Origin of the sequence: Streptomyces cyaneofuscatus (genome assembly GCF_000718135.1) — a bacterium.
Classification (GTDB): domain Bacteria; phylum Actinomycetota; class Actinomycetes; order Streptomycetales; family Streptomycetaceae; genus Streptomyces; species Streptomyces cyaneofuscatus.
The window spans coordinates 1-46,674 of record NZ_JOEM01000033.1 but is presented as its reverse complement, the minus strand read 5'-3'; the positions used below and the strand labels follow the sequence as shown (position 1 = coordinate 46,674).

General features: G+C 70.7%; 45 protein-coding genes and 1 pseudogene. 29 read left to right on the top strand and 17 right to left on the bottom strand.

Annotated elements, in window-relative coordinates; genetic code table 11:
• From IF17_RS0134400 to IF17_RS0134345, 12 genes are all read left to right on the top strand, one after another.
• The coding region (locus tag IF17_RS0134400; RefSeq protein WP_244890576.1) for an agmatine deiminase family protein at nucleotides 1–1,017 on the top strand (1,017 nt) is incomplete at its 5' end.
• 69 nt (nucleotides 1,018–1,086) lie between these two features.
• Nucleotides 1,087–1,734, top strand: coding sequence for a TetR/AcrR family transcriptional regulator (locus IF17_RS0134395; RefSeq protein ID WP_030574871.1), 648 nt, complete (start codon nucleotides 1,087–1,089; stop codon nucleotides 1,732–1,734).
• A 307-nt stretch (nucleotides 1,735–2,041) separates the two neighbouring features.
• On the top strand, nucleotides 2,042–3,649 hold the full coding sequence (gene cimA / locus IF17_RS0134390) for a citramalate synthase (protein WP_030574868.1): 1,608 nt from the start codon (nucleotides 2,042–2,044) through the stop codon (nucleotides 3,647–3,649).
• A 288-nt stretch (nucleotides 3,650–3,937) separates the two neighbouring features.
• Nucleotides 3,938–4,912, top strand: a complete 975-nt coding sequence (locus IF17_RS0134385) for a LacI family DNA-binding transcriptional regulator (protein ID WP_030574864.1) — start codon at nucleotides 3,938–3,940, stop codon at nucleotides 4,910–4,912.
• An 85-nt stretch (nucleotides 4,913–4,997) separates the two neighbouring features.
• Nucleotides 4,998–6,677 carry an ABC transporter substrate-binding protein gene (locus IF17_RS0134380; RefSeq protein ID WP_030574861.1) on the top strand — a complete coding sequence of 560 codons (1,680 nt, stop codon included), beginning with the start codon at nucleotides 4,998–5,000 and terminating at the stop codon, nucleotides 6,675–6,677.
• A gap of 19 nt (nucleotides 6,678–6,696) precedes the next feature.
• Complete coding sequence (locus tag IF17_RS0134375) at nucleotides 6,697–7,800, top strand: ABC transporter ATP-binding protein (RefSeq protein ID WP_030574859.1); 1,104 nt, start codon at nucleotides 6,697–6,699, stop codon at nucleotides 7,798–7,800.
• A complete protein-coding gene (locus IF17_RS0134370; protein ID WP_030574857.1) occupies nucleotides 7,797–8,777 on the top strand; it encodes an ABC transporter permease in 981 nt (326 codons plus the stop codon). The genes IF17_RS0134375 and IF17_RS0134370 overlap by 4 nt, the downstream gene beginning before the upstream one ends.
• Before the next feature lie 6 nt (nucleotides 8,778–8,783).
• Complete coding sequence (locus IF17_RS0134365; RefSeq protein WP_030574854.1) at nucleotides 8,784–9,794, top strand: ABC transporter permease; 1,011 nt, start codon at nucleotides 8,784–8,786, stop codon at nucleotides 9,792–9,794.
• Complete coding sequence (locus tag IF17_RS0134360; protein WP_030574852.1) at nucleotides 9,791–10,786, top strand: ABC transporter ATP-binding protein; 996 nt, start codon at nucleotides 9,791–9,793, stop codon at nucleotides 10,784–10,786. The genes IF17_RS0134365 and IF17_RS0134360 overlap by 4 nt, the downstream gene beginning before the upstream one ends.
• Nucleotides 10,787–10,831: 45 nt before the next feature.
• Nucleotides 10,832–12,244: a GH1 family beta-glucosidase gene (locus IF17_RS0134355; RefSeq protein WP_030574850.1), complete on the top strand. Its 1,413-nt coding sequence runs from the start codon at nucleotides 10,832–10,834 to the stop codon at nucleotides 12,242–12,244.
• A gap of 132 nt (nucleotides 12,245–12,376) precedes the next feature.
• Entirely contained in the window at nucleotides 12,377–15,475 is a 3,099-nt protein-coding gene (locus IF17_RS0134350; protein WP_030574847.1) for a glycoside hydrolase family 3 protein, read from the top strand.
• A 57-nt stretch (nucleotides 15,476–15,532) separates the two neighbouring features.
• Nucleotides 15,533–16,924 (top strand): hypothetical protein, encoded by a 1,392-nt coding sequence (locus IF17_RS0134345; protein WP_030574845.1) that lies wholly within the window; start codon nucleotides 15,533–15,535, stop codon nucleotides 16,922–16,924.
• 188 nt (nucleotides 16,925–17,112) lie between these two features.
• On the opposite strand, the gene IF17_RS0134340 is transcribed toward IF17_RS0134345, so the two are convergent.
• Both IF17_RS0134340 and IF17_RS0134335 read right to left on the bottom strand, forming a co-directional pair.
• Nucleotides 17,113–17,619 carry a GNAT family N-acetyltransferase gene (locus tag IF17_RS0134340; RefSeq protein ID WP_030574842.1) on the bottom strand — a complete coding sequence of 169 codons (507 nt, stop codon included), beginning with the start codon at nucleotides 17,617–17,619 and terminating at the stop codon, nucleotides 17,113–17,115.
• Nucleotides 17,620–17,754: 135 nt separating this feature from the next.
• Entirely contained in the window at nucleotides 17,755–18,762 is a 1,008-nt protein-coding gene (locus tag IF17_RS0134335; RefSeq protein WP_030574841.1) for a YdcF family protein, read from the bottom strand.
• Nucleotides 18,763–18,909: 147 nt separating this feature from the next.
• Here IF17_RS0134335 and IF17_RS0134330 point away from each other — a divergent pair, with 147 nt between their 5' ends.
• The 3 genes from IF17_RS0134330 to IF17_RS0134320 all read left to right on the top strand — a co-directional run bounded on the left by IF17_RS0134330 (nucleotide 18,910) and on the right by IF17_RS0134320 (nucleotide 20,619).
• Nucleotides 18,910–19,143: a hypothetical protein gene (locus tag IF17_RS0134330; RefSeq protein ID WP_030574839.1), complete on the top strand. Its 234-nt coding sequence runs from the start codon at nucleotides 18,910–18,912 to the stop codon at nucleotides 19,141–19,143.
• 172 nt (nucleotides 19,144–19,315) lie between these two features.
• On the top strand, nucleotides 19,316–20,200 hold the full coding sequence (locus tag IF17_RS0134325; protein ID WP_030574837.1) for an AraC family transcriptional regulator: 885 nt from the start codon (nucleotides 19,316–19,318) through the stop codon (nucleotides 20,198–20,200).
• Nucleotides 20,201–20,376: 176 nt separating this feature from the next.
• Nucleotides 20,377–20,619, top strand: coding sequence for a hypothetical protein (locus tag IF17_RS0134320; protein ID WP_030574835.1), 243 nt, complete (start codon nucleotides 20,377–20,379; stop codon nucleotides 20,617–20,619).
• Nucleotides 20,620–20,706: 87 nt separating this feature from the next.
• On the opposite strand, the gene IF17_RS0134315 is transcribed toward IF17_RS0134320, so the two are convergent.
• Together IF17_RS0134315 and IF17_RS0134310 are read right to left on the bottom strand one after the other, a co-directional pair.
• Nucleotides 20,707–20,919 carry a DUF397 domain-containing protein gene (locus IF17_RS0134315; RefSeq protein WP_030574833.1) on the bottom strand — a complete coding sequence of 71 codons (213 nt, stop codon included), beginning with the start codon at nucleotides 20,917–20,919 and terminating at the stop codon, nucleotides 20,707–20,709.
• Nucleotides 20,916–21,749: a helix-turn-helix domain-containing protein gene (locus tag IF17_RS0134310; protein ID WP_030574831.1), complete on the bottom strand. Its 834-nt coding sequence runs from the start codon at nucleotides 21,747–21,749 to the stop codon at nucleotides 20,916–20,918. Before IF17_RS0134310 ends, IF17_RS0134315 begins: the two co-directional genes overlap by 4 nt.
• Before the next feature lie 112 nt (nucleotides 21,750–21,861).
• Here IF17_RS0134310 and IF17_RS0134305 point away from each other — a divergent pair, with 112 nt between their 5' ends.
• Entirely contained in the window at nucleotides 21,862–22,275 is a 414-nt protein-coding gene (locus IF17_RS0134305; RefSeq protein ID WP_030574828.1) for an ATP-binding protein, read from the top strand.
• A gap of 86 nt (nucleotides 22,276–22,361) precedes the next feature.
• Nucleotides 22,362–23,330 (top strand): NAD(P)/FAD-dependent oxidoreductase, encoded by a 969-nt coding sequence (locus tag IF17_RS0134300; protein WP_237667336.1) that lies wholly within the window; start codon nucleotides 22,362–22,364, stop codon nucleotides 23,328–23,330.
• A 39-nt stretch (nucleotides 23,331–23,369) separates the two neighbouring features.
• Here the strand turns inward: IF17_RS0134300 and IF17_RS1000000139410 are convergent, their stop codons facing one another.
• Both IF17_RS1000000139410 and IF17_RS0134290 read right to left on the bottom strand, forming a co-directional pair.
• Nucleotides 23,370–23,540, bottom strand: a complete 171-nt coding sequence (locus tag IF17_RS1000000139410; RefSeq protein WP_167344547.1) for a hypothetical protein — start codon at nucleotides 23,538–23,540, stop codon at nucleotides 23,370–23,372.
• A 172-nt stretch (nucleotides 23,541–23,712) separates the two neighbouring features.
• Nucleotides 23,713–24,318 carry a hypothetical protein gene (locus IF17_RS0134290; protein WP_157851193.1) on the bottom strand — a complete coding sequence of 202 codons (606 nt, stop codon included), beginning with the start codon at nucleotides 24,316–24,318 and terminating at the stop codon, nucleotides 23,713–23,715.
• A 270-nt stretch (nucleotides 24,319–24,588) separates the two neighbouring features.
• Here IF17_RS0134290 and IF17_RS0134285 point away from each other — a divergent pair, with 270 nt between their 5' ends.
• A complete protein-coding gene (locus IF17_RS0134285) occupies nucleotides 24,589–25,518 on the top strand; it encodes a S66 family peptidase (protein WP_030574820.1) in 930 nt (309 codons plus the stop codon).
• Between the two features lie 31 nt (nucleotides 25,519–25,549).
• Here the strand turns inward: IF17_RS0134285 and IF17_RS0134280 are convergent, their stop codons facing one another.
• Entirely contained in the window at nucleotides 25,550–26,149 is a 600-nt protein-coding gene (locus IF17_RS0134280; protein ID WP_030574817.1) for a GNAT family N-acetyltransferase, read from the bottom strand.
• A gap of 215 nt (nucleotides 26,150–26,364) precedes the next feature.
• Between IF17_RS0134280 and IF17_RS0134275 the strand changes: the two genes are divergently transcribed.
• Nucleotides 26,365–26,847: an RICIN domain-containing protein gene (locus IF17_RS0134275; RefSeq protein WP_030574814.1), complete on the top strand. Its 483-nt coding sequence runs from the start codon at nucleotides 26,365–26,367 to the stop codon at nucleotides 26,845–26,847.
• A gap of 15 nt (nucleotides 26,848–26,862) precedes the next feature.
• On the opposite strand, the gene IF17_RS0134270 is transcribed toward IF17_RS0134275, so the two are convergent.
• Nucleotides 26,863–27,339 carry a hypothetical protein gene (locus IF17_RS0134270; RefSeq protein ID WP_030574812.1) on the bottom strand — a complete coding sequence of 159 codons (477 nt, stop codon included), beginning with the start codon at nucleotides 27,337–27,339 and terminating at the stop codon, nucleotides 26,863–26,865.
• A complete protein-coding gene (locus tag IF17_RS0134265; protein WP_030574809.1) occupies nucleotides 27,339–27,764 on the bottom strand; it encodes a winged helix-turn-helix transcriptional regulator in 426 nt (141 codons plus the stop codon). Before IF17_RS0134265 ends, IF17_RS0134270 begins: the two co-directional genes overlap by 1 nt.
• Before the next feature lie 111 nt (nucleotides 27,765–27,875).
• Between IF17_RS0134265 and IF17_RS0134260 the strand changes: the two genes are divergently transcribed.
• A complete protein-coding gene (locus IF17_RS0134260; RefSeq protein WP_030574806.1) occupies nucleotides 27,876–28,283 on the top strand; it encodes a RidA family protein in 408 nt (135 codons plus the stop codon).
• Between the two features lie 50 nt (nucleotides 28,284–28,333).
• On the opposite strand, the gene IF17_RS0134255 is transcribed toward IF17_RS0134260, so the two are convergent.
• The gene (locus IF17_RS0134255; protein WP_030574803.1) at nucleotides 28,334–29,104 is read right to left on the bottom strand and encodes an MBL fold metallo-hydrolase; all 771 of its coding nucleotides are present in this window, start codon (nucleotides 29,102–29,104) and stop codon (nucleotides 28,334–28,336) included.
• A gap of 70 nt (nucleotides 29,105–29,174) precedes the next feature.
• Between IF17_RS0134255 and IF17_RS0134250 the strand changes: the two genes are divergently transcribed.
• The 3 genes from IF17_RS0134250 to IF17_RS0134240 all read left to right on the top strand — a co-directional run bounded on the left by IF17_RS0134250 (nucleotide 29,175) and on the right by IF17_RS0134240 (nucleotide 31,954).
• Entirely contained in the window at nucleotides 29,175–29,831 is a 657-nt protein-coding gene (locus tag IF17_RS0134250) for a TetR/AcrR family transcriptional regulator (protein WP_030574800.1), read from the top strand.
• 138 nt (nucleotides 29,832–29,969) lie between these two features.
• Nucleotides 29,970–30,236 carry a GlsB/YeaQ/YmgE family stress response membrane protein gene (locus IF17_RS0134245; protein ID WP_030574797.1) on the top strand — a complete coding sequence of 89 codons (267 nt, stop codon included), beginning with the start codon at nucleotides 29,970–29,972 and terminating at the stop codon, nucleotides 30,234–30,236.
• Nucleotides 30,237–30,430: 194 nt separating this feature from the next.
• Entirely contained in the window at nucleotides 30,431–31,954 is a 1,524-nt protein-coding gene (locus IF17_RS0134240) for a catalase (protein ID WP_030574795.1), read from the top strand.
• Between the two features lie 101 nt (nucleotides 31,955–32,055).
• On the opposite strand, the gene IF17_RS1000000138240 is transcribed toward IF17_RS0134240, so the two are convergent.
• From IF17_RS1000000138240 to IF17_RS0134225, 3 genes and pseudogenes are all read right to left on the bottom strand, one after another.
• Nucleotides 32,056–32,271: a helix-turn-helix domain-containing protein gene (locus tag IF17_RS1000000138240; protein WP_032773017.1), complete on the bottom strand. Its 216-nt coding sequence runs from the start codon at nucleotides 32,269–32,271 to the stop codon at nucleotides 32,056–32,058.
• A gap of 107 nt (nucleotides 32,272–32,378) precedes the next feature.
• Nucleotides 32,379–32,751: pseudogene (locus IF17_RS1000000138235) on the bottom strand (type II toxin-antitoxin system RelE/ParE family toxin); the annotation flags it as partial.
• A 26-nt stretch (nucleotides 32,752–32,777) separates the two neighbouring features.
• Complete coding sequence (locus tag IF17_RS0134225; RefSeq protein WP_051884203.1) at nucleotides 32,778–33,401, bottom strand: MSMEG_1061 family FMN-dependent PPOX-type flavoprotein; 624 nt, start codon at nucleotides 33,399–33,401, stop codon at nucleotides 32,778–32,780.
• Between the two features lie 215 nt (nucleotides 33,402–33,616).
• Here IF17_RS0134225 and IF17_RS0134220 point away from each other — a divergent pair, with 215 nt between their 5' ends.
• From IF17_RS0134220 to IF17_RS0134205, 4 genes are all read left to right on the top strand, one after another.
• Nucleotides 33,617–34,687: a FecCD family ABC transporter permease gene (locus IF17_RS0134220; RefSeq protein WP_030574789.1), complete on the top strand. Its 1,071-nt coding sequence runs from the start codon at nucleotides 33,617–33,619 to the stop codon at nucleotides 34,685–34,687.
• A gap of 14 nt (nucleotides 34,688–34,701) precedes the next feature.
• A complete protein-coding gene (locus IF17_RS0134215) occupies nucleotides 34,702–35,763 on the top strand; it encodes a FecCD family ABC transporter permease (RefSeq protein WP_030574786.1) in 1,062 nt (353 codons plus the stop codon).
• Nucleotides 35,764–35,833: 70 nt separating this feature from the next.
• On the top strand, nucleotides 35,834–36,658 hold the full coding sequence (locus tag IF17_RS0134210; RefSeq protein WP_030574784.1) for an ABC transporter ATP-binding protein: 825 nt from the start codon (nucleotides 35,834–35,836) through the stop codon (nucleotides 36,656–36,658).
• Between the two features lie 56 nt (nucleotides 36,659–36,714).
• Nucleotides 36,715–37,734: an iron-siderophore ABC transporter substrate-binding protein gene (locus IF17_RS0134205; protein ID WP_030574781.1), complete on the top strand. Its 1,020-nt coding sequence runs from the start codon at nucleotides 36,715–36,717 to the stop codon at nucleotides 37,732–37,734.
• A 117-nt stretch (nucleotides 37,735–37,851) separates the two neighbouring features.
• Here the strand turns inward: IF17_RS0134205 and IF17_RS0134200 are convergent, their stop codons facing one another.
• Both IF17_RS0134200 and IF17_RS0134195 read right to left on the bottom strand, forming a co-directional pair.
• A complete protein-coding gene (locus tag IF17_RS0134200) occupies nucleotides 37,852–38,355 on the bottom strand; it encodes a hypothetical protein (protein WP_051884201.1) in 504 nt (167 codons plus the stop codon).
• Between the two features lie 128 nt (nucleotides 38,356–38,483).
• Entirely contained in the window at nucleotides 38,484–39,110 is a 627-nt protein-coding gene (locus IF17_RS0134195; protein ID WP_030574777.1) for a YceI family protein, read from the bottom strand.
• 238 nt (nucleotides 39,111–39,348) lie between these two features.
• Here IF17_RS0134195 and IF17_RS0134190 point away from each other — a divergent pair, with 238 nt between their 5' ends.
• On the top strand, nucleotides 39,349–39,873 hold the full coding sequence (locus IF17_RS0134190) for a hypothetical protein (protein WP_030574775.1): 525 nt from the start codon (nucleotides 39,349–39,351) through the stop codon (nucleotides 39,871–39,873).
• A gap of 52 nt (nucleotides 39,874–39,925) precedes the next feature.
• Here IF17_RS0134190 and IF17_RS0134185 read toward each other — a convergent pair whose 3' ends face one another.
• Together IF17_RS0134185 and IF17_RS0134180 are read right to left on the bottom strand one after the other, a co-directional pair.
• On the bottom strand, nucleotides 39,926–40,603 hold the full coding sequence (locus IF17_RS0134185; RefSeq protein ID WP_030574773.1) for a peptidoglycan-binding domain-containing protein: 678 nt from the start codon (nucleotides 40,601–40,603) through the stop codon (nucleotides 39,926–39,928).
• 193 nt (nucleotides 40,604–40,796) lie between these two features.
• Entirely contained in the window at nucleotides 40,797–42,008 is a 1,212-nt protein-coding gene (locus tag IF17_RS0134180) for a glycoside hydrolase family 64 protein (RefSeq protein ID WP_030574771.1), read from the bottom strand.
• A 388-nt stretch (nucleotides 42,009–42,396) separates the two neighbouring features.
• On the opposite strand from IF17_RS0134180, the gene IF17_RS0134175 reads away from it, so the two are divergent.
• On the top strand, nucleotides 42,397–46,275 hold the full coding sequence (locus IF17_RS0134175; protein WP_030574769.1) for an endo-alpha-N-acetylgalactosaminidase family protein: 3,879 nt from the start codon (nucleotides 42,397–42,399) through the stop codon (nucleotides 46,273–46,275).
• The last annotated feature ends 399 nt before the right edge of the window (nucleotides 46,276–46,674 follow it).

The window sequence follows — 46,674 nt, the reverse complement described above, 5'->3', positions numbered from 1 at the left end:
GCCCCCTTCCGCATGCCCCCCGAGTGGGCCCCCCACGAGCGCACCTGGATGGCCTGGCCCGGCCCCAACTCCACCTTCGCCTCCGACGCCGAGCTGGCCGAGGCCCGCCGTGCCTGGGCCGCCGTGGCCCGGGCCGTACGCCGGTTCGAGCCGGTCACGGTGGTCGTCGGGCCGGGGCAGGAGGAGGGGGCCGCGGCGCTGCTCGGGCCGGACGTGGAGCTGGTCGTCCGGCCGCTCGACGACGCCTGGATGCGGGACATCGGGCCCACCTTCGTCACCGACGGCCGCACGCTCGCCGCCGTCGACTGGACGTTCAACGGCTGGGGCGCCCAGGGCTGGGCCCGCTGGGAGAGCGACCAGCACATAGCCCGGGCTGTCGCCGAGCTGACCGGCACCCCCGCGCACAGCTCCCCGCTCGTCAACGAGGGCGGCGCGATCCACGTCGACGGCGAGGGCACCGTCCTGCTCACCGAGACCGTCCAGCTCGGCAAGGAGCGCAACCCCGGCTGGAGCAGGGAGCAGGTCGAGGCGGAGATCCACGCCCGCCTGGGCACCGAGAAGGCGATCTGGCTGCCGCGCGGGCTGACCGGCGACTACGGTACGTACGGCACGCTCGGCCATGTCGACATCGTCGCCGCCTTCGTGCGCCCGGGCACGGTCGTCGCCCACGTCCAGCCCCACCCGGCCCATCCCGACCACGAGGTCACCCGGGAGCTGCTGGCCGTCCTGCGGGCCGCCACGGACGCCAAGGGCCGCCCGCTGGAGGTGGTGGAGGTGCCCGCGCCCACCGTGCTCCGGGACGAGGACGGCGAGTGGGTCGACCACTCCTACATCAACCACTACCTCTGCAACGACGGCGTGGTCCTCTGCGCCTTCGACGACCCGCGCGACGAGGAGGCCGCCGCGATCTTCCGGGGCCTCTTCCCGGACCGTACGGTGACCCTCGTCGACGCCCGTACGATCTTTGCCGGCGGTGGAGGCATCCACTGCATCACCCAGCAGCAGCCGAAGATCTGAACCCGGTCAGCAGCCGAAGGTCCCACTCAGCCCGAAGGTCCGACTCACCCCGAAGGTCCGAGCCAGCCCATGCCCTCCGCCCCCCGCCGCACCCACCACGCCGCCCCGCCCCGCGAGGACGTCCTCGCAGCCGCCATGGCCACCATCGCCGCGCGCGGGCTCGACGGGCTGACCATGGCGGGGCTCGGGCGCGAGGTGGGGATGAGCAGCGGGCACCTGCTCTACTACTTCCGCACCAAGGACGAGCTGCTGCTGAGGACCCTGGAGTGGAGCGAGGACCGCCTCGGGGCCGAGCGCCGCGCCCTCCTCGCCGAGCCGGGGACCGCCCGCGAGCGGCTGGACGCGTACATCGGGCTCTACCTGCCCGCCGGCCACCGCGACCCGCACTGGACGCTCTGGCTGGAGGTCTGGGGCCGCTCGCAGAACGCGGACGACGACGCCCGCGCCCGGCAGGCCGCCATCGAGGGGGCCTGGCACCGGGACCTGGTGGCGCTGCTCGCCGAGGGGGTCTCGCGCGGGGAGTTCCGGGCGGTGGACGCCGACCGGTTCGCGGCCCGGCTGCGGGCGCTGCTGGACGGGTTTAGCGTCCATGTGACGGTCGGCATCCCGGGGACGGGCCGGGAGCAGGTGATCGCCCAGGCGGCGGAGTTCCTGGACGAGACGCTGACACCGGGGCCGCGACCGGGTGATGCGACCGGCGTCACGACCGCATCCTGAGACACCGGTGTCACGGACGCGTCACTGTGCGAGACTTCTGCCGTGTCCTCGTTCGTCATGATTATTGGCAGCAGGCGCGCCGGTCCGCAGTGACCGTCCCGTACCACCACGTACGGCGCGGCCATCGTGCCCCAGACCCGCGCGCAGACCTCTCGCACCCGCGAGGGGTTTTTTCGTTTTCCGGCCCGCACCCGGGCGGGGCGGAGCGCGCGGGATGATGGGGGCAAGTGGAGCTGGGGGCTGTTCCGGGTTCCCCGAACAGCGCCAGACCGTCCGGATCCACTCATCCGACAGGAGTCAGATCAGCATGACCACCAAGGCCAACGCCACCGACGACAGCTTCCATGTCTTCGACACCACACTGCGCGACGGTGCTCAGCGTGAGGGCATCAACCTGACGGTCGCCGACAAGCTGACCATCGCCCGGCACCTGGACACCTTCGGGGTCGGGTACATCGAGGGCGGCTGGCCGGGTGCCAACCCGCGCGACACGGAGTTCTTCGCCCGGGCCCAGCAGGAGATCGCATTCGAGAACGCCCAGCTCGTGGCGTTCGGCGCGACCCGCAGAGCCGGCGGCAGCGCGGCCGAGGACCCCCAGGTGCAGGCGCTCCTGAACTCCGGCGCCCCGGTGATCACGCTGGTCGCCAAGGCGCACGACCGCCATGTCGAGCTGGCCCTGCGCACCTCGCTGGACGAGAACCTGGAGATGGTCCGCGACACCGTCTCCCACCTGCGCGAACAGGGGCGCAGGGTCTTCGTGGACTGCGAGCACTTCTTCGACGGATACCGGGCGAACGCCGAGTACGCCAAGTCCGTGGTCCGTACCGCGTACGAGGCGGGCGCCGAGGTCGTCATCCTCTGCGACACCAACGGCGGCATGCTCCCCGCCCAGGTCCAGGCCGTCGTCTCCACCGTCATCGCGGACACCGGCGCCCGGCTCGGCATCCACGCCCAGGACGACACCGGCTGCGCGGTCGCGAACACCCTGGCCGCCGTGGACGCCGGCGCCACCCACGTCCAGTGCACGGCCAACGGCTACGGCGAGCGGGTCGGCAACGCCAACCTCTTCCCCGTCGTCGCCGCCCTGGAACTCAAGTACGGCATGACGGTGCTGCCCGAGGGCGCGCTCGCCGAGATGACCCGGATCTCGCACGCGATCGCCGAGGTCGTCAACCTGACCCCCTCGACCCACCAGCCGTACGTCGGTGTCTCGGCCTTCGCCCACAAGGCCGGGCTGCACGCCTCCGCGATCAAGGTCGACCCGGACCTGTACCAGCACATCGACCCCGAGCTGGTCGGCAACACCATGCGGATGCTGGTCTCCGACATGGCGGGCCGCGCCTCCATCGAGCTGAAGGGCAAGGAGCTCGGCGTCGACCTCGGCGACGACCGCGCCCTGGTGGGCCGGGTCGTGGAGCGGGTCAAGGAGCGCGAACTCCAGGGCTACACCTACGAGGCCGCCGACGCCTCCTTCGAACTCCTGCTCCGCGGCGAGGTGGAGGGCAGGGCCCGGCGCTACTTCCGTACGGAGTCCTGGCGGGCGATCGTCGAGGACCGCCCCGACGGCACCCACGCCAACGAGGCCACCGTGAAGCTCTGGGCCAAGGGCGAGCGCATCGTCGCCACCGCTGAGGGCAACGGCCCGGTCAACGCCCTGGACCGGGCCCTGCGCGTCGCCCTGGAGCGGATCTACCCGCAGCTGGCCAAGCTGGAGCTGGTCGACTACAAGGTCCGCATCCTGGAGGGCCGTACGGGCACCGAGTCCACCACCCGGGTCCTGATCACCACGGGCGACGGCGACGCCGACTGGGCCACCGTGGGGGTCGCCGAGAACGTCATCGCCGCGTCCTGGCAGGCGCTGGAGGACGCGTACACCTACGGGCTGCTGCGCGCGGGCGTGGAGCCCACCGAGTAGCCCCCTCCGGTCCGCCCACGAGAGGCCCGCGAGAGCCGCCGCCCCATCTGGGACGGCGGCTCTCGCGCGTTCAAGAGGTGAACGCACAACGTGCCCTGCCTGGTCAGCAGATGGGTCCGGACCAATCTCGGTGTGAAGTATTGACGCCCCTGTGTCGGCGGGGTTAACTCCTGCCGCAACGCCGGTACCGGTTCCGGAACCGGTACCGGACACGTCGGTCCCCCTGTGTCCCGCAGCCCTGCCCCAGCTCTGCTCAGCCCGCCCCTGCCTGGTCCAACGGAGGCCCAGATGCGCGTCACCATCGCCGACGTCGCCCGTGAGGCCGGCGTCAGCAAGACGACCGTGTCGCGGGTCATCAACACCAAGGGCGAGGTGGACGGTTCCACCGCCGCCCGCGTTCGTGAAGTGATCGCACAGCTCGGCTATGTGCCCAGCTCCGGAGCGGTGGGCCTGGCCCGTGGCTCCAGCCGTACCGTCGGCATGCTGGTCCCCTCGCTGACCTGGCCGTGGATGGGCGAACTGCTCCAGGGGGTCGTCGACACCGTCGAGGCCGCCGACTACGGGCTGCTGCTGTTCACCTGCAACCGGGGCGCCGAGTCCGTCCAGCGCTTCACCACCCAGGTGACCGCGCGCGCCTTCGACGGGCTCGTCGTCGTGGAGCCGGAGAACACCCTCGGCCACCTCACCGCCCTGCACCGTGACGGCCTGCCGATCGTGCTCATCGACGACCGCGGCCACCACCCCGAATTCCCCTCCGTCGTGACCACCAACCACGAGGGAGGAGCGTCGGCGGCCCGCCACCTGCTCGCCGCCGGACGCTCCAGGCCCGTCGTCCTCACCGGCCCCCAGCACTTCGGCTGCGTACGGGACCGGCTCGGCGGATTCCGCTCGGTCCTGCCCGACGTCCGTGTCGTCGAAGGGGACTTCACCGAACTCGGCGGCCGCCTGGCCATGGAGGAACTCCTCGCCCGGGGCGTCGCGTTCGACTCCGTCTTCGCGCACAACGACATCAGCGCGGCCGGCGTGCTGCGGGCCCTCCGTGCCGCCGGGCGCCGGGTCCCCGACGATGTCGCGGTCGTCGGCTTCGACGACATCCCGATGGCCGAACACACCGAACCGCCCCTCACCACCGTGCGCCAGCCCACCCGCCGCATGGGTGAGACGGCCGCCCGGATGATGCTCTCCCACCTCGGCGGCACGCCCGTACCGGACGGCCCGGCCGTGCTGCCCACCGAACTGGTCGTGCGCCACTCGGCGCCGTGACGGACCCGGCCGCCCGGCCGCGCCCCGCCTCACCCCTTCCGCCCGCCGGATCGCCCCGACCCGGCAGCCCTTTCCTGGAGTCGCCATGTCGTCACGCCGTCGCACCACGCTCAGAGCGGTCGCCGCAGCCACCGTCGTGATCGCCCTCGCCGCCGGGTGCTCGAACGCCAACTCGGGTGCCAACAAGGGCGGTGGCAGCGGCGCCACCGGCGTACTGACCCTCGGCAAGCCGGACGGGCCGCAGACCAACAACAGCAACCCGTTCCTCAACACCTCGGCGGGCGCCACCCTCGGCTACCGGTACATGATCTACGAGCCGCTGGCCATGACGAACATGATCAAGCCCACCGACAAGGCGGACCCCTGGCTCGCCACCGACTGGGAGTGGGAGTCCAACTTCACCAAGGTCACCTTCACCCTGGACTCCCGGGCGAAGTGGGCCGACGGCAAGCCCCTGACGGCGGCCGACGTGGAGTACACCTTCAACCTCTTGAAGAAGCACCCGGCGCTCAACGGCAACGGCATCCCCTTCGACGGGATCGCGGTCGAGGACGGGAAGGTCGTCCTGACCTTCAAGGAGTCCCAGTTCGTCAACCAGAACAAGATCATCCAGACCTTCATCGTGCCCAAGCACATCTGGGAGAAGGTCGAGAACCCGGAGACCTGGCCCAACCGCACGCCCGTCGGCTCCGGCCCGTACAAGCTCAAGACGTTCACCCCGCAGACCACCACCCTGATCGCCACGCCGAGCTACTGGAACGGCAAGACCAAGGTCAAGGAGCTGCGCTACACCGCGTACAACGACAACAGCGCCGCCACCACCGCGCTGGCCACCGGCAAGGTCGAGTGGTCCTTCGTCTTCATGCCCAACCACAAGCAGCTCTTCATCGACAAGGACCCCAAGAACCACAAGCTGTGGTTCCCCTCCGGCCTCGGCATCCACGGCCTCTGGTTCAACACCGCCCGCAAGCCCTTCGACAACCCGGCGCTGCGCAAGGCGATGGCGATGGTCGTCGACCGCAAGGCCATCCACATCCAGGCCCAGGCCACGCTCTACCCGGAGATCACCAACCCGACCGGCATCCCGCTCCCCGCCGGCGAGCCCTTCCTCGCCCCCGAGTACCAGGGCGCCAACACCAAGCCCGATGTCGCCGGGGCGAAGAAGCTGCTCGCGGACGCCGGCTTCAAGCTCAGCGGCGGCGTGCTCAAGGACCCGTCCGGCAAGCCGGTGACGCTCACCTTCACCGACCCGGCCGGCTGGAACGACTACATCACCGGCCTCGCGATCATCAAGGACAACATCAAGCAGCTCGGCATCGAGGCCAAGGTCAAGACCCAGACCGCCGAGGCCTGGGGCGTGGACGTCGCCAACGGCAACTTCGACGCCACCCTGCACTGGACCAACAGCGGCGCCACCCCGTACGACATGTACCAGAACGTCATGGACGGTGCGCTGCTCCAGCCCATCGGCAAGAGCTCCCAGCTGGGCAACTTCGGCCGCTTCAAGAACGACGAGGCGACCACCGCTCTCAAGGAGTACGCCAACGCCAAGGACGAGTCCACCCGCACCAAGGCGCTCCACACCCTCCAGAAGATCTTCGTCGAGCAGGCCCCCGTCATCCCGACGGCCGCCGCGCCCATCGGCGCCGAGTACTCCACGAAGAACTGGATCGGCTGGCCCACCGAGGCCAACCCCTACGCCCCGCCGCAGCACACCCAGCCCAGCGCGCTGGAGATCGTGCTGAACCTCACGCCCGCCAAGTAAGTACGGGGAAGAACCGGCCATGACCACCGATCAGTCCGAGACCGTGCGCACCGGCACCGACGTGGTGCTGGAAGCGCGCGGGGTCACCAAGCACTTTCCCCTGCGCCGCACCGCGCGCGACCTGTTCGCCCGCAAGCGCCGCAGCGTCCACGCCGTCGACGACGTCTCGCTCCGGCTCCGGCGCGGCACCGTCACGGCCCTGGTGGGGGAGTCCGGCTCGGGCAAGTCCACCGTCGCCCGCCTGCTCGCCCAGCTCCACCCGCTCACCTCGGGTGAGATACGGCTGGGCGGCGAGCCGGTCGTGGCCGGTCGTGGCCGGTCCTTCCGCCGTTACGTACGCCGGGTCCAGCTGATCTTCCAGGACCCGTTCGCCTCGCTGAACCCGGTGCACACCGTGCGCTACCACCTCACCCGCGCCCTGAAGATCCACGGCCGGGCGGGGAACGGGGACAAGGAGCTGGAGCGGGCCCTCACCGACCTGCTGAACCGGGTCCAGCTCACCCCGCCCCACCAGTACCTGGACAAGTTCCCGCACGAGCTCTCCGGCGGCCAGCGCCAGCGCGTCGCCATCGCCCGCGCCCTCGGCGCCGACCCGCAGGTCCTCCTCGCCGACGAGCCCGTCTCCATGCTCGACGTGTCGATCCGGCTCGGCGTCCTCAACCTGCTCCGCGACCTCAAGGAGCGCCTGCACCTGGCGATCCTCTACATCACCCACGACATCGCCTCCGCCCGCTACTTCGCGGACACCACCCTCGTGATGTACGCGGGCCGGATCGTCGAGGGCGGCGACAGCGAAACCGTCACCCAGCGCCCCGCCCACCCCTACACCCAGCTCCTCATCGCCTCCGCGCCCGACCCGGACCGGATCGTCGCCGAGGAGGAACAGGAGGAGACCGGCACCGGCGAACCACCCTCCCTCATCGCCCCGCCGGCCGGCTGCCGCTTCCACCCGCGCTGCCCCAAGGCCATGGAGCGCTGCCGCACCGAACTCCCGCCGCGCTTCGACCTGGCGGACGGGCAGTGGGCGGCGTGCTGGCTGTACGAGGGCGTCGGCGCACGGTCGTACGAGAACGAGGGCACGGGTACGCGTGCCTCCGCGGCCGGCAAGGAGGCCTCCCGGTGAAGTACCTCCTCCAACGGCTCGCGTTCTACGCCGTCACCGCCTGGGCCGCCATCACCATCAACTTCCTCATCCCGCGCCTCATGCCCGGCGACCCCGTCCAGGCGCTTCTCAGCCGCTACCAGGGCCAGCTCGACACCAACGCCATCAACTCCCTCAAGGCCCTCTTCGGCCTCGACGAGCAGCAGTCGCTCTGGCAGCAGTACACCGACTACTGGGCCCACCTCCTCGACGGCGACCTCGGTCTCTCCTTCACCTTCTTCCCGACCCCGGTCAGCGAGGTGATCGTCCAGTCGCTCCCGTGGACGCTCGCCCTGGTCGGCGTCACCACGCTGCTCAGCTTCGTCCTTGGCACCGGCATCGGCGTCTACAGCGGCTGGAAGCGCGGCTCCTGGCTGGACGGACTGCTGCCGGTCACCACGTTCATCTCCTCCATCCCCTACTTCTGGCTCGGCCTCATCGCCATCGCCCTGTTCGCGGAGAAGTGGTCCCTCTTCCCGAACTCCGGCGGTTACGACAACAGCCTCGTCCCGGCCTTCGACTGGCCGTTCATCTCCAGCGCGCTCTACCACGCGTTCCTGCCCGGCGTGACGATCGTGCTGAGCGCGGTGGCCGGCTGGATCCTCGGCATGCGGAACATGATGGTCACCGTCTCCTCAGAGGACTACGTGATGGTGGCGCAGGCCAAGGGGCTCTCCGAGCGGCGCGTGATGTTCGGCTACGCGGCCCGCAACGCGGTCCTCCCCAACATCTCCGGCTTCGCGCTCTCCCTCGGCTTCATCGTCGGTGGCACGCTGCTGGTCGAGATGGTCTTCACCTACCCGGGCATCGGCTTCCAGCTGCTCCAGGCGGTCGGCGCCAAGGACTACCCGCTGATGCAGGGCGTCTTCCTGATCATCACGCTCTCCGTCCTGGCCGCGAACCTCCTCGCCGACCTCGTCTACGCCGCCCTCGACCCCCGCACCCGGAAGGAGGCGTAGGTCCCCATGTCCATCACCGCCACCGATGTCGCCGTCCTGGACGGCGCGCCCGCACCCGAGGCGCCCACCCGCCGGGCCCGCCTCCGGTTCCTGCGCGGGGGCAAGACCCGTACCGGGCTGCTCATGCTCGGGTTCTTCGTCCTGCTCGCCGTGATCGGCCCGTGGATCGCCCCGTACGACCCCGACGCGATGAGCGACCAGCTCCTCCAACCGCCCTCCGGCGCCCACTGGTTCGGCACCACCCACACCGGGCAGGACGTCCTCTCCCAGATCCTCGTGGGCACCCGGGGCGTCCTGATCGTCGGGTTCGTCGCGGCGGTCATCGCCACCGTGCTCTCGGTCCTCATCGGGGTCACCGCCGGCTTCATCGGCGGGGCCGTCGACGAGATCCTCTCCGCGCTCGCCAACATCTTCCTGGTGCTGCCCGGACTCCCGCTGATCATCATCGTCGCGAGCTTCGTCCCCGACACCGGCGATCTGCTCATCGCCTTCGCCATCGCCCTGACCTCCTGGGCCTGGGGATCGCGCATCCTGCGCGCCCAGACGCTCTCGCTGCGCCGCCGCGACTACGTGGAGGCCGCCCGCGCCACCGGCGAGTCGACCTGGCGGATCATCCTCTTCGAGATCATGCCGAACCTCACGGCCGTCATCGCCTCCGGCTTCGTCGGCACGGTCATCTTCGCCGTCCTCACCGAGATCACCCTCGCCTTCATCGGCGTCGCGGACATCTCGCACTGGAACTGGGGCACGGTCCTCTTCTGGGCCCAGTCCAACCAGGCCCTCGCCCAGGGCGCCTGGTGGTGGTTCGTCCCCGCCGGCCTCTGCATCGCCCTGCTGGGCACCGCACTCGCCCTGATCAACTTCGGCATCGACGAGTTCGTCAACCCGCGCCTGCGCACCGCCACCGGCTCCTCCCGGAAGGTGAAGATGCGCGTCGGCTTCACCCCCGTCGCCCGCAGGGCCCCCGGCACGGGCGCGGGCCATCCCGAGCACAGCAGCAAGGAGCCGCGCCCATGAGCGCCGAGCCGGTCCTCACCATCAGCGGACTGAACGTCGACTACGGCACCGACGAGCGGGCCGTGCACGCCCTGCGGGACATCGACCTCACCCTCCACCGGGGCGAAGTCCTGGGCCTGGCAGGCGAGTCGGGGTCCGGGAAGTCGACCCTCGCGTACGCCGTGACCCGGCTGCTCCAGCCGCCCGGGGTGATCACCGGAGGAGATGTCCACTACCACCGGCCGGGCGGCGACCGCCTCGACATCCTCTCCCTCTCCCCGGAGCAGCTGCGCGCCTTCCGCTGGCAGGAGCTGTCCATCGTGTTCCAGGGGGCGATGAACTCCCTCAACCCGGTGCACACGGTCCACAGCCAGCTCACCGACGTCCTGAAAGCCCACCGACCCGACCTGAAGAAGGCCCAACGGACGTACCGGGCCGAGGAGTTGCTCAGCCTCGTCGGGATCTCCGCCGACCGGCTCGCCGCCTACCCGCACCAGCTCTCCGGCGGCATGCGCCAGCGCGTGATGATCGCGATGGCGCTCGCCCTGGAACCCGAGATCGTCATCATGGACGAGCCGACGACCGCGCTCGACGTGGTGATGCAGCGCCAGATCCTACGGCGCCTGGTCCAGTTGAGGGAACAGCTCAACTTCTCCGTCGTGTTCATCACCCACGACATCTCGCTCCTGATCGAATTCTCGGACCGGATCGCGATCATGTACGGGGGCCGCATCGTGGAGGAGGCGGGCGCGGCGGAGATCTACCGCGACCCCCGCCACCCCTACAGCGACGGGCTGCTCCACTCCTTCCCCGCACTCCACGGCCCGCGCCGCGAACTGACCGGTATTCCCGGCTCACCCCCGCACCTGTCCGCGATGCCGGCCGGCTGCGCGTTCCACCCGCGCTGCGGCAAGGCGTTCGAGCCGTGCGACGTACGGGTCCCGCTGCTGGCCGCTCCGGCGCTGTCACCCACCGAAGACCGCCGCACGGTCGCCTGCCACCTGCACGCCTGACCCTGCGGCCCCCACCTGACCAGGCCCCTACGTAACGGAGACCGGATGAACCTCGCCACCACCCCGCAGCGAATCCTCCGTCCCACCGCGGTACGCGGGCTCCCGGCCGGCTTCCGCTGGGGCGTCGCCACCTCCTCGTACCAGATCGAGGGTGCGGCCAGCGAGGACGGCCGCACCCCCTCCATCTGGGACACCTTCTGCCGGGTGCCCGGCGCCGTCGAGGGCGGCGAGAACGGGGACGTGGCCTGCGACCACTACCACCGGATGCCCGAGGACGTGGAGCTGATCGCGGGCCTCGGCGTCGACACGTACCGCTTCTCGCTCGCCTGGCCCCGCATCCAGCCGGGCGGCCGGGGCCCGGCCAACGCCAAGGGGCTGGACTTCTACAAGCGGCTGGTCGACGAGCTCCAGGGGCGGGGCGTCACCCCCTGGATCACCCTCTACCACTGGGACCTGCCGCAGGAGCTGGAGGACGCGGGCGGCTGGCCCGCACGGGACACGGCCCTGCGGTTCGCGGAGTACGCCTCCCTCGCGTACGAGGCACTCGGCGACCGGGTCGAGCACTGGACCACGCTGAACGAGCCCTGGTGCTCGGCGATGCTCGGCTACGCGTACGGCGTCCACGCCCCCGGCCGCAAGGACTTCGGCGCCTCGATGCACGCCGTCCACCACCTGCTCCTGGGCCACGGTCTCGCCGCGCGGGCGATGCGGGAGGCGGCGGGGAGCAACCCGCTGGAGCTCGGCATCACCCTCAACCTGGGCACCGCCACCCCGGAGACCCCCAGCGAGGCCGACCGCGATGCCTGCCGCCGCGCCGACGGCATGGGCACCCGCCTCTACCTGGACCCGATCGTCCACGGCCGCTACCCCGAGGACGTCGTCGCGGACCTGGCCGCCCGGCATGTCGAACTCCCCGTACAGGAGGGTGACTTGGCGGCCATCTCCACGCCCCTGGACGTCCTCGGCGTCAACTTCTACCGGGGCATGCAGTTCTCCGGCACCACCGAGGACGGATCGACGGCCGACGCCGAAGGGCTGCCCGTGGTCCGGGTGGTGGAGCGGGATCTGCCGCGTACGGCCATGGACTGGGAGATCACCCCCATCGAACTCACCGACCTGCTGGTGCGGTTGGAGAACGACTACGGGCTCCCGACCGTCATCACCGAGAACGGCGCCGCCTTCGACGACACCGTGGCCGCCGACGGCTCGGTCCCCGACGCCGACCGCACCGCCTACCTCGCCGACCACATCGACGCCGTCGCCGCCGCCCGCGACCGAGGGGCCGACGTCCGGGGCTACTTCGCCTGGTCGTTGATGGACAACTTCGAGTGGGCCTACGGCTACGACAAGCGGTTCGGCATCGTCCGCGTCGACTACGCCACCCAGACCCGCACCCTCAAGGACAGCGCCAAGTGGTACCGCGACACGATCCGGCTCACCCGGGGCGAGGAGCGGTAACATCCCGGCCCATCTCGGACGAGCGGCGGTAACATCCGTGCTCACTCCGGGACTCCACCGCGCGCTGCGCCAACACCACTGATCCATAACACCGTTCGGCCCACCCGTCCCCAAGATGAGAGCGCTCTCAAAATGCCTCCCACCCCGCACCCCCGCCCCCGCAAGGGCAGAAGCAGACCCGCGACAGCCGCCCTGGCCGCCGCCGCGGTCCTGGCCACCCTGCTCGCCGGCGCCGCGCCCAGCCAGGCCGCCGCCGACGACCCGGCCCCCGTGCTCATCGACCGCTTCGAGGGCGAGGTGCCGCTCGGCAACACCCCGCCCGCCGACGCCATCTTCACCTGGGGCGGCGACGCGGACGACCACCCGCAGCTGAAGCTCGCCGAGCGAGCGGACGCCCCCGAGGGAGAGAAGGTCCTCGAAGGCTCCTACGACATCAGCGCCTGGGGCGGGTTCAGCCACGAGTTCGCCGTGGACACCCCGCCGCAGAACTGGACCGCGCACCAGGGCATCCGCTTCTGGTGGTACGGCCAGAACACCGCACCCCTGCCGCCCGGTTCGGGCAAGCGGATCAACTTCGAGATCAAGGACGGCGGCGCCAACGGCGGTGCCTCCGAGCTGTGGACCACCTCCTTCACCGACGACTGGGAGGGCTGGCAGCTCGTCGAGATCCCGTTCGCCGACTTCGTCTACCGGGCCGACTACCAGCCCGTCGGCGGCATCGACCAGATCCTCGGCCTGAACGAGATGTGGGGCTACGCCTTCACCATGCCCGGCGGTGCCCCCGGCAGCTTCGCCCTGGACGCCGTCGAGCTGTACGGCAAGGCGGACCCGGCGCTCACCGCCAGCGTGGTCACCGACACGGCCGTCCGCCCGGTGAAGAACGGCGCCAGCGCCGACGTCACTCTCTCCGTCGCCACGACCGGCTCCGTCCCCACCGAGGAGCCGATCACCGTCACGTACGCCACCAAGGGCGGCACAGCGGTCGCGGGCAAGGACTACACCCCGGTCACCGGCTCGCACACCTTCCCCGCGGGCACCGCCTCCGGCACCACGCACAAGGTCACCGTCCGCACCGCGAAGGCGTCCAAGCCCGCCGAGGCGAAGACCATCCCGCTGGAGCTGACCGTCACCGGCGCCAAGGCCCCCAAGGAGAACCCGCAGGTCGTCATCGACGCCCACGGACTCCCGTACCAGAACGCCAAGCTGCCGGTGAAGCAGCGCGTCGCGGACCTGCTGGCCCGGATGTCCCCGGCCGAGAAGGCCGGCCAGATGACCCAGGCCGAGCGCAACGCGCTGCGCGCCCCCGGTGACATCGCCGCCTACGACCTCGGCTCGCTGCTCTCCGGCGGCGGGTCGGTCCCCACCCCCAACACGGCCGCCGCCTGGGCCAAGATGGTCGACGCCTACCAGCTGCGCGCCCAGGCCACCCGCTTCCAGATCCCGCTGATCTACGGCGTGGACGCGGTGCACGGCCACAACAACGTCGTCGGCGCGACGATCATGCCGCACAACATCGGCATCGGCGCGGGCCGCGACCCCAAGAGCGCCGAGAAGACGGGCGCGATCACCGCGAAGGAAGTCCGCTCCACCGGCGTGCCGTGGGACTTCGCCCCCTGCGTCTGCGTCACCCGCGACGAGCGCTGGGGCCGCAGCTACGAGGCGTTCGGTGAGGACCCGGCGCTGGTCGAGGCCATGGAGACGGTCATCCAGGGTATGCAGGGCGCCCCCTCCGGCAAGGACCTGCACCGCAACGACAAGGTCCTCGGCAGCGCCAAGCACTTCGTCGGCGACGGCGGCACCGAGTACGGCTCCGCCACCACCGGCTCGTACACGATCGACCAGGGCATCACCAAGGTCACCCGCCAGGAGCTGGAGGCAGTGCACCTGTCGCCGTTCGCGGAGTCGGTCAAGCGGGGCGTGGGCACGATCATGCCCTCGTACTCCTCGCTCGACATCCTGGGCGACGACCAGGGCCCGGTGAAGATGCACGCCAACGCCGAGATGATCAACGGCGTCCTCAAGGACCGCATGGGCTTCGAGGGCTTCGTCATCAGCGACTGGCAGGCCATCGACCAGATCCCCGGCGACTACCCGAGCGACGTCCGTACGTCCATCAACGCCGGACTCGACATGATCATGGTCCCGACCGCGTACCAGGAGTTCACCAAGACGCTGAAGGAGGAGGTCGCGGCGGGCCGGATCAGCCAGGCCCGGATCGACGACGCGGTCTCCCGCATCCTCACGCAGAAGTTCCGCCTCGGCCTCTTCGAGAAGCCGTACGCGGACACCACGCACCTGTCGAAGGTCGGCTCGGCCGAGCACCGCGCGGTGGCGCGGGAGGCGGTCGCCAAGTCGCAGGTGCTCCTGAAGAACGAGGGTGCGGTCCTGCCCCTCAAGCCGAACCAGAAGGTGTACGTCGCCGGGTCCAACGCCGACGACATCGGCAACCAGGCCGGCGGCTGGACGATCAGCTGGCAGGGCTCCTCCGGGAAGACCACCCCGGGCACCACCATCCTGGAGGGCATGAAGAAGGCGGCGAAGACCCCCGAGTCCGTCACCTACTCCAAGGACGCGTCGGCCGCCACGGACGGTCACGACGTGGGCGTGGTGGTCGTCGGCGAGACGCCGTACGCCGAAGGCATCGGCGACGTCGGCAACGGCCACGACCTGGAGCTCACGGCCGCCGACAAGGCAGCGGTGGAGAAGGTCTGCGCGGCCATGAAGTGCGCGGTCCTCATCGTCTCGGGCCGCCCGCAGCTCATCGGCGACCAGCTCGGGAAGATCAACGCGCTGGTGGCCTCCTGGCTGCCGGGCTCGGAGGGTGACGGCGTGGCCGACGTGCTCTACGGCAAGCGCGCTTTCACCGGACAGCTCCCGGTGACCTGGCCGAAGTCGGAGGCGCAGCTCCCGATCAACGTCGGGGACACGACGTACGACCCGCAGTTCCCGTACGGCTGGGGCCTGACGACCCTGAAGAAGCCCCCGGTCGGCGGCGAGCTGACCCTCGCGGCTCTCGCCGTGGCCGCGCAGGTCGCGGAGAAGGCGAAGCTGGGGAAGACCCCGGCGGGCAAGGCGATCGTGGACCAGGCGCGGCTGCTGGTCCAGCAGAAGATCGACGGGAAGTTCGGTCAGAGCGTCTCCAAGCCGTTCGCGGAGGCGGACCACCTGCTGCTGAAGGGTGACCTGACGGGCGCGGTGGCCAAGCTGCGTACGGCGTACCGGGCCGCGTAGGCCCCCGCTCTCCAGGCGGGCGACGGCGTTCGTCGCCCGTCTGGAGTAGCGTTAAGTATGAGGAAAAGGCTCTTCCCCACGCTGTTGGCGGGCCTGCTGCTCATCATCGCAGCGGCTGCACTCGCCCTGACCTCCCCTGCGTCGGCCGCCCCCGCGGCGACGATCACCGACGCCGCCCAGGCCCTGCGCGAGGACCCGGTCCATGTGGACCCGGCCGCCCGCGATCAGCTCTCCGTCGCTGACGAGAAGGCCCTGGAAGCCACCATCCAGAACGCGGACAAGCCGGTTTTCGTCGCCGTCCTGCCCGACACCGAGGCCTTCCCCGAGGAGGGCCTCCTCAACACGCTGCGCAGCGACACCGGCATCACCGGTGTCTACGCCATACGCCTCGGCGACGGCTTCGACGCGGGCGCCGACCCGCAGGTCATGCCGACGAGGGCGGTCGACAACCTCACCGCCTCCGTCAAGAACCCGGCCACCGACACCGACGCGACCTCCCAGCTCAACGCCTTCGTCGACCGGGCCGTCGAACAGGCCCGGGGCACCGCCCCCGCCTCCTGGTCCGGCGGCTCGGGCGCTTCCGGCGAACCCGGCGCCCCGGTCTCCGGCCTGATCACGCTCGGCGCCCTGGTGGCGGCGGGCGGCGCGGGTGCGTACGCGATCTCGCGCCGGAACAAGCGGCGGAAGGCGGAGGAGGAGCGGGCGGCCCTCGACAAGCTGCGGGTCGTGGTGGACGAGGACATCACCGCGTACGGCGAGAAGCTGGAGCGCCTGGACTTCCACCCCGCAGAACCGGGCGCCGACGACGCCATGCGCGGCGACTACGAACGCGCCCTGGACTCCTACGAGAGCGCCAAGACGAAGATGGCCAAGGCCGAGCACCCATCGGACGTGCGCGGGGTCACCCAGTCCTTGGAGGACGGCCGCTACTCCCTGGCGGTCCTGGAGGCCCGCCGCACGGGGGCGGCGATCCCGGCCCGCCGCCCACCGTGCTTCTTCGACCCGCGCCACGGCCCCTCGGTCACCGACGTGCTCTGGACCCCCTCCGGCGGCGCGTCCCGCGAGGTCCCGGTCTGCGGCGCCGACGAGATCCGGCTGACGCGGGGCGAGGACCCCATGAGCCGTACGGTCGACATCGGCGACGGCAACCGCCGCCCGTACTGGGAGGCGGGCCCGGCGTACGGCCCCTGGGCCGGCGGCTACTTCGGCGGCGGTCTGCTCCCCGGCCTCCTGGTCGGCACCATGCTCGGCTCGATGCTCGCCACCCCGGCGTACGCCTCCGAGTACGGCGGCGGTGACTTCGGCGGCGGTGCGGGCGGCGAGTGGGGCGGCGGCGACTTCTCCGGCTCCGACTTCGACTCGTCCGGCTTCGGCGGCTTCGGGGACGGTGGCGGCTTCGGCGACGGCGGAGGGTTCGGTGGCGGCGGCTTCGACGGAGGCGGCTTCTAGTGCCGCACCAGACAACCTTCGCCACAAGGCCCAGGGCAGCATGATCCGCCACTACATCATGCGGCGGAAAAAGCACGCCGCCGATCAGCGCCTACGCGAAGTCGCCACCAGGGCGAACGTTGCCTGACGCGGGGGCTGGTGGCCGGTCCGAGGCCCGATCGCCGAGACGTATGCGTGCGCCAGTGTGATCAGGCCGGTCGGACATCCAGGGCGCTCAGGTCGAGCCGCCAGTCGTTGGACTGCAGCCAGGTCCCCTTGGGGTACTCGAAAGAGACTTCGCCGGCGAGCTCGAACCCGGCCTTGCGGCACACCGCGTTCGACGCCGCGTGGTCCACGTGGGGGAACGCATGCAGGTAGCGCCGTGCGCCACGCGCCGCCGCCCGGTCCGCTGCCAACCGCAGAGCGGTAGCGGCGTATCCGCGACCGCCGAACTCCGGCAAGATCCCGTATCCGGTCTCGTACACGTCCTCACCGTCCCGCTCCCGCTCCCAGTACCCGACCGAACCGATCACCTCGTCACCGAGCCGGACGATCAGCATCTCGCCGCTCTCGAGACGCAGGTAACGCTGATGACGATCGATGATCGCCTGCTCGGTTTCGGGCCCTCCCAGATGTTCGGTCATCTCGGGGGTGTTCTGGCGGTGCAGGAGCTTCAGACCCGCGTCGGACCATGATTCAAGGCGAAGAGTGTTCATGGCGCTGAGAGTAGGCTCCACCACTGACACGATCGGCCGCATCGCCGCCCCAGCTCACCGCGACCTACCCGCACCAACTCCGTGGCGAAGGCTGTCCGATGCGGCACCAGAGGCCTGTGGACCAGGAGGCCGCTGCTACCGCACCGCCCACCACACGAGCACGCCCCCGACCACGATCAACGAGCACAGCACCACATTGATCCGCTTGTAGTCGACGAGGACGGCGGCGAACTCGCGGAGTGTCGCGTTGGGCCAGAAGTACGCGGCGGTGGGCGAGCCCACGACCTGTCCCCGGATCTGCATCCGGCGGGCGGTGAGGGCAGCGCGGAAGGCGTGGTAGTTGTTCGTGACGACGACGCACCGGTAGTCCGGCTTCGCCTCCTCCATGATCGCCTTGCTGAACCGCAGGTTCTCCTCGGTCGACGTCGACCGGTCCTCGCGCCGGATCAGATGGGCCGGAAACCCCTCGGCCACCAGGTGGTCGGCCATGGCGTGGGACTCCGGCAGCTCCTCGTCCGGCCCCTGCCCGCCCGAGGTGATGAGCACGGGCGAGCCCCCGCGCCTGGCGAGCCGCGCGTGCACGTCCTGCCCCCGCTTCAGCCGGCTCGCGAGGAGCGGCGGCACGGTGGTGCCGCCGATGAGCCCGGACCCCAGCACGACCACGAAGTCGGCCTTACGGCGCACGCGCAGCCGCCCGTAGAGAAACGCGTAACAGACGAAGCACAGGAACAGGAACGAGAAGTAGAGCGCCAGCCCACCGGCGGCGGCCGCCACCCCGATCAGCACCGGATTCCGCACGCTCACGGCGGCGGCCAGCAGCGCGACGACCCCGACGATGGCGAGGGCGGCGGCCAGCGAGAGCAGGTTGGACGGACTCCTGCCCTCCTTGCGCAGCATCCGTACGCCGTTGACGAAGAGGAAGTACGTCAGCAGAAGGACGGCCACCGCCCCCAGCACGAGCAGCGACCAGGCGGCGACCGCGCCCGAGGTGGAGTCGGACCGGATGAGCTCGTACAGCCAGGCGGCCAGGGCGCAGAGCACGGCGAGCCCCAGAACGACGGCGTTGCTGAACTTCCTGCGGTCGTGCAGCACGCTCACGCAGAAGACGAGGAAGAGGAGCGCCGCGGGGACGTAGACGAGCATGGGCACAGAGTAGGGGGCGGGGTGCGGGCGGCCGACGGCGAGGTGGGGCCCGGCCGGGGCCCGGAACCGGACCCGTCCGGCACCCCGGAAATTCAGGGCGCAAATTCAGGGCGTGCCCTTTCCCGGGGCTGAGCCGTTGAACCCGTCATGAAGAAGCGAAGCGTTCTCGCCGCCGTCACTCTCGCCACCGGAGCGGTCATCGCCGCCATCGCCCCGCACCCCGGAGGCGGGGACACCGCCCACGCGGCCGAGCCGCCCATCAGCCTGGGCGCGCTGGACAACGTCAGCGAGCTCGGCAAGGTCGTCGACGGCGCGGCGGAGACGACCTCCTCCACCGCGGGCACGGTGACCACGACCCTCTCCGACGCCCGGTTCAGCTGAACCGACAGACAACAAGGCGGCCCACCGGGAAGATCCGATGGGCCGCCTTCTCGCATGCCCGGCTTCCCCTCCCGACCGACCGCCCGCCCGACCGACCGATCCGGGCACGGACGGTCGGGTCCGGCAGGCTGGTCCCTTCCTACGGTGAACGGGAAAGGAAGGCGGGACAGGGTTGCTGGAACGACTGAACGAGGCCATGGACCACATCGAGTCCCATCTCGGTGAGCGCATCGAGGCCGCGGAACTGGCGCGCATCGCGATGACCTCGGAGTACCACTTCCGCCGGATGTTCTCCGCGCTGGCGGGCGTTCCGCTGGCGGAGTACATCCGCCGTCGCCGTATGACCCTCGCGGGCGCCGAGGTCCTCGGCGACCCGGACCGGACGCTGCTGGACGTGGCCGTGCGGTACGGCTACGACACGGGGGAGGGTTTCGCCCGCGCGTTCCGGTCGGTGCACGGCATCGGACCGGGTGAGGCCCGGCGGAGCGGTGCGGTTCTGCGGTCCCAGCAACGCCTGACCTTCCGGCTCGTCGTCGAAGGGAGCAGTGCCATGCGGTACAGGCTGGTGGAGAAGGAAGCGTTCCGGGTGGTGGGGAGGAAGGCACGCGTCCCCCTGATCCACGAGGGACCGAATCAGGCCATCGCGGAGTTCATCCGTGGCATCGGCCGGGAGGAGCTGGACCGCATCGCGGCCCTCTCCGACCAGGAGCCGGCCGGGCTGTTGGGGGTGAGCGACCAGCTCGACCCGAGCCGGGCCGAGGGCACCGAACTGGACTACTACCACGGGGTGGTGACAGGCCCCCAGGAGCCTCCGGCGGACCTGGACTCCCTCCACGTACCGGCCGGTTCCTGGGCCGTTTTCGAGAGCGAGGGCCCGTTCCCGCAGGCCCTCCAGTATCTCTGGCGGGACGTGTACACCCAGTGGTTCCCCTCGAACCCGTACGCCTCCCGGCCCGGCCCGGAGATCCTGCGCGTGCGGCTCTACGAGGAGGGGAAGCGGGCGGAGGCGGAGCTCTGGATCCCGGTGGAGCGGACGGATCGCGGCCCGATCGCATAGGCGGAAAAGCGCCGGTTTACGGCCAGGGGGCATATGCGCCTCCTTATTGGTCCAGACCTATTGTGCGAGGGCTCGCCGCTCGCTAGCTTTCACTCGGCGGCGCGCGCTGATCGGTTCGGCTCTACCCATTCACTGATGCACTGTCATGTGCATTGACTGAAAACGGAGTTACCGACATGCGTACACGAATCACCGCGCTCGCGGTCACGGCAGTCGCGGCAGCCGCGATGGTCCTCGGCACGGCCTCCACCGCGTCGGCTGTGGGCGGCGGCTACACGATCCGCGGCCACTACGCGTCCCAGGCGGAGTGCCAGGCCGCCGGGGCGGCCGGCGCCGCCGCCCACATCTGGAGCCCGCTCTTCATCTGTCAGCCGTTCGCGGCGCAGCCGAGCGTGTACGAGCTGTGGGTGCGCTACTAGGCCGTCCCGTACACATGAGAACCGCCCCGTTTCCGGCTGAGTGGCCGGGGGCGGGGCGGAGGTGTGGTGCAGGTGGGGGCGTCGGGCTCAGAGCGCGGTGCCGCTGCCGTGGATGAAGGCGCTCCAGGCGGCGGGCTCGACGGTGAGGACGGGGCCGTCGGTCACCTTGGAGTCGCGGATGTGGATGGCGGCGGGTCGGGTGGCCACTTCTACGCAGGCGCCGCCCTGGTCGCTGCTGTAGCTGGACTTGAACCAGCGGAGGGCGGTGGAGCGGGAGGCCAGGTCGGCTGCGCGGGTCATGTTTCTCCAAGCAGTGCGGCAAGCAGTGCATCCAGTAGCCGGACGCTCTCCTCAACGGTTAGCGCCTGCGACCGCAGCATCCCATATTTCTGCATCAGAGCGCTGACGTGGGCTGGATCGTCGTACAGCTCGGAGCGCATGTGCATCTCTGCGTAGCCGAGCTGATCGTGATCCTGCGTTTCCAAGAGAACGAGTGGCCCGGCGAGACCGGCATGCTTGGGTGTCTTCCGAGGCATGATCTGGATGCTGACGAACGGCAGATCCATGCAGCGCCGCAAGTGGAGAAGTTGCTCACGCATCACCTCGGGATCGCCCAACTCGGAGTACAGGATGCTCTCCTCCAGGATGAAGTGGAGGAGCGGTCGGGGCTTGCGTTCCAGCAGCTTCTGCCGGTCGAGTCGGGTAGTCACCCGGTTTTCGATCTCCTCCACTTCGAGGGGCGGATAGTGGCAGGAGAAGATGAGCCGTGCGTACGCCTCGGTCTGGAGCAGTCCCGGGATGAGCTGGGTCTCGTACCAGAACAGGCTTACGGCGTCCCGCTCATACTCCACGAAGTCCTGAGCGAAGGCCTTGTAGCGCTCCTCCCTCGGAACCTTCCTCACCGCCACTTCTAACGCCTCCTTGGTGTCCAGCAGCTCGTCCAACTCGATGGCGAAGTCCAGCTTGAGTGCCCGACGCCCCTGCTCCATGGAGGCGATGGTGTCCTCGCCGACCCCGAGCCGCTCGGCCAGGGCCGGCTGGGTCAGCCCTGCCCTCTTGCGAAAGTGGGCGAGCTGCGCCCCGATCACATGCCACGAACTGACTCGCCTGTTCCGCTTTCCCGGTTGCATGACGTGCCTTCTCCCCGTTCCATCCCGCTGCTGACCCGTCAGAAGCCGTACAAATGAGATGTACGGCCTTCCGCGCTGCATCACCGTAGTCACGTTGTGTGAGCGTGGAAGCATGAACGAGACAACTCAACTCCCCTGCTTCCACACGGCCTTCTACTGCCGTGACCGCAGCTCCATCCCGGTCGTACGCAAGTTCACCCGCAAGACTCTGATCGAGTGGGGGTACGAGGAGCGCGCGTACGACGTACTGCTCTGCGTAACCGAACTGGCGACCAACGCCCTCCGCCATGGCGTCCCGCCGGGGCGCGGCTTCCGGGTGAAGGTCTTCCTGGACCGGATGGAGGACGTGATCCGCATCGAGCTGCACGACAGCGGCGACGGCGAGGTCCGGATGGCGGACGGTCTGCCGGGCGTGGAGGACGAGGGTGGCCGCGGGCTGCTGCTGGTCTCGGCGCTGGCGGACAAGTGGGGGGTGGCCGAGCGGAACCCCGGCAAGATCGTGTGGTGCGAGTTCAGCCTCGGGTGACCTTGCCGTTTCGGCAAGTGCATTTGTCGTTCGGTCCGCCCTGCGCGCACTATCTCCACCAACTGGAGGTGGTCCGCATGACCGACATGAAGCAGCAGCGGTACGACGTGGTGATCGTGGGAGGCGGGGCGGCCGGCCTGAGTGGGGCGCTGACCCTGGCGCGGGCCCGGCGCTCGGTGCTGGTGATCGACGCGGGGGAGCCCCGTAACGCTCCCGCGTCCCATGTGCACAACTACCTGGGCCGCGAGTCGACCCCGCCCGGTGAGCTGCTGGCGATCGGCCGGGGTGAGGTGGCCGGGTACGGCGGGGAGATCGTCGAGGGCCGGGTGGCCTCGGCCGAGCGGTTGCCGGGGGAGGGGGAGGATGGCTTCCGGGTGGTGATGGAGGGCGGCTCCACCGTCGAGGCGCGCAGGCTCCTGGTGACGACGGGGCTCGTGGACGAGCTGCCGCCCGTACCGGGTCTTGCGGAGCGCTGGGGGCGTGAGGTGCTGCACTGCCCGTACTGCCACGGGCGCGAGGTGGCGGACCGCCCGATCGGGGTGCTGTCCACCGGCCCCCTCGCCGTACATCAGGCGCTGATGTGGCGGCAGTGGAGCGACGACGTCACCCTCTTCCGCCACACGGGCCCGGAGCCGACGGATGAGGAGTACGAGCAGCTCGCCGCGCGCGGGGTGGCCGTGGTGGACGGCGAGGTGTCCGGCCTGGAGGTCACGGACGACCGCTTCACCGGCGTACGCCTGGCGGGCGGCCGGGTGGTCCCGCGCGAGGCCCTCGTGATCCAGGCCCGCTTCACCGCCCGCTCGGCCGTACTCGAATCGCTGGGCCTGGTCCCGGTCGCGCAGGAGATGGGCGGTGAAGTGATCGGTACGTACATCCCCACCGACCCGGTCGGCGCGACGGAGGTCCCCGGTGTCTGGGCGGCGGGCAACGTCACCCGCCTCACCGAACAGGTCATCGGCGCCGCCGCTGCCGGGCTCATGGCGGCGGGCGCGATCAACGGCGACCTGATCGCCGAGGACACCCGTACGGCCGTGGAGGCGCGGCGGCGCGGCTGAGGACGAGCGCCCGGACGCCGGGATCCCCGGCGGGTGCCATTACGAGAACACGGCCGAGAGGAGGTCCCGCGCCCACCCGAAGAGCGCATGCGTCAGCACCGCCAGCAGGACGAAAATCCCGATGATCACCACGGTGACCCAGGAGCAGCCGCCCCCGTCCCCCGCCTCGGGTTCGTCCCGACCGCCCAGCTCCGCGTCGAACAGATCCACGGTTCGCCCCACCCCATCGCGCACATATCCGTCACCGGAGCCCCCCGGCCCCGGGGTGAACTCTCGCACGGGCGGGGCCCGATGGTGGAGGGGCTGTCGTACTCAGGGCGGGGGTGGAAGGTACTCATGCGGCAAGGTGCTCAGGGGGTGAGGCACTCAGGCGTCCGGGCACTCAGGCGGCGGCGTCGAACCCTGCCTCGTCCACCTCGGTCGTCGGGAGTGGCCCGCCCGCCTCGTCGACCCGGTCGGAGGCGAGCAGCCACGCGCCGTCGGCTCCCCGGGCGAAGGTCATGGTGCGGGGGAGCGACGACTCCTCGCACTCCGGCGAACCGTCCTCGACCTGCTGCGGAGTGAGCGCGAAGTACAGGCGGGTGTGGTCGGTGAGTCGGAGCGTGGCCGTCCGGCCGGTGACGTCCGCGGAGGTGACCTCGACGTCGACCCGGGCCCTTGTGTAGCTGATGGCGATGCCCTCGTACCGCAGGCCCTTCTTCACGAGCGCGGCCAGCTCGCTCCGGGCGCGGGCCGTCATGCCTGGGGTGGTCCGCAGGCGCCCGCTCGCCGCCTCCACCGTCGGACGGGCGGCCGTCACCATGTCGGCCCGCTGCTGGAGGTAACTCCTGGCGACCCGGGTGAGTTCGGCGGTGTCGGCGGTGCTCGCCGATGGCGTGGTCCGGGGCGGAGACGTCTCGGTGGGGACGGGCAGATAGATGAGGGCGAGCACCGCCACCGTGGCGGTCGCGCCTGTGGCGAAGATGCGTGCTGGTCCTGGACTGGCCATGATCCCCCCGGTTGCGAGCCGATCGTGCTCCTGCACCCTGTACGTCAGGAGTTCCTCGGTGGACGCACCGTTCCTGCAGGGCGATTTCCGGATTCGAGAATGGCTGATTCCTCTCCGGAGGTCCGTGAAAAATAGGTGCCGGGGAATCCTCGGCCTGTCAGAATCCGCCGCATGTCAGTTCGCTACCCACGCCCCCTGCGTCCCGCCGACCGTGTCGGCGTCACATCTCCGTCGAGCGGAGTCCCGAAAGAGCTTCAGGGACGCCTCGACGTGGCGATCCGCGAGGTGGAGGCCCAGGGGTACGAGGTGGTGGTCGGGGGCTGCATGAGCGGCGACGGTCACGTCAGTGCCCCGGCGGCCGAGCGCGCCGCCGAGCTGACGGCGATGCTGACGGACCCCGGCATCAGGGCCGTGGTGCCGCCCTGGGGCGGGGAGACGGCGATCGACCTGCTGCCTCTGCTGGACTGGGAACGCCTGCGTGAGGCCGAGCCGACCTGGCTGGTCGGGTTCTCCGACCTGTCGACCGTCATGACGCCGTTCACCCTGCTCACGGGGACGGCCACCGTGCACGGCAACAACCTCATGGACACGCCTTACCGAGTGCCCGAGGGGCTGTTGTCGTGGCTCGACATCGTCTCCGCGCCTGCGGGGCAGCGCTTCACGCAGATACCGCCCGGCCGCCACCGGGCCACGGGCTGGGACGACTACCGCACCCGACCCGACGTACGCACATACACGCTGGACACACCCGGCGGATGGACCCGGCTGGACGGCGAGGGGGATGTGGAGGCCGAGGGGCGCCTGATCGGGGGCTGTATCGAGATGCTCTGCAACCTCGCGGGAACGGCCTGTCTCGACGTCTCCGCCTTTGCCCGGGCCGAGTCCCCGCAGGGGCTCCTCGTCTACGTCGAAGCGGGAGGCGACGACGCCTTCGCCATCTGCCGGAACCTGCACGGGATGCGGCTGGCCGGCTTCTTCGACACCGCGAACGCGATCCTCGTCGGCCGGACCGCGGCACCCGGCACCGATTCGCTCACCCAGCACGAAGCGGTGCTCGACGCCCTCGGCTCGCTGAACGTGCCCATCATCGCCGATGTGGAGTGCGGGCACGTTCCGCCGTACCTGCCGATCGTCAACGGGGCGCGCGGCCGGGTCGTGCATACCGGGACCCGCAGCGAGCTGACCCAGACGCTGGACTGACGCCTGGGCCGGCTCCCCTACCTCACGTCGCTCAGCCGCGCGGCTCGCGCCACATGCCCCAGAGCTTCGGGCCGCCGTCGCCGGGGAGTTGGAGCTCCTCGCGCACGGTGAAGCCGAAGTGTTCGTAGACGGGGAGGTTGGACGCCTTGGAGGACTCCAGGTAGACGGGCTGCCCCGCCGCGTCGGCCTTCGCCAGGCCCGAGCGGAGGAGACGGGCGCCGTGGCCCTGGCCCTGGGCGGCGGGGTCGGCGCCGATCAACGCCAGGGACCAGTGCGGTTCCTGGGGCGTGTGGCGGGCGGCCGTCTCCACGGCGTCGCGGAACAGGCCGGCCCGGTCGCCCAGGAGGTTCTGGAGCTCCTGGATGGTCTCCGCGTCGGGAACGGCCTTGGCCTGCGCTTCCGGTTCCACCCAGAACGCGGCCGCCGCCTCCGTGCGCTCGCACACGCCGTGGTGGACGTACTGCCGGGTGAAGAGCGTGGCGAAGTAGCGGGTCAACGCTGCCTCGCGGGAGGCGGGTTCGGGGAAGAACCAGCACATCATCGGGTCGTCGTCGAAGGCGAGGGCGAGCGTGCGGCTGAGGTCCGGGGCGTCGTCGGCCGTAGCCGTACGCGGGATGTTCGATATCGGCATAAAGGCCATTCTGCACGCGATGATCTTGGGTGGTGGGGGTGGGGTGCCGATCCGAGGGCGACGGCTTTGCGCCGGATCACGATCCATTTCCAGCAAGTGGACTACAGAGAAGGCGAGTTGAGGGGAATCTTTCAACGCCTTGAGGCTCAAGGCCTGAGCGCCTCGAGGTCTCAGCGCCTCATCGCCTCCACTGTCGACCGTGAAGGGTTGCCCTCATGTCCAGCGTGTTCCGCAAGCTCCTCGTGCCCGCCTTGCTCGCCCTGACGTCCTTCGCTCTGCCGTCACCCGTCGCGGCAGCGGCCGCCCCGGCCGCCGGAATGGTCCCGGCCGCCGGGGCCATGTGCTTGAACAGCAACTATCCGACGACCCGCATCGTCAACGTCAGCTCGTGCAACTACGGTTCCAGTCAGCGCTGGACCATCAGTGGCGAGGCGATATCCCAGTCCGCGCACCCGGGCATGTGCCTGACCAGCGATTACCCGAGAACGCGCATCGTCAACGTCGAGCCGTGCAACTCGGGTACCCGTCAGCGCTGGACTGTCAGCGGCGAGGCGATCTTCCAGTCCGCGCACCCGGGCATGTGTCTGACCAGCGACTATCCGAGAACCCGGATCGTCAATGTGGAGCCGTGCAACCCGTCCGGGATCCGCCAGCACTGGACCGTCCTGGGGGAGCAGATCAGCATGACCCTGGTGTGACCCGCTGATCCGTCATCAGGATGCGCCGGGGCTCTCCTCCGGCTTCGGTGTCCTTCCCGCAACGGCGTTCGCACGCAGGGCGATCGCCGCCCAGATGCCCGCCAGCACCAGCGCGGCGCCGGCCATCGCGGCCAGCTCCGGCGTCTCCGGGCGCCAGCCCAGGGAGAGGCGCGTGCCTATGACGAGGAGGAGGACGGCGATCGTGCCCGGGGAGGGGACCGGCACCCTGGCCGCCGCGGCCCGCAGGACGCCGGCGGTGGCCAGGCCGGTGACGGCCCAGATGCCGACGTACGTCCAGGGCGACCCCGGGGCGGCGGCGAGCAGCCCGTAGTCGTCCGGGCCCAGGCGGAACAGCGAGCCCGCCCAGCCCAGGCCCACCCCGAGAGCGGTGACGCCCGCCACCCACAGGGCGTGGCGCCACAACGGGCCGGGTCTCACGGTCACTTCTTCGTCTGCGGCGCCGCCCTCGGTGGACGGGTCAAGGAAATCGATCACGTCTGTACAGACGCGCGGAGGGGGCCGGACGTTGCGTCGGACGGGGACGTGAACCGGCCCCGGGCCTCCTCGATATGGCCGAGGTGCCGCTGGGTCCAGTCGCACATGAGGTGGACCGTCCCGCGCAGGCCCTGGCCCGGCTCGGTGAGGGTGTACTCGACCTTCGGCGGCACGGTGGGGTACACGGTCCGCTCGACCAGGCCGTTGCGCTCCAGCATGCGCAGGTTCTGGGTGAGCATCTTGTGGCTGATGCCGTCGACCTCCTTCAGCACCTCGCTGAAGCGCAGGGTGCGGTCACCGAGGGCCTCGATGATCAGGAGTGCCCACTTGTTGGCGACGTCCGAGAAGATCTCCCGCGCCAGGGAGTCCGCGCGCCGGAGGTCCGCCTCGTCGGGCGAGCCGCTGAACTGCTTGGTCACCATGAGGTTCCTCCGTCACCCATAAGTGCGTTCTTCCACGTCAGCGCTGACTCTCCTACGGTTCCTGGGTAACCGCAAGAGACCGAGAGGTCTCCCCGAGGAGAGGCGTCGGACATGGCCATCACTCTGCTGGACCCCGAGGGACTGCCCAAGGTCGGTGCGTACCGGCAGGTCGCCATCGCGACGGGCTCGAAGCTCGTGTTCATCGCCGGGCAGGTCGCCTGGGACGCGGACGGGACCACGGCCGGCGAGGGCGACCTCGCCGCCCAGGTGGAGCGGTGCTACCTCAACATCGGGACCGCCCTGGCCGGGGCGGGCGGCACCTTCGACGACGTGGTGAAGCTGACGGTGTACGTCGTCGACTGGACGCCCGACAAGATGCCGCGGTTCCTGGAGGGTGCGGCCCGGGCGGCGGAGAAGCTCGGCGTCACCCCGGTCCCGCCGGGCACGCTGGTGGGCGTCGCGGCACTCGACGTACCGGAGCATCTGGTCGAGATCGAGGCGACGGCGGTCCTGGACTGAGCGGCCGGAGGGGCCCCGGCCCCTCCGGGCAGGTCGCCTCCCGCCGGTGCTCAGCGTTGCCCGGCCGCCCGGGCCTGTCCCGTGGCGGCGTGGGGGTCGCCGGTGACCGGCTCTCCGTGGCCGGGCAGGAGCACGGTCCCCGAGGGCAGCGCGTCGATGCGGTCCAGGGAGGCCAGGGCCGTGGGGGTGTCGTGGGTGAAGCCGCGGCAGACCAGGGCGGGGCCGGTGTGCCCGGTCAGGCCGTCGTGGGTGACCAGGGCGTCTCCGGTGAAGAGCAGTCCGCGTTCGGGGAACAGGTAGCCGGTGCTGCCCGGGGTGTGGCCGGGCAGGGCGACGGTCTGCGAGCGGCCGGGGACCTGGTCCAGCCGCCGGTCGGTGTCGAAGACCCGTACGCCAGGAACGGCGGGGGCGGTGAAGGCGCCCTTCCGGGCGAGGTGCAGCGGGGTGGCGATCGCGGCGGGCCGGCGCAGCAGGTAGCGCAGCATGGAGCGCTCCGGCTTGGCGTGGCGCAGGGCGCTGCGCGGGCCGTCGCGGAGGATGGCGGCGTCCTGCTCGTGGACCCAGATGTCCGCGCCGGCCTGCTGGAGGGTGCGGGCCAGGCCGGTGTGGTCGGGGTGGCCGTGGGTCAGGAGCACGGCGCGGATGTCGGCCGGAGAGCGGCCGGCGGCGGCCAGGTGCTCGCGTAGCTGTCCGAGGTGGGCCGGCAGCCCGGCGTCGACGAGGACCAGGCCGTCGGCCTCCTCGACCAGGTAGAAGTTGACGACGTCGTCGCCGAGGCGGTCCACGCCGGGGGCGACACGGGAAGGGGGGGAGCGGGGCATGGGTTCCTCCGGCCTCGGGGCGGCCAAACTTTCGATACAGTTGACTGTAATGGATTTGGGAGGGAAGAGGATGCCCGGTGACACCCCGCGTCGGCCCTACGACTCAGGGCGTCGGCAGGAGGCCGCGCGCCGCAACCGTGCCGCCGTTCTGGCGGCCTGCCGGGAGCTGCTCTTCAGTGACGGCTACCAGGCCACCACCATTCGCGCGGTGGCGGAGCGGGCCGGAGTCTCGCCGGAGACCGTCTACAAGGCGTTCGGAGGCAAGCCGGGACTGGTCAAGGCGCTGTGGGACACCACCCTGGCCGGGGACGACGAACCCGTGGCCATGGCCGAGCGCCCCCAGCTCAGGGCGGTCTGGGAGACCCGCGACGTACACGCCAAGCTCCGCCTGTACGCCGCGTTCGTCCGGGGGGTCCATGAACGCCTCGCCGCCCTGTTCGCCCTGCTGGGCGCGGCGGGCCCGGACGTCGGGCAGGTCCTCGGCCTCAGCGAGGAGGAGCGGCTGACCGGGATCACCGCCTTCGTCGCCCACCTGGCCGATGCGGGCGTCCTGCCCGCCGGCGCCGACACCGTACGCCTGGCGGACGCCTGCTGGGCGCTGACCGGGCCGCACCTGTTCACCCAGCTGACCGCCGGCCGTGGCTGGTCCGCCGACAGCTACGAGGGGTGGCTGGCCGACATGCTCGCCGCGGCCCTGCTGGGCCCCGGGTCTGCCCGTCCGGCGTAACGCGTGGCGGCGAATGACGCCGTCGACGGGGTGATGCTCGCGGCCCGGCCCATGTGTGAGCTTCCGCTCCGGGGATACGCGGAGGGGGTCGGGCACCACAGGGGTGCCGGTACGTCGGCAACGTAGAAGGAGACTTTCGTGGGCATCATCGCCTGGATCCTCATCGGCCTGTTCGCCGGGCTCATCGCCAAGGCGCTGACTCCGGGCAAGGACCCGGGGGGCTGTCTCCTCACGATCGTGATCGGCATCGTGGGCGGTCTGCTCGGCGGCTGGCTGGGCAAGGTGATCTTCGGCGTCGACTCGATCGACGGATTCTTCAGCCTGTCGACGTGGATCGCCGCCATCGTCGGTTCGGTGATCGTTCTGCTGCTCTACCGCGTGGTCACGGGCCAGCGGTCGCGCTGACCCGGTCCGGCACCCCGGTCCGGCGACCCGGCCCGGCACTCCGGCTCGGCACCCCGAGCGTGCCCTGCCGAGCCCTCGCCCTCGACGGGTCAATTCGTCCGTTTTTGCCTACATTGGCAAAGGGCTAGTAGGGCAGCCGTAGCAGGAGCCGCCGCCGACACGCCTGCGGAAGACAAACAAGAGGAAACGACGACATGACCGACACCTCGCGCAAGCCGACCACCACCGACTCCGGCGCCCCGGTGGAGAGCGACGAGCATTCGCTCACCGTCGGCCCGGGCGGGCCGATCCTGCTCCAGGACTCGTACCTGATCGAGCAGATGGCCCAGTTCAACCGCGAACGCATCCCCGAGCGTCAGCCGCACGCCAAGGGCAGCGGGGCCTTCGGGAAGTTCGAGGTGACCTCGGACGTCTCCGCGTACACGAAGGCCGCGCTCTTCCAGCCCGGCATCACGACCGACCTGGTCATCCGGTTCTCCACCGTCGCCGGGGAGCGGGGCAGCCCGGACACCTGGCGGGACCCGCGCGGCTTCGCGGTGAAGTTCTACACCAGCGAAGGCAACTACGACATGGTGGGCAACAACACCCCCGTGTTCTTCGTGAAGGACCCGATGAAGTTCCAGCACTTCATCCGGTCCCAGAAACGCCGGGCCGACAACAACCTCCGCGACCACGACATGCAGTGGGACTTCTGGACGCTCTCGCCGGAGTCGGCCCACCAGGTCACCTGGCTGATGGGCGACCGGGGCATCCCGCGCACCTGGCGCCACATGAACGGCTACACCTCGCACACGTACATGTGGATCAACGAGGCGGGCCAGCGGTTCTGGGTGAAGTACCACTTCAAGACCGACCAGGGCGTCGAGACGTTCACGCAGGACGAGGCCGACCAGATGGCCTCCGCGGACACGGATTACCACACGCGTGATCTGTTCGAGCACATCCGCGACGGCGAGTACCCGAGCTGGACGCTGAAGGTCCAGATCATGCCGTACGAGGAAGCGAAGGACTACCGGTTCAACCCCTTCGACCTGACCAAGGTGTGGCCGCACAGCGACTACCCGCTGATCGAGGTCGGCCGGATGACGCTGGACCGCAACCCCACGGACAACCACGCGGAGATCGAGCAGGCGGCGTTCCAGCCGAACAACTTCGTCCCCGGCATCGGCCCGAGCCCGGACCGGATGCTCCTGGCGCGCCTCTTCAGCTACGCGGACGCGCACCGCTACCGCATCGGCGGCAACTACCAGCAGCTGCCCGTCAACGCCCCCGTCGCCCCGGTGCACACGTACTCCAAGGACGGAGCGATGGCGTACCGGAAGACCAGCGACCCGGTGTACGCCCCGAACTCCAAGGGCGGCCCGGCGGCCGACACGGAGCGCTACGGCACCCCGCCGAGCTGGTACGCCGACGGTGACATCACCCGGGCGGCCTACGTCGACCACGCCGAGGACGACGACTGGGGCCAGGCGGGCACCATGGTCCGCGAGGTCCTGGACGACGCGGCACGGGACCGGCTGGTGGACAACATCGTCGGCCACCTGCTCAACGGAGTGACCGAGCCGGTGCTCCAGCGGGCGTTCACGTACTGGTCGAACGTCGACAGCACGCTCGGCAAGCGCGTGGAGCAGGGCGTCCGCGCGAAGGCGGGCGAGAAGGACCCGAAGGCGGCGAAGCAGGCCAACCCGGCCCGCTCGTCGATGCAGCACAAGGCCTGAGGCGACGGCCCGTCCTCAGGGCCACGGCAGGACTACGGCACAGGCCCCCTCCCCGCTGTCGGCGGGGGTGGGGGCCTGTCGTGCGCCGTGCGCTTCCGCGTTCAGGCGGTGGCGTGATGCGGGGTGAGTTCGATGGTCAGGTCGGCGTCCAGGGCGCGGGCCAGGCGCCTAAGGAGCGGGATGGCCGGCATGGTTCCGCCGCCCTCGATGCGGGAGATCTGGGGCTGCTTCATGCCGCAGCGCTCGGCGAGCGCGGCCTGCGACAGGCCGAGCGCGGTGCGCCGGTCGTAGACGAGCTGACCGAGATCGTGGGCCAGCTCGGCCTCCTCGTAGAGCCGGTCGTACTCGGGGTTCTCCTCGACCGCTTCACCGAGGAGCGCACGGTGGCGGCGGGTCTTCCACTCGGCGCGGTTCGTCGCAGTTCCTCCTTGACGGGCCGGCTGTAGACCTCGTACTCGGCGGCCGGTTCATGGCTCGCCTCGCAGACCTCCTGGGCTGCGAGCGCGCGTTCGACCTCGCTTGTCTCACGCATCCTGGTTCCGGAAAACCGTGAGCAATACGACGCGGCGGTCCGGGGCCAACCAGTAAGTGATGTGCTGGGCGTTGTCCCCGAGATCGAAACGCAGTTCGCGAAGCTTGCCACCCAGGTGTCGGCTGTACGGCTCACCGAGGGTGGTGGCGTGCTCCGCCAGGCGATCGACCTTCTGCTCGGCCATCACGTAGTGGTGGAGCGGGAGGCTCTCCAGCCAGAGGTGCACCTCGGGCTCGATCTCGATCGTGAACCGCACCCCGTGCATAGCATCAATGATATATGGCGCACGTACTATGCCCCGCCGGGCCGGTGGTCGACCGCCGGTCGGTCCGCCGCCCCCTCCCACGTCTCCGGCGCCCACACCCCCGACCGGCGCAGCGCGTTCGAGCAGTGGCGGAAGATCTCGTCGATCTCGACGACCAGGGCGAGCTTCGGGCGCTGGCCCTTCAGGGTCATCGCGTCGAAGAACGGGGCGTCCGTCAGGATGCGGGCGCGGCCGTTGACGCGGAGGACGTCCATCGCGCCGGGTATCAGGTACAGCAGGCCCACGTGCGGGTTGGACAGGATGTTGTGGAAGCTGTCCGCCCTGCGGTTGCCCGGGCGGTCGGGGAGGGCCAGGGTGCCGGGGTCCAGGACGTGGGTGAAGCCGGGGCCGTCGCCGCGCGGGGTGACGTCGCAGTTGCCGGCGGCGTCGGACGTGGAGACCGCGCAGAACGGGGAGCGGGCCAGCAGCGCCAGGTCGTCCTCGGTGAGCCGGTCGTGGACCTTGTCGATCACGATCGGGTGCGGGGTGCCCAGGATCTCGCGCAGCTCTTCCGCCGAGCCCAGGGGTACGGCCCCGGCCAGCGGGCCGGAGGAGGGGCCGTAGGAAGAGGCGGGGTCGGCGGCGTCGGCGGCGTCGGCGGCGTACGGCAAGGAAGCGCTCCGGGCTCGTGGGGTGCGGCGGTGTGGGGGCGGACCGGCGCTGTTAGGGTGACCTTACTTTGGGCCCCCTGTCCTGCCTTCTTCGGGGTGCCCGGGTGCGGACGGCCCGTGCGCCGGAGCGCCCCGCCGACAGAACGCGCCGATGAGCAAGGGTGAGACACCGTGCACCACCGTAATCCGGCCGTCGCCGCCCCGGTGGCGCGGCCGTGAGCGGCTCGACCCTCCTGGCGAAGGAGAAACCGGCGGACGGCGCCACGAAGGAAGCGCGGGCCAGGCGCAGCCGGCCCGTCCTCGCCCTCGGGCTGCTGGCCGCCCTCGGTGTGCTGGTGCTCGTCGTCGTGGCGAGCCTCGCCATCGGCTCCGGGGACGTGCCGTTCCGCGATGTGCTGCCCGGCGTCTTCGACCCCGACCTCACCGTCAAGGGCCAGCTGGTCATCCAGGAGGTCCGCATCCCGCGCACCGTCGCCGGGCTGCTCGCCGGCGCGGCGCTCGGCCTCGCGGGGACCGTCATGCAGGGCGTCGCCCGTAACCCCCTGGCCGACCCCCAGCTCCTCGGCATCAACGCGGGCGCCTCCGTCGCCGTCGTCTGCTCGATCACGCTGCTCGGCTTCACCGTCGCCACCCAGTTCATCTGGTTCGGCTTCCTCGGCGCGCTGCTCGCCGCCCTCCTCGTGTACGGGGTCGGCTCGCTGGGAAGAGAAGGCGCGACGCCGGTCAAGCTGGCTCTCGCGGGCGCCGCGACCAGTGCCGTCCTCACGTCGGTCACCAGCGCGATCCTGCTCCAGGACCGGGGGAGCTACGACCAGTTCCGGTTCTGGCAGCTCGGGGCGCTGACCGCCCGCTCCTCCGAGGTGCTCTGGCAGGTCTCCCCGTTCATCCTCGTCGGGGCCGTCCTCGCCCTCGCCCTGGGGCCGCAGCTCAACGCCCTCTCCCTCGGCGACGACCTCGCGCGCGGCCTCGGCCAGCGGGTCGGGGCCGCCCGGATGGTCTCCGCCCTCGCCGTGGTCGTGCTCTGCGGCGCCGCCACCGTCGTCGCCGGACCCATCGGCTTCGTCGGCCTCGCCGTCCCGCACGCCGCCCGCCTCATCACCGGGCCCGACTACCGCTGGGTGCTCCCGTACAGCATGGTGCTCGCCCCGATCATGCTGCTCGTCGCCGACATCATCGGCCGTGTGATCGCCCCGCCCGGCGAGGTGCAGGTCGGCGTGATCACCGCCGCGATCGGCTGCATCCCCTTCATCTGGCTGGTCCGGCGCAGGAAGCTGGTGGAACTGTGAGCCCGGGGCCCGTCATGGCTGTGGACACGGAGAAGGACCGGCTCGCCGATGCCGTACGGCAGGTCAACGCCGTACGCGGACGGGGGCGCCGCCGCTCCGTCACCGTCGCCACCGCCCTGCTCGCCGCCGTGGTCGCGGTCTTCGGCCTCTCGCTCAGCGTCGGCGACATGGTCATGCCGATCGGGAAGGTCGTCGAGACCCTCCTCGGCGGCGGCGACGGTGGATCGCAGTTCGTCGTGCTGGAGCTGCGCCTGCCCCGCGCCCTCCTCGCCCTCCTCGTCGGCGCCGCGTTCGGCCTCTCCGGCGGCGTCTTCCAGACCGTGCTGCGCAACCCGCTCGCCAGCCCGGATCTCATCGGCATCAGCGCCGGAGCCAGTGCCGTCGCCGTCACGGCCGCGCTGTTGTTCCAGGTCAGCGGGCTCGCCCTCTCCGCGAGCGCGCTGGCCGGTGCGGTCGCCGCCGGGGCCGCGATCTACCTGCTCGCCTGGCGGCAGGGCGTCGCCGGGCAGCGGCTCGTCCTCGTCGGGATCGGCGTCGGCATGGGGCTCTCCAGCGTCGTCTGGTACGTGATGGCCCGCTCCGACGTCACCGACGCGCAGGAGGCCTTCCGCTGGCTGGCCGGCAGCCTCAACGGGCGCTCCTGGGGCCAGTTCTGGCCGATCCTCGGGGCGCTCGCCCTCCTCGTCCCGCTCACCGCCGTCGCCGCGCACGCCCTGCGGCCCCTCCAGCTCGGGGACGACGCCGCCGCCGGACTCGGTACGCAGGTGGAGCCGAGCCGGCTCGCCCTGCTCGGGTGCGCCACGGCCCTGGCGGGGGTCGCCACGGCGGCGGCCGGGCCCGTCGGGTTCGTGGCCTTCGTCGCCGCGCCGATCGCCCGCCGCCTGGTCCCGGGCCGGGGAGCCGCCCTGCCCCACGCGGCCCTGGCCGGCGCGCTGCTGGTCCTCGTCGCCGACTTCGCGGCCCAGCACATGCTGCCCTCCGTCCAGCTGCCGGTGGGCGTGGTCACCAGCATCATCGGCGCGCCGTACCTGCTCCTGCTGCTGGCCCGCGCCAACCGCGTGGGGAGTGGCGGCTGAGATGACGGCGTACGAGAAGCACAACGAAGAGCACGAGACGCAGGACGACAACGAAAGGCGTGGCCCGGTCGTGGCTGAGCACACTCTTCAAGCCCGGGACGTCCGGCTCGGCTACGGCGACCGGGAGATCGTCCCCGGCCTGAGCGTCACCGTCCCGCCCGGACGGATCACCGTCATCGTCGGCCCCAACGCCTGCGGCAAGTCGACCCTGCTGCGGGCCATGGCCCGGCTGCTCGTGCCCTCCGCCGGGGCGGTGCTCCTGAACGGCCGGTCCATCCAGGAGATGCCGACCAAGGAGGTCGCCGCCGTCCTCGGCATCCTGCCGCAGAGCCCCACCGCGCCCGAGGGCATCACCGTCTCCGACCTGGTCGGCCGCGGCCGCTACCCGCACCAGGGCTGGTTCCGCCGCTGGGGCGCCGAGGACGACGAGGCGGTCGCGCAGGCGCTGCTCTCCACCGACGTCCTGGAGCTGGCCGACCGGCCGGTGGACGAGCTCTCGGGCGGGCAGCGCCAGCGGGTGTGGATCGCGATGGCGCTGGCGCAGCGTACGGACATCCTGCTGCTGGACGAGCCGACGACCTTCCTGGACGCCAGCCACCAGCTCGACGTCCTCGACCTGCTCACCGACCTCAACCGCGAGCGCGGCGTCACGATGGTCGCCGTCCTGCACGACCTGAACCTGGCCTGCCGGTACGCGGACCACATGATCGCCATGAAGGCCGGGCGGATCCTGGCGGAGGGGCGGCCGGTGGACATCGTGACGGAAGAGCTGGTCGGCGAGGTCTTCGGGATGCGCTGCTCGGTGATCGAGGACCCGGCGTCGGCCACCCCGATGGTGGTGCCGCTGGGCCGCCACCACGTGAAGGGGCCCGAGGTGAAGGACCCGGCGGCCTGAGACCGTACAGCCACCCGATGGCACCGTTGTCATTAGGTGAGGCTAACCTAAAGGACATGAACCCCTCCGCTTCCCGGCGCCCCCGCCGCACCCCCGTCCTGATGGCCGGTGCCGTCGCCGCCCTCCTCGTCGGCGTCTCCGCCTGCGGTACGTCGGACGACTCCTCCGACACGTCCGGCTCCCCCTCCGCCGCCTCCGAAGGCGCCTTCCCCGCCAAGGTCGCGACGAAGTTCGGCGAGGTCACCGTCGACAAGCAGCCCAAGCGCATCGTCGCGCTCGGCTGGGGCGACGCCGAGACCGTGCTCGCGCTCGGCGGCCAGCCGGTCGGGGCGAGCGACTGGCTGCCGTTCGGCGGCGAGGGCGTCGGCCCGTGGGCGAAGGGCATGTACGACAAGGCGCCCGAGCTCATCGGCACGATGGAGCCGGAGTTCGAGAAGATCGCCTCCCTCCAGCCGGACCTCATCCTGGACACCAAGTCCAGCGGCGACCAGACCCGGTATGACACCCTGAAGAAGATCGCCCCGACCGTCGGCGTGCCCAAGGACGGCGACCAGTACAAGATCTCCTGGGAGCAGCAGACCACGATGATCGCCGCCGCGATGGGCGTGCCCGAGAAGGGCAAGGAGCTGATCGCCGAGACCGAGAAGAAGTTCGAGACGGCGGCCAAGGCGCACCCCGAGTTCAAGGACGCCACGATCGTGCTCGGCTCGCGCACCTCCGAGGGCTACGGCGCGTACGTCGGCGGCACCGGCCGGGTCGACTTCGTCGAGCGCCTCGGCTTCACGAACAGCCCGGCCGTCGAGGCCAAGGCCGGCGAGGGCTTCTCCGTCTCCATCTCCAAGGAGAACCTCGAACTCCTGGACGCCGACCTCACGGTGATGACCCCGATCGGCATCCCCGCCACCGACATCAGCAACGATCCGCTGTACGAGGCGGTCCCGTCGGTGAAGGCCGGGAACTCCCTGATCTTCGACGACCAGATCATCTCGCAGGCGTTCGCCACGGACTCCGTGCTCTCCGTCTCGTACGCCCTGGAGAAGGTCGTCCCGCTCTTCGCGGAGAAGGTCAAGAAGTAACCTCCGTACGCGCAGGCACGACAGGCCCGTAAGCCTGTGCTCCCACGTACGACAGCGCGCCCCGCCCCGTGACATCCCGGGTGCGGGGCGCGCCGCTCTTTCGCGTACGCCCCCGAATCAGCCGGCGGGAGCCAGCGCGTACCCCCACCACACACCGCGCTCGCGGGCCAGCTGGACGCGGAGGTGCTTGCCGTCGGCCAGGGTCAGATCGGCCTGCGAGGTGCCTCCGCCGGGCGCCTTGAGCCGCTGGGGGAGCGGGCGTGCGTCCTCGGCTCCGGCCACCTTCGCCGTGACCTCCCCGGCCGCCGCCGACGCGGCGAGCGGACGCAGGAACTCCGAGGACTCGCGCGCCGCGCCCGCCCCGTCCGGATAGCCGTCGGCGAGGGCGTCGACGCCCGTCACGTCCCCGGCGGCCAGCCGCTGGACGAGGACGGTGAGGAACGTGTCGACACCCTCGTCCGGCCGCTCCCCGTCGTAGGCGAGCGTCACCCGGGGACCGTCGGCGGAGACGGCGTACAGGGCGTCGTCGGCGCGGTTGAACCACCACAGGGCGGTGGCGACGGCCAGGCTCAGGGCGCAGACCGTCAGGAGGGCGGCTCGGAAGGGTCGTCTGGTGAGCACGGTGTTTCTCTTTCCCCCGGGGATGCGCGGACAGCCCCTCCATGATCCACCGGGAGCCGCGACCTCGTACGGGCGGCCCGGCCGCCTCTAGGGTGCCAAGCCGCCCGTACTGCCGCGTCAGGCGCGTGTCATGCCTGCGGCGCCGCCGCCTTGATCGCGGAGATGTCGAAGTTCAGCTTGACCTTGTCGCTGACCATGACCCCGCCGGTCTCCAGCGCCGCGTTCCAGGTCAGGCCCCAGTCGGAGCGCAGGATGTCCGCGCTGCCCTCGAAGCCGACGCGCTCGTTGCCGTAGACGTCGGTGGCGGATCCGTTGAACTCCAGGTCGATGGAGAGCGGGCGCGTGACGTCCTTGATGGTCAGGTCGCCGGTGACCCGGTACGCCTCGCCGCCGAGCTGCTCGGCGCGCGTCGAGCGGAACGTCATCAGGGGGAACTTCTCGGCGTCGAAGAAGTCGCCGCTGACCAGGTGGCCGTCGCGGTCGGCGATGCCGGTGTCGACGCTCGCGATCTTCACGTCGATGGCGGCGGAGGAGTTCGCCGGGTCGGTGCCGTCCAGGGTCAGGGTGCCCTCGTGCTCGCCGAAGGAGCCGCGCACGTTGGTGACCATCGCGTGCCGCACGGTGAAGCCGATGCTGCTGTGGGCCGGGTCGATGGTGTAGACGCCGGTCAGGGCGGCCAGTGCCGGGTCCACCGCGGGGGCCTCGGCGACGGTGGTCGGGGTGGCGGCGGTCGACTTGCGGGTGAACAGAGCCATGGCTCCTCCTCGGGGGACGTGTGCGAGCGGTGCTGTCGTCGGTGTTGTTTAACCTTCAACGAGATTGACTGTAGCTCCATCTTGTTCAAGTTTCAACCTTTCTTCCTCTTGGGTGTCCCGGCCCCCGGATCGCCCTCTGGCGGACGCGCGTAGAACTCGGGCACTATCTCCCTGCCCGGCGTGCGCGGCCCACGCCCGTACGCCCTCTGTTTTGTCATGAGCAGGAGGAAAATCCCCCATGTTGAACCGCCCACGACTCCGCTCCGCCCTCATCGTCCTGGCCCTCGTCCTCGGCGCCCTCTTCGTCCCCGGCGTCGGTGCCCTCGGCAGCGGCGCCACCGAGGCGCACGCCGTGACCAAGCTGACCCACGCGCAGGCGACCTCCCGGTTCAGCTCCTCCGGGATCACCTGGTCGTCCTCGGGCGGCTGCTCCAACCGCAATGTCCCCACCTGCACGTCGTTCGACCAGCTCAACCTGCCGACCGCCCAGGGCGCCCAGACGCTCAAGAGCGCCACCGGCTGCGCGCTCAGGATCACCGGCGGTACGGAGACCGGGCACGCCGGCGGCACGTACTCGCACTGGAACGGCTACAAGCTCGACTTCGCCAAGAGCACCTGCCTGAACAACTACGTCACCGGCGTCTTCACCTACATCGGCACCCGGGGCGACGGCGCCCGGCAGTACCGGTCGGGCTCCGGCAACATCTACGCCGACGAGGGCAACCACTGGGACGTGACCTACTACAACTGCGGAGGCTGCTGACCGAACGGGCGGGCCGCCCTGGCAGGAGAGGGCGGCCCGCATCCGTACCGGTTCAGTCGATCGGGTCCACCGTCGGCCCCTCCCGCTCCAGCAGGTCCCGGGCGAAGTCCTCCCACTGCGCGTACCGGTCCGGGTGCGCCGACCGCTGCACCGCCTGGCACGCCTTGCCCGGCTCCATCGACTCCCAGCCCTCGATCTGGAGCAGCCCCGGATTGCTGGTCGGCGACGGCAGCCCGTAGAAGGACTTCGACGCGGTCGGGACGTGGGTGATCTGCTTCGCCGTGCCCCAGCCCATGCTCGGGCGCTGCTGGAAGATCCCGAGCGAGTCGTGGTCCACCGGGGTCGTGTAGTTGACGAACTTCGACTCCTGCATGGCCGTCATCAGGGCGATCACCTGGCCCTGCTCCGGGATGTCCGCGCCCTTCCCGACGCCGATGACCGTACGCGCGTGCGCGAGCTGTTCCGGGCCGAGGTCGGACGGGTCGGCGAAGGCGGCGCGCAGCTCGCTGTCCGGAGCCGTCTTGAGGAGGTGGGCCGTCGCGGCGTCCACCTGGCCGGTGGGGGCGAGGCCGTAACTCTGCTGGAAGGCGCGCAGGCCTTGGGCCGCGGTGGGCGGCGGGGGTGCGGTGGCGTGGGCGGTGGCGGGGGCCGCCAGCAGGAAGGCGGCGGCGAGTGCCGCGAGTGTGCGGCGGGGGAGTCCGGCCTTTCGGCCACGGATGTTCTTTCGCATACGGAACGGTTCCGGGACGCCGGAAAGAATGTCAAGGATGCCGTGAATAGTATGAATTGATGGTGTGTCGCTCTCCGGGAGTCCGCGCGCGGACAGACGCGTGCCCTCCGCCGGCCGGGTCCGGCGGAGGGCACTCACCTGCTGGTCGCGACGGCCGTCAGGCCCCCGCGCCCACCCTGAAGCGGCGCGGCCGTCAGGCCCCCACGCTCACCGTGAAGCGGCGCGGGTTCCCGTCGTGCGCCGCGCCCGAGACGTCCGGCTCGCCGTCCGGGCGGACGTCGTCGTACGGGAACGCGTAGCCGATCGGACTGTTGGCGTGCACCACGCGGGACCAGTGGTTGGTCACCGGCGTCTTGTAGTAGTCCGACACCGACGTGCCGTTCGGCTGGCTCGGGTGGCTCAGCATGATCGACCGGTTGAAGCCCGCCGCCAGCCGGGCCAGGATCGCCTTCTTGTCGTCGGAGTCGCCCGGGTTGTTCGTGAACGGCCCGTGGTTGCAGGTGAAGATGTCCTTCGACTCCGGCTTGGTGAACGTGTGCCCGCCTTCGAAGGTGAGGACGTCACCGCTGACCCGGCCCGTCAGCGTGCCCCGGCCGCCCTGGAGGTCGATCCGCAGGTCCTCGGAGCGGTACTTCTCCCAGACCTCGTCGATCTGGGCCGCGAACAGGTCCCGGAACGGCATCTCGGCGGGCCGGTCGAAGTACGGCGCCATGATGTTCTGCGGCGAGACGACCCGCAGCACCTTGCCGTCGTCGCCCCGGGTGATCAGCTTGTCCCACGGCTGCCCGTCGGCAGCCGCCTGGGCGACGAGGTCCTCGGCGATCCGCTCCGCCGCGCCCTCCGGGTGCGGGGCCACGACATGCGTCCCGTCGCCCTCCAGCGTGATGCCGATCGGGAGGGCGGTGATCAGGTCCACGTAGCTGATGTTGGAGTACAGCTGCTCGGTGTTGAAGGTGAACTCGGCGAACGCCCAGGTCCGCCCGTAGTTCGGGTCCGTCGGCGTCGCGAAGGCGGGCTCCACCAGCGAGGGGCCCGGGTTGAGGAAGAAGTCCAGCTTGTCGTCCCGGACGAAGTAGACCCGCGCCCCGTACATCTGCGGCAGGGTCAGCACCACCGGTGCCGCGCCCGCGCCGTTGAGCGGGATCGCGCAGTCCACCGGGAGCGGGGTCTGCGGGGCGCCGGGGGAGTCGGGGCGGTAGACCTCGCCGTTCGGCCGGAGCAGCACCCAGCGGTCGGTGCCCAGCTCGTGGCCGGTGACGTACGCGTGCACCGTGCCCGGCAACGACTTGTTCTCCAGGGCGATTTCGCAGGTGGCGGGCGCGGCCGAGGCGCGCGGGGAGAGGGCGGTGCCCCAGGCGGGGTACGTCAGAGCCGCGGCCGATGCGGCGGCGCCGGTCAGGAACATTCGGCGTGAAATCACGAGGGAACTCCCGAGTGTGTGGGGGCCGCAGACGGGTCGTGGGGTGGGGTGGGGAGAGACCGGACAGTGGGGGTGTCTGCGGGAGTGCGCACCACTCTCGCCAGGGGTGGAGCGGCCGTCAAGACTTATGGCTGAGAGCGCTCTCAAAAATTCCGGGTCTTCACAACTCGACGCCCGGAAGCGGTACTTGCCGGAACCGAGCGGGTGCGAACCGTGACCGTACGGAGGCGGCAGCGGCCAAGAGGTGAACGAGGAGCCGGTCATGGCAGGCGCACAGGCCACTTGGACTAACGGAGCACGGTTGTTGGACGGAGACGGCCCCCGGGACCGACATGCGTTGACGGTGTCCCGACACGGCGACTACTCAGGGGCCATGTCGCCAAGATTCCCCTCCGCCGGCCTGGTCGCCGTCGCCTCAGCCGCCGTCCTGGCGCTCGTGGGGACCGCCCTCCCCGCCGCAGCCGCCGCCGATCCGTCCCCCGCACCGCCGGCCGGGGCGGCGAAGCCCAGCGGCTCCGTCACCATCGGCTCGCCCCAGCTCACCGTCGCCGTGGCCGACGACTTCCCGCGCGTCCTCTCGTACACCTACCGGGCCGGGGGCAAGCAGCTCCTCGGCAGTACGCGGCCGGTCACCGCCGTCACCCTCAACGGCACCGCCCACCCGGTGAAGCTCAAGGGCGCCCCGAAGGTCAACGGCTCCTCCGCCCGCTACACCCTCACCTTCACCGGCCTGCCCGGCGTGGAGATCGACGCCTCGCTCACCGTCTCCGGCCGGACCACCACCTTCCGGGTGACCGCCGTCCGTGACACCGCCGCCTTCCGGGTGGGGACCATCGACATCCCCGGCCACGACCTGATCTCCGTCGGCTCCACCGAACCCGGAGCCGCCACCGCGTTCACCACGCTGGACCCGGACTCCACCCGGACCGCCGACGTGTTCGCGAAGGTCACCGCCGCCACCAAGCCCGACCCGGCCCCCGTCGGCGCCACCTACGCGATCCTCAACACCTCCTCCCTCGCCGCCGCCGTCGAGTCCAACTCCTCCTACGACAAGCCCTCAGGACCCACCGGCGGCGACGACGCCCGCCTCTGGCGCCAGGCCCGCACCGAGGCCGACGGAAGCGGCGTCCGGGTCGGCGTCAGCTCCGGCCAGTGGACCTACCGGGGCGAGGGCGCACAGACGCCGGAGAGCGGCGAGAACCTGCCCTGGGCCAAGGTCGTCATCACCCCGGACGCCAACGGGGACCAGGCCGTCGACTGGCAGGACGGGGCCATCGCCTTCCGCTCCATCGGCATCACCGCGCCCGGCAGCGAGGAGACCGCCGACCGGGTCGTCACCCACATCCCGTTCAACTTCGCCAGCCAGGCCACCCACCCCTTCCTGCGCACCCTCGACGACGTCAAGCGGATCGCGCAGTCCACCGACGGCCTCGGCCAGCTCGCCGTCCTCAAGGGGTACGGCTCCGAGGGCCACGACTCCGCCCACCCGGACTACGGCGGCAACTACAACAAGCGGGCCGGCGGCCTCAAGGACCTCAACACCCTCCTCAAGCAGGGCAAGAAGTGGGGCGCCACCTTCGGTGTCCACGTCAACGCCACCGAGTCCTACCCGGAGGCCAAGGCCTTCAGCGAGCAGCTCGTCGACAGGACCAAGCCCGGCTGGAACTGGCTCAACCAGAGCTACTACATCGACCAGCGCCGCGACATCAACAGCGGCGACCTGGCCAAGCGCTTCCAGCAGCTGCGGAACGAGACCGACCGCAACCTCGCCTTCCTCTACATCGACGTCTACTACTCCCACGGCTGGATCGCCGACAAGACCATCCAGTCCGTGCAGAAGCAGGGCTGGACCGTCGGCACCGAGTGGGCCGACAAGTTCGAGCGGGCCTCGCTCTGGTCGCACTGGGCGAACGACCTCAACTACGGCGGGGCCACCAACAAGGGCCTCAACTCGCAGATCATCCGGTTCATCCGCAACGGCGAGAAGGACATCTGGAACAACCACCCGGTCCTCGGCCAGAGCGTCCTGGAGGACTTCGAGGGGTGGACCGGCGAGACCGACTGGAACGCCTTCACCGCCACCATCTGGCAGAAGAACCTTCCCGCCAAGTACCTCCAGCAGCAGAAGATCACCCGCTGGGACGGCAACGACATCACCTTCACCGGCGGTGTGCGCGGCACGGTCGAGGACGGGAAGCGGACCTTCTACGACCAGGGCCGCAAGGTGCTCAGCGGGACGGACTACCTGCTGCCGTGGGACGGCGGGAAGAAGCTCTACCACTACAGCGAGACCGGCGGCACCAGCACCTGGGAGGTGCCCGGCAAGGGCCCGTACACGGTCTACGAACTGACCGACAACGGCCGCGAGAAGACCGCCACGGTCCGCCCGGTGAACGGAAAGATCACGCTGACCGCCACCGCCGGACAGCCGTACGTCCTCTACCCGAGCCAGGCACCCCGGGCAGCAGACCCCGCATGGGGCCAGGGCACACCCCTCAAGGACCCCGGCTTCAACGACCGTACGCTGAAGGGCTGGACGAAGACCGGAACGGTCGTACGGGACACCGACGACCAGGGCCGCAACAGCGCCGCCCTCTCCGGCACCGCCACGGCCGCGCTCTCCCAGCCCGTCACCGGCCTCAAGCCCGGCAAGCGCTACACCGCCTCCGCCCTGATCGAGGTGGAGTCAGGCCAGTCCCGTCGTACGGTGCTGAGCGCGGGCGGGAAGTCGGTGGCCGTCGAACGTTCCACGGCCGAGGACTTCGTCGCCGCGTCCGACTGGCACGGCACCCGCTTCCAGCGCGCCAAGGTCACCTTCACGGCCCCCGCCAACGGCCGCACCACCCTGCGCATCGAGGCGGCGGCCGGCTCCCCGGCGACGGTCCGCGCCGATGACGTACGGATCGTCGAGAACGCCCCCGCGACCCGGCCCGGCACCCTCGTGTACGAGGACTTCGAGGCGGTCGACCAGGGCTGGGGCCCCTTCCTCAAGGGCGACGCGGGCGGCTCCACCGACCCCCGCACCCACATCGCGCAGCTGAACGCCCCGTACACGCAGTCCGGCTGGAACGGGAAGCTGATCGACGACGTGCTCGGCGGGAAGGAGTCCCTCAAGTCCCACGAGGAGAACACCGGGCTCGTCTACCGCACGGCCCCCTGGACCGTCCCGATGAAGGACGGCCACCGCTACCAGGTCGCCTTCGACTACCAGTCCAGCCACGCCGGCGCCTACACCTGGGTCGACGGCTACGACCGGGTCGCGGACGGCAAGGCCACCTCCACCGAGACCCGCACCACCCCCATCGGGCAGCAGCGCACCACCGACCGCTTCACCCAGACCCTCACCGCGGGCTGCGGCGACACCTGGACCGGGCTGCGGAAGCGGGCCGGAGCTCCCGAGGGCGCGGACTTCGTGCTCGACGGGTTCACCGTGACCGACCTGGGGCCCGCCCCCGCCGGGCAGGAGGCGGTCTGCGGGACGCTCAGTGTCGCCGCCGACGCCGAGACCCTGGAGCCGGGCGCCCCGAACACCGTGAAGGCCACCTTCGGCAACGACGAGGCGGGCGCCGCCACCGGGGTGAAGCTCGCACTGGCCGTGCCCGAGGGGTGGCGGGCCGAGCCCGTGGGCTCGGTCGCCTTCGACACGGTCGCCCCGGGCGCGAAGGTCACCGGCAGCTGGCGGGTCACCCCGCCGGTGGACGCCGCGTACGACACGTACCAGCTGGCGGCGGAAGCCACGTACGCCGTCCAGGGCTCCCCGCGCACGCTCGGCGCGCAGACCTCCGTACGGACCCTGCCGCCGCCGCCCATGAAGGACAGCTGGGCCAGTGACCTCGACTGGACGGCCTCCCAGAACGGCTGGGGACCCGTCGAGCGCGACCAGTCCAACGGGGAGACCGGGACCGGCGACGGCAGGCCGCTGAGCATCGGCGGCGTCGCGTACGCCAAGGGCCTCGGCACCCACGCCCCGGCGAAGATCCGCTACTACCTGGGCGGGAAGTGCACCTCCCTCACCGCCGAGGTCGGGGTCGACGACGTCCAGGCCACGCGCGGCAGCGTGCGGTTCTCCGTCACCGCCGACGGGACGGAGAAGGTGAAGTCACCGGTCCTGGGGGCCGCCGACCCGGCCTGGAAGCTCACCGCCGACGTCACCGGAGCGCGCTACGTCGAGCTGGTCGTCGACGACGGCGGTGACGGCAACGGGAACGACCACGCCGACTGGGGCAACGCCCGCTTCCACTGCGGAGGTTGAACCCCGGTCGAACAATGACCCAGGCGTGGTGGAGGCCGGCTGAACACTGCTGGTCCATACTGAGGGGGCCTGCGGGCCCCCTCAGGCGCATGTGGCCCACGGCACATCGGCCCTTTGTGGGGTTCTCACAACGTAGGGCGGCGTTTCGCTGGTGGATCGCGTGCCCGGCGGGATGGTTCTGTTCACTCCCACCACGAAACCGGGCAGGAGACTGTACGGAGTCGACGGCACGATTTCTGGGTCGGGGTTCGTAGGGTCGATGCATGACCGTTGTGGACGAAACCCAGGGTGAGCAGCCGAGCGACACGCGTGGCCGGGTGGCCGAACTGCTGGCCCTGCGTGAGCAGGCCCGGCGTGGCCCGAGTGAGCGCGCGACCCAGGCGCAGCACGCCAAGGGCA

Coding starts and splice junctions, on each gene's coding strand:
- IF17_RS0134395 (WP_030574871.1), top strand. CDS start 1,087: ATGCCCTCCGCCCCCCGCCGCACCCACCACGCCGCCCCGCCCCGCGAG.
- cimA (WP_030574868.1), top strand. CDS start 2,042: ATGACCACCAAGGCCAACGCCACCGACGACAGCTTCCATGTCTTCGAC.
- IF17_RS0134385 (WP_030574864.1), top strand. CDS start 3,938: ATGCGCGTCACCATCGCCGACGTCGCCCGTGAGGCCGGCGTCAGCAAG.
- IF17_RS0134380 (WP_030574861.1), top strand. CDS start 4,998: ATGTCGTCACGCCGTCGCACCACGCTCAGAGCGGTCGCCGCAGCCACC.
- IF17_RS0134375 (WP_030574859.1), top strand. CDS start 6,697: ATGACCACCGATCAGTCCGAGACCGTGCGCACCGGCACCGACGTGGTG.
- IF17_RS0134365 (WP_030574854.1), top strand. CDS start 8,784: ATGTCCATCACCGCCACCGATGTCGCCGTCCTGGACGGCGCGCCCGCA.
- IF17_RS0134360 (WP_030574852.1), top strand. CDS start 9,791: ATGAGCGCCGAGCCGGTCCTCACCATCAGCGGACTGAACGTCGACTAC.
- IF17_RS0134355 (WP_030574850.1), top strand. CDS start 10,832: ATGAACCTCGCCACCACCCCGCAGCGAATCCTCCGTCCCACCGCGGTA.
- IF17_RS0134350 (WP_030574847.1), top strand. CDS start 12,377: ATGCCTCCCACCCCGCACCCCCGCCCCCGCAAGGGCAGAAGCAGACCC.
- IF17_RS0134345 (WP_030574845.1), top strand. CDS start 15,533: ATGAGGAAAAGGCTCTTCCCCACGCTGTTGGCGGGCCTGCTGCTCATC.
- IF17_RS0134340 (WP_030574842.1), bottom strand. CDS start 17,619: ATGAACACTCTTCGCCTTGAATCATGGTCCGACGCGGGTCTGAAGCTC.
- IF17_RS0134335 (WP_030574841.1), bottom strand. CDS start 18,762: ATGCTCGTCTACGTCCCCGCGGCGCTCCTCTTCCTCGTCTTCTGCGTG.
- IF17_RS0134330 (WP_030574839.1), top strand. CDS start 18,910: ATGAAGAAGCGAAGCGTTCTCGCCGCCGTCACTCTCGCCACCGGAGCG.
- IF17_RS0134320 (WP_030574835.1), top strand. CDS start 20,377: ATGCGTACACGAATCACCGCGCTCGCGGTCACGGCAGTCGCGGCAGCC.
- IF17_RS0134315 (WP_030574833.1), bottom strand. CDS start 20,919: ATGACCCGCGCAGCCGACCTGGCCTCCCGCTCCACCGCCCTCCGCTGG.
- IF17_RS0134310 (WP_030574831.1), bottom strand. CDS start 21,749: ATGCAACCGGGAAAGCGGAACAGGCGAGTCAGTTCGTGGCATGTGATC.
- IF17_RS0134305 (WP_030574828.1), top strand. CDS start 21,862: ATGAACGAGACAACTCAACTCCCCTGCTTCCACACGGCCTTCTACTGC.
- IF17_RS0134300 (WP_237667336.1), top strand. CDS start 22,362: ATGAAGCAGCAGCGGTACGACGTGGTGATCGTGGGAGGCGGGGCGGCC.
- IF17_RS0134290 (WP_157851193.1), bottom strand. CDS start 24,318: ATGGCCAGTCCAGGACCAGCACGCATCTTCGCCACAGGCGCGACCGCC.
- IF17_RS0134280 (WP_030574817.1), bottom strand. CDS start 26,149: ATGCCGATATCGAACATCCCGCGTACGGCTACGGCCGACGACGCCCCG.
- IF17_RS0134275 (WP_030574814.1), top strand. CDS start 26,365: ATGTCCAGCGTGTTCCGCAAGCTCCTCGTGCCCGCCTTGCTCGCCCTG.
- IF17_RS0134265 (WP_030574809.1), bottom strand. CDS start 27,764: ATGGTGACCAAGCAGTTCAGCGGCTCGCCCGACGAGGCGGACCTCCGG.
- IF17_RS0134260 (WP_030574806.1), top strand. CDS start 27,876: ATGGCCATCACTCTGCTGGACCCCGAGGGACTGCCCAAGGTCGGTGCG.
- IF17_RS0134255 (WP_030574803.1), bottom strand. CDS start 29,104: ATGCCCCGCTCCCCCCCTTCCCGTGTCGCCCCCGGCGTGGACCGCCTC.
- IF17_RS0134250 (WP_030574800.1), top strand. CDS start 29,175: ATGCCCGGTGACACCCCGCGTCGGCCCTACGACTCAGGGCGTCGGCAG.
- IF17_RS0134240 (WP_030574795.1), top strand. CDS start 30,431: ATGACCGACACCTCGCGCAAGCCGACCACCACCGACTCCGGCGCCCCG.
- IF17_RS0134215 (WP_030574786.1), top strand. CDS start 34,702: ATGGCTGTGGACACGGAGAAGGACCGGCTCGCCGATGCCGTACGGCAG.
- IF17_RS0134205 (WP_030574781.1), top strand. CDS start 36,715: ATGAACCCCTCCGCTTCCCGGCGCCCCCGCCGCACCCCCGTCCTGATG.
- IF17_RS0134195 (WP_030574777.1), bottom strand. CDS start 39,110: ATGGCTCTGTTCACCCGCAAGTCGACCGCCGCCACCCCGACCACCGTC.
- IF17_RS0134190 (WP_030574775.1), top strand. CDS start 39,349: ATGTTGAACCGCCCACGACTCCGCTCCGCCCTCATCGTCCTGGCCCTC.
- IF17_RS0134185 (WP_030574773.1), bottom strand. CDS start 40,603: ATGCGAAAGAACATCCGTGGCCGAAAGGCCGGACTCCCCCGCCGCACA.
- IF17_RS0134180 (WP_030574771.1), bottom strand. CDS start 42,008: ATGTTCCTGACCGGCGCCGCCGCATCGGCCGCGGCTCTGACGTACCCC.
- IF17_RS0134175 (WP_030574769.1), top strand. CDS start 42,397: ATGTCGCCAAGATTCCCCTCCGCCGGCCTGGTCGCCGTCGCCTCAGCC.